Raw genomic sequence first — 42520 nt, 5'->3', positions numbered from 1 at the left:
AGGACATCTGCCGCGCACTCGGCACCGGCACCACCGCCAAGGACACCGAAGGTCTGCGCGCCAGACTCAAACGCCTCGTCGCCCGTCAGATCCTGGCCGAGCCCGAACCCGGTCTGTTCAGCCTCGCTCCATCGCCGCCGTCCAGTTAGCTCCTCGAGTAGCCCCCGAAACCCCGGTCAAACCCTCGGCGGACGAAACCTCTCGAATCAACCTCTTAGCGCTTCACCGCCAGCGTGAGGCCGTCGGCAAAGGACAGCATCGCCAGGTCGACCCGGTCGTCGGCGAGCAACGAGACGTTCAGCTCCCGGATGGTGACGGTGTCCTGGTCACGGTGTTCCTCGCCCAGAACCCGGCCGAAGAACACCGTGTTGTCCAGAACGACCAACCCGCCCCGGCGGACGAGTCGCAGCGCGGCCTCGTAGTAGTCCGGATAGCCCGCCTTGTCGGCGTCGATGAACACCAGGTCCACCGTGCCCGGTCCAAGTTCCCTCTCGAGCTCCGACAGGACCTCCCGCGCGGCACCGATGCGCACGTCGATGCGTTCGGCCACACCGGCACGCTCCCAGTACGGTGCGGCGATCATCGGCCACCTCTCGGAGATGTCCACCGTGAACAGCCGGCCACCGGGCCGGAGAGCCCGCGCCATGCACAGCGTGCTGTAGCCGGTGAAGGTACCGACTTCGACCACTGACAGAGACGCCGCGGTCAGCTTGACGAGCAACGCCAGCAACTGGCCCTCCTCCGGCATGATCTGCATCGCCCGGCCCATCGGCAGTGCGGCGGTCTCTCGACGCAGATCGGCGAGGATCTCGTCGTCCCGCAGTGAGACCTCCCGGACGTAACCGAGCAGGGCCTCGGTGAACTCAGTCTGCTGTGCCATCCGCATCCCATCCGGCTCGTATTTCCAGGGCATCGCGCAGCCCGGTCCGCGAGGTGACACCGAGCTTGGGGTAAACCTTGTAGAGGTGCCCGCTGACGGTGCGGTCCGACAGGCGCAGCCGGACGGCGATCTGCTTGTTCGTCAGGCCCTGGGCCGCGAGCCTGGCGACGGACTCCTCCTGCGCCGTGAGCCCAGCCGGCCCTGCGGCGGGCCGGGCGACCGCCAGGCCGGCGGCACGCAGCTCATGACGAGCCCGCTCCGCCCACGGCCTCGCCCCGAGCCTTTCCAGGATCTCCAGTGCCGCGCCCAGCTCCACGCGGGCCGGGCCGATCTCCTTGGAGCGCCGCAGCCGCTCACCGTACGCGAGGCGGATCCGGGCGTGCTCGAGCGGCCAGCGTTCGTGTCCCGGCGCGGCCAGCGCCTTCCGGAAGACCTCGTGTGTCCGGCTGTCCAGGGCAAGCAGGGCAGCGGCCCCGCAGGTCAGCATGGCCATCCGCGGGGACAGGCGGTCGAAGCCCGCCTCGCGCAGCGTCTCCAGATATGCAGCCGCCTGCTGACCGTGCCCGGTCCGCACGGCGGCATCGGCCAGATCGAACACGATGCAGCGGGCGCTGACCGGAAGGCGGGCCACCGCGCCGGCGGGCGCGATGCCGGCCAGGCTCGCATAGGCCTGTTCGTGGTCGCCGGTGCCCAGGGCCACCAGCGCCCGGGCATGGTGGGCCAGGATGATCGCCAGTCCGATCCCGCGCGGTGTGGCCCACCGCAGCACCTCGTCAGTCAGCTCCAGTGCCTGCTCGGTCTCACCGCGTACCGCAGCCAGCAGCGCGCGCTGGCACCGGGAAATGCCCTCCAGGGTACGCAGACCGCTGACGCCCGCCACGGCGGTGCCCTCCCGCAGCAGGGTCTCCGCCTCGTCCCAGCGCCCCGAGTGATATCGGTCCAGGACCTCAATATGGAGGCCGAACCTCGCCGTCGGCACTGCCCGGTTGTCGGCCGATGCATCGGGCAGGCCACGCAGCACCGGCAACAACTCGGTGACCGCGTCGAGGGCGACGGCGGTGGCGGAGAGAGACGCCGTCGAGAGGACGGTGAGCTCCGCCGGCGTCTTCGGCCAGCCGTCGAGCAGCTCCAGAAACCGCTCACGCATCGTGGAGGCGTCGCCGTCCCGACCGGAGAGAATCGCGCGGCATCGGAAGACGATGTCCGCCGACTCGAAATCAGTGAGGGCCAGCACAGTGTCCAGGGCAGCCCAGTGGTCCGGCCGGTCGGCGATGACACACACGTGGAACAGCATCTCCAGCGCCAACCGGCGCATCGGCACGCTGGTGGCGGGATCATCGAACACCCGCAGGAGGCGGCGGTGCGCCATGTCCACGTCGCCCCCGTCGAGCGAGAGGATGTACGCGCTGATCGCGGCGGCGTGGGTGTTGGCGCCCAACGCTCCCGCAGCCGCGTTGAGCTGCTTCGCCCACTGCAGCCAGCCGGCCCTGCAGGCCAGTTGGGCCGCGATGCCCAGCCGCTCGGCGCGACCGGCCAGGGCGGTACTCAGCTCGGCCGCACGGGCGAACATCTCAGCGGCCGTCGTGAGCACGCCCCGGCCTGCGGCGCGGTTGCCGGCCGCCGCCAGGGCGTCGGCCACGGCGTCGTCCGGGCCCAGCGCCGCCGCCGCCAGATGCGTGGCCCGGGCGTCCTGATCGGCGTTGGTCACCCCGGCCAGCCGGCGGTGTGCTGTCCGCAACTCGCCCCGGGTGGCCAGGTCGATCGTGGTCAGCCGGATCAGTGGATGAGTGAAGAGCAACCGGTCAGTGCCCATCGTGACGAGGTTGTGCCGTTCGGCCGGGCCGAGCTGAGTTGTCACATCGGTCTCGCCGGTCGCCTCGGCGATCGTCGCCAGATGGCACCTCTCGTCGAGAGCGGCGACCAGCAGGATCTGCCGGGCCGACTCGGGCAGTTCGCGAATCCGTGCACCGAAGTGCTCGCTGATCCGCGGGGTCACCGGCAGGTGGACAGGCAGCGGCAGGCTCGCGTACCGCTGCTCCTCGCTGAGCGCCTTCGGCAACTCGATCAGCGCCAGCGGGTTACCGCGAGCGTGGTCGAGCAGCACGCGCCGGACACGGCTGTGCAGTGCGGGGTGCCAGGCGTCGATCAGCAGGCCGGCGTCGTCATCCGACAACGGCGCGAGCTGACGGCCGTACTGCCCGGCGGCGGCGAGCAGCGGTCTGGGCTGGCGGACGGCGGCCACCATGACCAGGCCGGCCAGATCGCAGGTCCGGCGTGCGACGAAGGCGAGCAGTTCCGTGCTCTCCCGGTCGACCCACTGGGCATCGTCGACCAGCACCACCAGGCCACCGTCGTCGGCCAGATCGGTGACCAGGGACAGGGTGGCCACGCAGGTCGCCAGCCGACCGGGTGTTGGGCCGTCGGTGTGCCCGAGGATCCGAGACAGCGTGACCCGCTGATGGAGGGGCAGGCGGTCGAGGTCGCTCCGTAGGGAGTAGAGGAGCTGATGCAGGCCCGAGTAGGAAAGGTCGGCCTCGGCCGGCGCGCCGGTGATCCACACGACGCGGCGACCGGCCAGGCGAGCCTGTTCGTCCATGGCGCGAAGCAATGCCGTCTTGCCGACGCCGATGTCGCCGCTCACAAGCAATGCGGGGATGCGTTCACGGCCGCGCAGCAGGGCGTCGAGCAGCTCCGTCTCCGCTGACCTGCCGATCAACTCGGGCTGGACGGGCTGACCGTGGGGCCGCGCCAGGTGTCGCTCGTCGTCGCGTGCAGGGCCGGCGAGCAGGCCGAGCTGATGCCGGGCAAGCACCTCGTCACTCCCAGCCGATCGATGGGATGGACCCTTCCCGCTCACGATCACCGGCGCTGGGCCACCGCCAGGACATAGCCAGCCGCGGTGACGCCGCTGAAGCACCTGAACAGCTCAACCAACTGGTCGAAGTGCGCAGGCACGATCCTGCTGACGAAGTCCGCCCGGACCTCACGCATGCGTTCGGACAGCACCGCGAACGCTCGCATCACGTTCGCACTGATGTCTTCGAACTCCAGGACCTCGAAACCCGCCCGGTCCAGCTTGTCGGGCAATGATGCGATCGTCCGGCACTGTGTCACGGCGCAGAAGTTGTCGATGATCTCTTTCTCCGCGCCGCTCGCCGGGCACCTTTCGATGATGTCAGCGATGACCAGCCGCGCGCCGGGACGTAACACCGTGCCGATCTCCTGGAGCGCCCCGTCCTGGTCCGGCATGTGGATGAGGGATTCGATCGCGAAGGCTCCGTCGAACATACCGGGTCCAAACGGCAGATCCATCGCGTCAGCGTATCGGAAATGCACCCGGTGAGCCACGCCGAGCTCCCGCGCGCGGGCCTTGGCCGTCTCGATCTGCCCGTGGCTGACGGAGATTCCCGTCACCACCGCCTCGTCCTGTGTGGTGGCGAGCCGGAGCGACGCGGTACCCGCCCCGCAGCCGACATCCAGCACCTGGCTGCCGGGACCGGCACCGACGCGGTCGACCACCATGTCGGTGAGCCGCCCGGAGGCCTCGGCCACAGAAGCACGGTCCTCGTCGTCGCTCCAGTAGCCAACGTGGATGTTGCCGTCGAGCAGAGTGGTGAACAGTTCGGTCATGACGTCGTACATGTGCCCGACGTCGGTCGATACCGGCGCTGAATTCGCCATGTGCTGTGCCTTGCCTTCCTGGTCGGATTCTAAACGCCGAACCTGCTGTCGATCAGATTGAGCATCTCCTGCCGCGACGCGCTCATCAGATCGATCCCGGACGGCGTCGACCGATCGCCAAGATCGGACAGCAGACGCCCCAGCCGGTCGGTGACCTGCGGTCGGATGCCGTCGCCCGGGTCCAGCGACGAAAGCAGCGACTCCAGTCGGCCCAGCGCCTCCAGGACGGGCGATGGCGTGGCCTCCTGCACCGGCACGGCCGCCTCCCGCAGGTGAGCCGCCAGCTCCGTCGGGTTCGGATGGTCGAAGACCAGGGTGGGCAACAGCCGCAGGCCGGTCGCGGCCTGCAGTCGGTTGCGCAGTTCGACGGCCATCAGCGAGTCGAACCCCAGGTCCTTGAAGGTCCGCCCGGCACCCACGGCGTCAGGCCCCGGATGACCCAGGACGGCCGCGGCGTGCCCGCGCACCACGTCCACCAGCACACTGTGCTGCTCGCCGGGCGACAGCCCGGCCAGCCGATGCAGCACGTTGCGCTGTTCGGTGTTCCGGAGTGCCTGACCGGAACGCAGGCCGCGCATCATGGTGGACGGGCTTTCGTTCGCGGCCACGCCGAGACGCGCGGGCACCAGCAGGGGAACGTCGATCCGCAGCGCCGCGTCGAACAGGGCGAGTCCCTCGGCGGCAGACAGCGGCGCGACACCCGCCCGGTCCACCCGGGCGCGGCCGGTCTCGCCCATCGCGGACGCCATCCCGTCGCTCTGCGCCCACAGCCCCCAGGCCAGCGACTGGGCGGGGAGCCCTAGCGACCGGCGGTGCGCCGCCAGGCCGTCGAGCGTCGCGTTCGCCGCGGCGTACGCGCTCTGACCTGGGCTTCCCAGGATCCCGGCGGCGGAGGAGAACAGCGTGAAGAACGCCGGCGGCCGGTCCCTGGTCAACTCGTGCAGCGCGACGGCGGCGTCGGCCTTCGCCCGGAGCACGCCACCGACCCGCTCCGGCGTCATCGACTCGAGCACACCGTCGTCGAGCACGCCTGCCGCGTGAACGACCCCGCCGATCCGTACGCCCGCGAGCACGCGCGCCAGCGCGTCGCGGTCGGCGATGTCGACCGCGACCACGCGTGCCCCCAGTTGCTCGACGAGTTCCGCGGCGGCGGGAGACTCCGGGCCGCTCCTGCTCAGCACCAGCAGGTTCTGGACGCCACGGTCGACGACGAGATGACGCGCGATCAGCCGGCCGAGCGCTCCCGTGCCTCCGGTGATCACGACCGTCTCCTCGGGTGACACCAGCGGTCCTTCGTCTCCGGAAGCGGGGGGCACCGGTGTCCGCACCAGCCGGGGCACCAGCATCCGGCCGTCCCGGACCGCGATCTGGCTCTCCCCGGCCGCGACCACGGCGCCCAGCGCCCGCTCGTCGTGCGTGCCGTCGGTGTCGACGAGGACGAGGCGTTCGGGATGTTCCGACTGGGCCGAGCGTACGAGTCCCCAGACCCCTGCGGCACCCAGGTCGGAGACGACATCGCCGGCCGTCACCGCGACCGCCCCGGCCGTCTGGATCATCAGCCGCTCCTGATCGTCCCGGCGCTCGGCAAGCCATTCCTGCACCTGGCGAAGGGCGTCGGTGACCGCGTCGCGCGGGTGCCCGCCGCCACATCGCCGCACGTCGAACGCGATCCCGTCGGGCCCCTGCGCCTGCTCCACCGCCTGCCACTCCACCTGGAACATCGCCCGCCGGAGCACGGTGTCGGCCGCCAGCTGATCCGTCGTCACCGGCCGCAGCGTCAGGGAATCCACCGCGTACACCGGGCTGCCCGCCTGGTCGAACGCGGCGACCGCGATGGCGTCTGCACCGGTACGCCTGAGCCAGACCCGGGCCACCGAGGTGTCTGTGGCGAACACCGAGACACCGGTCCAGGCGAAGGGCAACCCGGCGGAGACGAGCAACGTGGCCGCGTGCAGGGAGGCGTCCAGCAGAGCCGGGTGCACGCTGTGGCGGCCGGCCTCCTCCACCGTCACCTCGGCGCAGACGACGTCGTCCCGCTTCCACACCGCACGCAGGCCCTGGAACGTCGGGCCGTACTCGAAGCCCTGGTCGGCGAGCCTCTCGTAGGTGCCGTCGGTGCTCACCTGCGTGGCTCCCGCCGGCGGCCAGGCTGTTTCGGCCAGCGGCAGGGGTGCCTCGCGGCTCGACAGGTGCCCGGTGGCATGGCAGGTCCAGCCAGGCTGATCCGGTACCCGGGAGTACACCTTCACCGCCCGCTGACCAGCGGTCCCGCTCGGCTCCAGCACGACCTGCAGAGAGACCTCGCCCTGCTCGGGCACAGCCATCGGCGTCGCGACGGTCAGGTCGTCGACAGCCGGGCAACCGACCAGCCGGCCGACGGTGAGGGCGAGGTCGACGAACGCCGCGCCGGGAAGAAGCACCACTCCACCGAACGCGTGATCGGCCAGCCACGGCTGGGCGTACCGCGACACGCGACCGGTCACGACCAGCCGATCCGAGTCGGGCGACTCCACCACCTCCCGGAGGAGGTCGTGGTCGAGGGCGGACGACCCGCGCCCGGCGTCGTGCGCCAGACTGATACCGCCGGCCCAGTACCGTTTGTGCTGGAAGGCATAGGTCGGCAGGTCGATCCGCCGCCCGGCGCCGCCGAGCCACCCGCGCCAGTCGACGGCCCGGCCGTCGGCGTGCGACCTGGCCAGCGCGGCGAGAAGTGCGACCGGCTCGGCCAGCCGACGGCGCTGCGCCGGCACCCACGGCACCTCCGCCGTGGCCAGTCCGGAGAGCACGGCGTCCGGACCGATCTCCACACAGGAGGTGACTCCCTGCCCGCCGAGGGCGTTCACACAGTCGGTGAACCGCACGGTGTCCCGGATGTTCGCCACCCAGTGCTCCGGCGAGCACAACTCCGCCGCCGAGGCGAGTCTTCCCGTTACGCCGGACACCAGCGGGAGGACGGGTGGCCGCAACTCCACCGTCTCCAGGACCCCGCGGAACTCCTCGAGCATGCCCTCGATCATCGGAGAGTGGAACGCGTGGCTCACCGCGAGCCGCGTAGTCCGGACGCCCCGGGCGGCCAGGTCGGCGGCGGCCGCGAGCACCGGCTGCTCCGCTCCGGAGAGCACGACGGCGGTGGGTCCGTTCACCGCTGCGACTGCCACCTGCTCGGACAGGTACGCTGCCACAGCCGCCTCGTCCGCGCGTACCGACACCATCGCACCGCCGGGCGGAAGTGCCTGCATCAACCGGGCGCGGGCCGCGACCAGGCGGGCCGCGTCGGGCAGGGACAGCACCCCGGCCACCTGCGCGGCGACCAGTTCGCCGACCGAGTGGCCGAGCACCACGTCCGGCCGGATACCGAAGGACCGCATCAGCTCGGTGAGCGCCACTTCGAAGGCGAACAACCCGGTCTGGGCGTACTCGGTCTGCTCGACCAGTTCCGGGGCGTCGCCCCAGAGGACCTCGCGCAACGGACGCGACAGGTGCCTGTCCAGCTCCACGGCGACCGCGGCGAAGGCTGCGGCGAACTGCGGAAAGGCCCGGACGAGTTCGCGGCCCATGCCCAGCCGCTGGGAACCCTGCCCGGTGAAGGCGAACGCCGTCAGCCCGGCCGGTCGGGCTTCGCCGGTGAACACCTCGGGGTCGTCCTCTCCCTTGGCCACCGCGGCGAGGCCCCGCCGCAGGTCCGCCCGGCTCGAACCGGTCACCACCGCGCGATGCGCGAACGCCGGACGGGTGATCAACGAGCGTGCCACGTCGGCAGGGTCCGGCTCCTCCTGGCGGTCCAGGTGGGCCAGCAGCCGCCCGGCCTGCGTCCGCAGGGCTTCGGGCGTTCGCCCGGATACCGGCCAAGGCAGGCTGGGGGGCGTCGTCGCGACGTGGTCCGGTCCCGCTGCCGACTGCGGACGCTCGGCCGGCGGTTCCTCGATGATGACGTGCGCGTTGGTTCCGCTCACGCCGAATCCGGAGATCCCCGCCCGCCGCGGTTGCTGCCCGCGGGGCCAGTCGCGCGGATCGAGGAGCAGGCGTACGCCGCCGCTCGACCAGTCCACCTGGCGGCTCGGCTCGTCCACGTGCAACGTACGGGGCAGCCGGCCGTGACGCATCGCGAAGATCATCTTGATGATGCCGGCGACGCCCGCAGCGGCCTGCGTGTGGCCTATGTTGGACTTTATCGATCCCAGCCACAGCGGTCGCTCTGCGGGCCGGTCACGTCCGTAGGTGGTGAGCAGTGCCTGCGCCTCGATCGGGTCGCCGAGGGTGGTTCCGGTGCCGTGCCCCTCGACCACGTCGACCTCGCCCGCGGTCAGGCCGGCGGCCACGAGCGCCTGACGGATCACCCGCTGCTGCGCCTTGACGCTCGGGGCGGTGAAGCCGTTCGACGCACCGTCCTGGTTGACCGCGCTACCGCGCACCACCGCCAGCACGGTGTGCCCGTTGCGCAGGGCGTCCGACAGCCGTTCCACCACCAGGACGCCCACGCCCTCGGCGAACCCGGTGCCGTCCGCGGCCTCGGCGAAGGACCGGCACCGGCCGTCCTCGGAGAGCCCCCGGCGGCGGCCGAACTCGATGACCGCCTCCGGCGTCGCCATGACGGCGACCCCGCCCACCAGCGCCAACCCGCATTCCTTGGCACGCAGCGCCCCGGCGGCCACGTGCATCGCCACCAGCGACGCCGAGCAGGCGGTGTCCAGGGTCATCGCGGGCCCCTCCAGGCCCAGCGTGTACGAGATCCGGCCGGAGATCATGGCGCCGGTCCCCGTGCTGCCGAGATAGTCGTGGTACATGGCGCCGACGAACACACCGGTGTCGCTGCCCCGCAGCGTGGTCGGGTCGATTCCGGCCTGTTCGATCGCCGACCAGGACACCTCGAGCAGCAGCCGCTGCTGGGGGTCCATCTCCAGGGCCTCCCGCGGCGGGATTCCGAAGAAGTCCGCGTCGAAGACCCCCGCGTCGTGCAGGAATCCACTGCCGCGGGTGTAGGTGTGCCCAGGCATCCCCGGCTCGGGGTGGTAGAGGTCCTCGGCCCAGCCCCGGTCGGTGGGCAGCTGCGTGATCCCGTCGCCGTCCCCGACGACGAACTGCCACAGCTCTTCCGGCGACCCCACCCCGCCCGGGTACCGGCAGGCCATTCCCACGATCGCTATCGGCTCCCGGAGCGACTCGGCCAGTCCGGAGTTGCGCAGGCGCAGCCGTTCGTTCTCCTTGACAGCGGCGCGAAGCGCCTGGACCAGCTTCTCGTCGGTCATGGAGCTGAGACCTCCTCGTCTAGGTCGCCCGGGTGGGCACCGTCAAGCGCCATGGCGATGAGGCTCTCGGTGTCCAGATCGTCGATCGCTTCCAGAGCACGCGCCCGTGCCGGATCGCCGGCGGCCAACGCGAGCAGGCTGTCCCACAGGCCCGACTCGCGCAGCTCGCTCATCGGGATGGTGTGCAGCAGCTGCCGGACCTGCTCGTCGCCGACGGGGCCGGCGGCCTGCTCTGCTGCGGGGGACAGCACCGTCTCCAGGTGCACGGCCAGCTCGTGCACACTGGCGTGCTCGAAGACCATGGTGGCGGGCAGTCGCAGGCCGCTGGCGTCGTTGAGACGGTTACGGAATTCGACAGCCATCAGCGAGTCGAACCCGAGGTCGGTGAAGGCCCGGTGCGGGCCGATCGCCGATGTCGTGGGGTGCCCCAGCACTGCGGCCGCATGGCCGCCCACCAGGTCCAGGAGCATTCGCATCCGGTCCTCCGTGGAGCGCCCCACCAACCTGGCACGGAAGTCGTCGCGCCGGGGCTCCTCCCGTGCGGATCGCGGCAGCAGGCTCCGGAGCAACGGTGCGGTCGCCTCCCCGGGCGTCGGTTGCAGTCGGGCCGCCACCACCACGGGCCGGGCGCACCGGAGCGCGGCGTCGAACAGCAGCAGACCGTCCTCCGTCGGCAGGGGAACGACCCCGGCACGCGCCGCGCGCGCCCGGTCGGCCGCCCCCATGCCGCCCGTCAGGCTCGAGCTTCTCTCCCACAGGCCCCAGACGATCGACTGGGCCGGCAGCCCCCGGGCTCGCCGGCGCGTCACCAACGCGTCCAGCGCCGCGTTGGCGGCCGAGTAGGCGGCCTGCCCGGCGTTGCCCAGCGTCCCCGCGAGCGAGGAGAACATCACGAAGAACGACAGATCCTGGTCGCGGGTCAACTCGTCCAGCCACCTCGCGGAGGTGACCTTGGTGGACATCACCCGCCGGACGCGATCCGGCGTCAGCGACTCCACCGGGCCGTCGTCGAGCAGCACCGCGGAGTGCACGACCCCGCCGATCCGTACGCCGTGCAGAGCCCGGCTCAGCGCCTCGCGATCGGACACGTCGACCGCAAGCACCCGCGCGCCCAGCTCGGCCGCGAGCTCGGCGGCTTCGGGCGTGGCCGGCCCGCTTCGGCTCAGCAGCAACAGGTCGCGGACGCCGTGCTCGGCCACGAGTCGCCGGGCGACCAGTGCGCCGAGGCCGCTGGTGCCCCCGGTGATCACCACGGTGGCCTCCGGATCGACGGCGGGGAAGTCCGCACCCGCCGCCGTGGGCACCAGCCGAGGCACCAGAACGCCGCCGGACCGCACCGCGACCTGGGGCTCGTCCCACCCGGAGAGGTCCGTCGGCAGATCCTGGACGCCCTCGGCCGGGAGGTCGGCCAGGATGAACCTGCCGGGGTGTTCGACCTGAGCGGACCGCACCAGGCCCCAGACGGCCGCCGCCCCGGGCTGCGGCGGGTCGTCCTCCGGGGTTGTCTGGACCGCGCCGCGGGTCACCAGCACCAGCGGCCGGCCGGCGGTGCCGGCCAGGCGGTTCTGGAGGATCTCCAGGACGTCGCCGGCATCCTCACCGGTGATGTCGATCCGGTCGTGGCCGTCGGTGACGGCGGGGCCGGGGCGTTCCCCGGGTTGCCATTCGACCGCGAACAACGCGTCGCGCACCCGGCTCTCGGCCGTGTGGCCGCGCAGGGTCAGCGAATCCACGGTCACGACGAGGGTGCCGGCCTCGTCCGTCGCGTCGACCGACAGAGTGTCCGGACCGGTGCGCCACACTCTCGCGCGCAGGATCGCACCGCCCGGCCCGTGGAAGCGCAGGCCGCTCCACAGGAAGGGCACCCGGCCCCGGTGGCCGCCCTCCAGGAACACCGAAGCGTGCAGGACCGCGTCCAGCAGGGCCGGGTGTATTCCGTAGCCCTGCGGATCGACGGTGACCCGGGCCTCCACGAGGACCTCGTCGCCGGCACGCCAGGCCGACCGCAGGCCCCGGAAGGCCTCGCCGTAGGCGAAGCCCCGGCTGGTAAGCCCGGCGTAGAGCCCGTCGAGGTCGATCGGCACCGCCCCGGGCGTGGGCCATTCGCCCGCCGGGCTGCCGGCCTCCGGCACCGCCGGGGAGAGCAGGCCCGCCGCGTGCTGCGTCCACGGACCATCGTCATCACCGGTCCGGGCGTAGACCGCGACCGGACGCCGGCCGGAGTCGTCCGGGCCGTCGACGATCACCTGCACCTGCACGGTGTCGGCGGCGGGCAGGACCAGAGGCGTCCGGAGCATCAGTTCGTCGAGAACGACACAGTCGACAGCCTGCCCGGCGCGACGTACCAACTCCACGAAGCCGGTGGCCGGGAAGAGGTTCACGCCGTGGACGACATGGTCGGCCAACCAGGGCTGGGCGGCGACGGACAGCCTGCCGGTGAAGACCCATCCGCCCCGGTCGGGCAGGTCCACTCCGGCGCCGAGCAGGGCATGGTCCACGGCGTCCAGCCCGGCCCGGGTGACATCGCCGGTCGCGAGGGTGGCGCTGGGCCAGAACCGTGTGGACTGGAAGGGGTACGTCGGCAGGTCGACCCGGCGGGCGCCCGGGAACAACGCCGGCCAGTGCACCTCGACGCCGTGCACGTGGGCGCGTGCGGTCGCGGTGATCGCGGCGACGTCCTCGGGCTGGCTGCGCCTGCACAACGGGATGTTGACCGCGTCGCGCGGGCCCAGCGCCGACAGCACCGAGTCCGGCCCGATCTCCAGGGACACGGTGACGCCGAGTTCGCTGAGCCGTGCGACCCGATCGGCATACCGCACCGTGTCGCGGATGTGCCGGACCCAGTAGCCGGGCTCGGTGACGTCGCCACCTGCGACGAAGTCGATCACGGGTTTGCTGAACGTCAGGCGGTCGACGACCTCCTGGAACTCGGCGAGGACCGGCTGCATCAGGTGCGAGTGGAAGGCGTGCGACACCCGCAGCCGGGTCGACTGGTCGAATCCGGCGGCCGTCCGCAGGACCGCTTCCTCCGCACCCGCGATCACCACCGCCCGGGGGCCGTTGACCGCGGCGATGGACACCTCGTCGGAGAGCAGCGGCAGGACCTCCTCCTCACCTACCCGCAGGGCCACCATCGCCCCGCCCCCGGGCAACGCCTGCATCAGGCGGGCACGCTCGGCCACCAGCGTGCACGCGTCGTCCAGCGAGAGCACACCGGCGACGTGGGCGGCTGCGATCTCGCCGATCGAGTGCCCGGCCACGTGATCGGGCACGATCCCCCAGGACTCGATCAGCCGGAACAGCGCCACCTGGAACGCGAACAGAGCGGGCTGGGCGTTGCCGGTCTCCCCGAGCCGGGCCTGGTCCTCGCCGAAGAGCACGTCGCGGATCGGCAGCCTGGCCAGCACCTCCTCCATGGCCTGCGTGAAGGCGGGATAGCGGCGGTACAGTTCGGCGCCCATCCCGGGCCGCTGCGAGCCCTGACCGGAGAAGACCATCGCCAGCCGGGGCGCGGACGCGGCCGCGGCCCGGAAGAGTCCGGCACGCTCGCCTCCGGACACCAGTGTCTCCAGGGCCGCGCCGAACTCGGCCCGGTCGCCGGCCACGATGGCCGCGCGGTGCTCGAACGCCGTCCGGGTGGTCGCCAGCGAGTAGCCGACGTCGGTCGGATCGAGCTCCGCAGACGACAACAGCTGCTCCGCCCGTGCTCGCAGAGCGGCCGGACTCTTCGCCGAGATCACCCACGGAACGACGGGCGGGGCAGGCGACCCTGGCACAGCAGGTGACTCCGGCACCGCCGGCTCCTCCACCGGCCCCTCCAGAATCACATGCGCATTCGTCCCACTGATCCCGAACGACGACACCCCCGCCCGCCGGACACGACCCACCTCCGGCCACACCCGCGCCTCACCCAACACCCGCACCGCCCCACTCGACCAATCCACCTGCGACGACGGCACCGACACATGCAACGACGCAGGCAACACCCCGAACCGCAACGCCTGCACCATCTTGATCACACCCGCCACACCCGCCGCCGCCTGCGTATGACCCAAATTCGACTTCACCGACCCCAACCACAACGGCCGCCCCACCGACCGACCCTGCCCATACGTCGCCAACAACGCCTGCGCCTCAATCGGATCACCCAACCGCGTCCCCGTACCATGCCCCTCCACCACATCCACATCACCCACCCCCAAACCCGCCCGCACCAACGCCTGACGAATCACCCGCTGCTGAGCAACACCACTCGGCGCCGTCAACCCATTCGACGCACCATCCTGATTAACCGCACTCCCCCGCACCACCGCCAACACCACATGACCCCGACGACGCGCATCCGACAAACGCTCCACCACCACCACACCCACACCCTCCGACCAGGCGGTGCCGGCCGCCGAGTCCGAGTACGAGTGACAGCGGCCGTCAGGTGACAGGCCGCCCTGCCGGGAGAACTCGATGAAGGTCGTCGGCGTGGCCATGACGGTGACGCCGCCGGCGAGGGCGAGCGAACACTCCCCAGCCCGCAGCGCCTGCGCCGCCAGATGCAGCGCCACCAGGGACGACGAACACGCGGTGTCCACGGTGATCGCCGGGCCCTGCAGACCCAGCGCGTAGGAGACCCGGCCGGACACCACGCTGGAGGCGCGGCCGGCGAGCGTGTAGCCCTCGACGCCGGCGGTCGTCTGTTGCAGGACTCCGTAGTCCTGGCCGTTCGTACCGGCGAAGACCCCCGTGTCGCTGTCGCGCAGTGTGGCCGGGTCGATGCCGGCCCGTTCCAACGCCTCCCAGGAGACCTCCAGGAGGAGCCGCTGCTGCGGGTCGGTGGCCAGGGCCTCGCGCGGAGAGATCCCGAAGAACTCCGCATCGAAGTCACCGGCGTCCGTGAGGAAACCGCCGCCCCGGGCGTGGGTGTGGCCGGGGGCACCCTGCCGGGGATCGTAGAGGTCCACCGGCCACCCGCGATCCGTCGGGAAGCCGGTGATCGCGTCGCCCTCCTCGGCCACGAACCGCCACAGGTCGTCGGCCGAACGGATACCACCCGGAAAACGGCAGGCCATCCCCACGATCACCACCGGATCGTCGGCGACGACCGCGGCGGCCGGTGTGGGCTCCGTCCGCTTCCCGCTGATCAGCAGTTCCCGCAGGTGCTCGACCAGACGTACGGGGGTGGGGTGGTCGAAGGCGACCGTGGTCGGCAACCGCAGGCCGGTCGCCTTGTTGAGCCGGTTGCGGAACTGCACCGACATCAAGGAGTCGAAGCCGAGGTCGCGGAACGCGTGATTCGGCGGGACCTGGGACGCGTCGCCGTGACCGAGCACGAATGCCGCCTCGGCACCGACCAGGTCCCGCAGATAGCTGTTCTGCTCGGGGACGGACATGCCCTCGAGCCGGGCGACGGGCGTCGTGGGCTCCACCGCCTCCTGCGGGGACCGCCGTTCCTCGTCGATGTCGGCGACGACCAGGAAGGTCTCGTCCCGGTCGAGGGCCTCCTGGAGGGCGTCGACCGCGGTTTCGGCCCGCATCGCGACCAGGCCCTGGCTGGCCAGCCTGCGGTTGCGCCGACGGGCTTCCGGCGTGTCCCAGGCACCCCACGCGATCGAGGTCGCCGTGCGACCCTGTCGCCTTCTGCGGTACGCAAGGCTGTCGAGGAACGCGTTTCCCGCGGCGTAGGCGCCCTGCCCCGCGTTGCCGAGGACACCGGCGACCGAGGAGAACAGGACGAACGCGGAAAGATCGAGATCCTGGGTCAGCTCGTGCAGGTTGGTCGCCGCGTCGACCTTCGGCCGTAGGACGGCATCGAGGCTCTCCGGGGTGATATCGGCCAGCACGGCGTCGTCGAGCACCATGGCCGAGTGGAACACCGCGGTCAACGGGCACTCCTCGGGCACCTCGGCGAGCACCCGAGCCAGGGCCTCACGGTCGGCGGCGTCGCAGGAGACGATGTCGACGCGAGCGCCCAGTTCGGACAGCTCCGCCGTGAGTTCGGCCGCTTCCTCAGCGCCGGGGCCGCGCCGGCTCAGGAGCAGCAGGTGTTCGACGCCGTTACGGGCCAGCCAGCGGGCCACATGCCGGCCCACGGCCCCGGTTCCCCCGGTCACCAGCACTGTCCCGGAGGGTTTCCACCGCCGGCGTGCCGGAGCGGTCGTGTGCTGTGCCGCCGGACTCACCCGACGGACGTACGTTCCGCCGGCCCGGATCGCGAACCGGTCCGCGCGGCCCCGGCCGGCCAGGACCCGGCACAGGCGAGCGGTCACCTGGTCGCTGCCGGGTGATCCGGGCAGGTCGACGAGGCCGCCCCAGCGGTCCGGCAGTTCCAGGGCGGCCACGGCGCCCAGGCCCCAGACCAGGGCGCCGGCAGTACCCGTCACGGTGTCGTCGGGTTCGGCCGGCACCGCGCCATCGGTCAGCAGCCACAACGGCGCAGCGCTCCCGGTGTCCTCGATCGCCTGGACGAGGGCCACCGTGGCAGCCAACCCCGAGGGCACGCAGGGGTGTTCCGGCAGTGGTTCGTCGGCAGCGGCCAGGAAGGACAGCACGCCGCGCAGAGCGCTTCCCGCAGAGGTGATCAGCTCGGCCAGTTCGGCCCGGCCGGTGGCGCCGGCCTGCACGTCGGCGTGGACGACGTCGACTCCGCGGGCGGCGAGCGCCTCGGCCCAGGCGCACCCCCACGCGTCGCCGGCCGTCAGCACCAACCACGTTCCGTGCAGTGCAGCGCCGTCACCGGCACCCGCCCCTTCGGACGGCGGCGCGGTGTCGAAGTCCGCCGGTTGCCAGGTGACGTGGTGACGCCAGGCATCGGAAGCCGGCCGCTTGCGGTCCGCTGTGGTCAGCCAGAAGCGTTGGTGTTGGAAGGGGTAGGTCGGTAGATCCACCCGACGACCACCACGAAGCACCGGCCCCCAATCCACATCCACACCAGCCGCGAACACCTCACCCAACGACAACAAGAACCGCTGCAAACCACCCTCACCACGACGCAACGTCCCCACCACCGCCACACCCACACCCGCACCGGCACCGGCACCCGCACCCGCACGAGCCTCGACCACCTCCTCCACCGCCATCGTCAACACCGGATGCGGACTCACCTCAACAAAAACATCAAACCCCTCACCCAACAACCCACCCACCGCACCCTCAAAACCCACCACCTCACGCAAATTCCGACACCAATAACCCGCATCCAAACTCCCCCCATCAACCACCCCACCCACCACGGTCGAATAAAAAGGCACCCCACCCGAAACCGGCACCACCGACCCCAACTCCACACCCAACCGACCCAAAACCTCATCCACCTGAACCGAATGCGCCGCATAATCCACATCAACAACCCGCGCCCACACCCCCAACTCCCCACAACGCGCAACCAACTCCCCCAACGCCCCCAACTCACCCGACACCACCACCGACGACGGCCCATTCACCGCCGCCACACCAACCCGACCACCCCACCCCACCAACAAACCCTCCACCACACCCACCGACACCCCCAACACCGCCATACCACCCCGACCCGACAACACCCGCAACAACCGACTCCGCACCGCCACCACCCGCGCCGCATCCCCCAAACTCAACACCCCCGCCACACACGCAGCAGCAATCTCACCCTGCGAATGCCCCACCACCACACTCGGCACCACCCCATGCACCCGCCACACCTCAGCCAACGACACCATCACCGCAAACAACACCGGCTGCACCACATCAACCCGATCCAAACCCACCCCACCCGAAACCACCTCCAACAAATCCCACTCCACAAAAGGAGCCAACGCCACAGCACACTCACCCATACGAGCCGCAAAAACCGGCGACGAAACCAACAACTCCGCCGCCATACCCACCCACTGCGAACCCTGACCCGGAAAAACAAAAACCACACCCCGCCCACCACCACCACCAACACCACCCACCACATTCACACCACCACGCCCCTGCGCCACCCCCACCAACCCCGACCGCAAACCCTCCCCCACACCCACCACCACAGCCCGAACACCAAAAACCGACCGCAACCCCAACGAAAAAGCAACATCCACATCACCCACACCACCCACCACACCCAACAACCCACCCGCCACCGCCCGCAACGCCACCTCCGAACGAGCAGAAAGAACCCACGGAACCACCGACGAAACAGACCCCGACAAAACAACAGACGACCCCGACACAGCAGGAGACTCCCGCACCACAGAAGACCCCGACACCACAGAAGACCCCGACACCACCGGCTCCTCCACCGGCCCCTCCAAAATCACATGCGCATTCGTCCCACTGATCCCGAACGACGAGACGGCAAACCTCCGCGGACGGCCGGTGACCGGCCATGGAATGGACTCGCGCAGCAGCGCGACGTTGCCCGTCGTCCAGTCGATCCGAGGCGAGGGCACATCGGCGTGCAGCGTCCTGGGCAGCCTGCCCTGTCCCATCGCGCAGATCATCTTGATCACGCCGCCGACACCCGCGGCGGCCTGAGTGTGGCCGATGTTGGACTTCAGCGAGCCGAGCCACAGCGGCCGGCTCGGCGGTCGGTGCCGACCATAGGTGGCCAGGAGGGCCTCGGCCTCGATCGGGTCACCGAGCCGCGTCCCGGTGCCATGGGCCTCCACCGCGTCCACGTCCTGCGCCGCCAGGCCGGCGACGTCGAGCGCCTGCCGGATGAGAGCCTCCTGGGCGGCACCGTTGGGCGCGGTCAGGCCGTTGCTCGCGCCGTCGGAGTTGATCGCCGAACCGCGCAGCACGGCCAGCGGCTGGTGCCCGTTACGACGCGCGTCGGAAAGCCTCTCCAGCACCAGCACGCCGGCCCCCTCGGCCCAGGCAGTGCCGTCGGCGTCGGCCCCGAACGCCTTGCACCGGCCGTCGGGGGCGAGTCCCCGCTGCCGGCTGAACTCCACGAACATGCCCGGACTGGCCATCACGGTCACACCACCGGCCAGCGCGAGGGTGCATTCTCCGTGCCGCAGCGACTGCGCCGCGAGGTGCATGGCGACCAACGACGACGAGCATGCCGTGTCCACGGTGACCGCGGGTCCGGCGAGACCCAGGGCGTAGGCGATCCGGCCGGAGACGACACTCACGGTGCCGCCCGTCAGCCGGTAGCCGTCCGAGCCCTCGCCGGTCGCGTCGAGTCGAGGTCCGTACTCCTGGTCCGTCGCGCCGACGAAGACGCCCACTCGGCCGTCCCTCAGGCTAAGGGGATCGATTCCGGCACGCTCGATGCCCTCCCATGACACCTCCAGCAGGAGGCGCTGTTGTGGGTCCATCGCCGCCGCTTCGCGCGGGCTGATGCCGAAGAACTCGGCGTCGAACTCCGCCGCGTCGCGGAGAAACCCGCCATGCCGGACGTAGGACGTGCCGGGCCGGTCCGGATCCGGGTCGAAGAGGCGTCTCAGGTCCCATCCCCGGTCGGTCGGCAGCGGTGTGATCGCGTCGGTACCCCCGTCGACCAGACGCCACAGGTCCTCCGGCGACCGGACACCACCCGGGTAACGGCAGGCCATGCCCACCACCACGACCGGGTCGTCCGTGGTCCGGAGGGTGGCCGGCGCCGACGGCGGCGGTGCGGATTCGCCGGCGAGTTCCCCGCGCAGGAACTCCGCGAGCCCGGCGGGTGTGGGGAACCGGAACGTCAGGCCGGCGGCGAGTCGCAGGCCGGTGGCGGTGCTCAGCCGGGCGGTGACACTCGTGACGCCCATCGAGTCGAGCCCGAGGTCCTCGAAGGTCCGATGCGGGTCGACCGCGTCACCGGTCTCGTACCCGAGTTCCGCCGCCACGGTGGTACGGATCAGCTCGAGCGTGTCCGGGACCGGACCGCCCGGCGCGGCTGGCGCGGCGACCTCCCCCACCCAGTACCGCCTCCGGGTGAACGCATATGTCGGCAGGTCGACGTACCCGTCCGGGTCCGGTTCCAGGTCGGACAGCCAGTCGGTCGCGGCGTCGGTGCTCCCGCGACCGGCCGCGACCTCCGCCAGCGCGCCCCGGTGTCCGGCGGCGCCCTCCCCGTCGATGACGGCGTGGTGTTCGAAACGCGTCCTGGTCAGAGCGAGGGAGCGCCCGACAGCGTCGGGGTCCGCGTCGGGATGCTCCTCCAGCCACGTCATCAGGGCTGCGGCCTGGGTCCTCAGGGCTTGCGGCGTCGGTGCCGAGATCAGCCAGGGCACGTGCGTGCCGGGCCGGGCCGGCGAGCGGTTGGCGGTTGGTGGGGGCGCGTCAGTGAGGACGAGGTGACAGTTCACCCCGCCCATTCCGAAGGAACTCACGCCGGCCAGCAGCCGTCCGCCGGCCGGCCACGGCTCCAGGGTGGTCTGCACCCGCAGTCGCAGTTCGTCGAACGGGATCTCGGGGTTCGGCCGCGTGAAGTTGAGGCTCGGCGGCAGCTGGCGGTGCCGCAGGCTCAGCACGAGCTTGAGTAGCCCGACCACGCCGGCCGCACCCTCGAGGTGCCCGACGTTGGTCTTGGCCGAACCCACCAGCAGCGGCCGGCCGGCCGGGTGATGGCGGCCGACGGCCGCGCCGAGCGCCCGAGCCTCGACCGGGTCACCCACCCTGGTGCCGGTGCCGTGCAGCTCGACATACTGCACGGCGGCGGGATCGACGCCGGCCTGCCGGTGGGCCTGCTCGATGACCTCCCGTTGAGCGTCCGGGCTGGGCACGGTGAGCTGGTTGTCACCGCCGTCGTGGTTGACCGCGCCACCGAGGATGACGCCGTGGATCCGGTCGCCGTCCGCGACCGCCCGGGACAGCAACTTGAGCACCACGACGGCACCACCTTCGCCGCGCACGTAGCCGTTGGCGCGCTCGTCGAAGGTGTAGCAGCGCCCGTCCGGCGACAGGCCGCCGAACCGGGTCGCGCCGAGGGTGGTCTCGGCGCGGATGTTGATGTTGACGCCACCGGCGATGGCCGCCGTGGACTCGCCCCGGCGCAGGCTCTCGCATGCCTGGTACACGGCGACGAGCGAGGATGACTGCGCCGTGTCCACCGTCATGCTGGGCCCGCGCAGGCCGAAGAAGTGGGACACGCGGTTCGCGATGATGCCGCGGCCGATGCCGGCGATGGCGTGCTGGTCCACGGCCTCCGGGTCGGCGTGCAGAACCAACGTCGCGTAGTCGTCCCACATCGCTCCGACGTAGACGCTGGTTGCGGTGTCGCGGAGCTGGGCGGGAGGGATCCTGGCGTCCTCCAGGGCCTCCCAGCTCAGCTCGAGCAGCAGCCGCTGCTGCGGGTCCATGGCCGCCGCGGCGCGGGGCGGGATGCCGAAGAAGTCAGCGTCGAAGGTGTCGATCGTGTCGAGGAACGCTCCGAAGCGGTGTGGCAGCGCGGGGCCGGGCCAGCGTCCCGGCGGCGCCTCGCCCACCGCGTCCAGCCCGTCGGTCAACATGCGCCAGAAGTGTCGGGGGGTCGGCGCCTTCGGCAGCCGGCAGGCCACACCGACGACGGCGACGGATTCACCCGCCGTACTGCTCATGCCGCTCGCCATCACTGCCCCAGGCGGGTCATGTCGGCGTCTTCGGGTTCCGCCGCACGCAGCGGCGGCGGTGCCGACATGTGCACGGTCCGGTGGGCGATGCGCCACCGTGTTCCCTCGCGGCGTAGCCGGTCCACGTAATTGCCCAGGCGGCGCAGCCCCAACTGCCCGTCGGTGTGGAGACCGGTCACCGTGAAGATCGAGTACACCTCGGCCGTGGCCGGTCCGAGCGAGGTGATCAGAAGGTTGGACGTCACATGCCGGAACATCACACCGATCTCGTCACGGGCGTGATTCCACTGGTAGGTGAAGCCCATCATGATCTGCTCCGGGGTGGTGAGCACGCTGGGATAGCCCTCGGGGGCCGGGTCCATCTGGAAGACCGCGTCCGCGGTGTAGAGGGTCCGGAGCATGTCGAAGTCGCCGGCGTCCAGCAGCAGGCCCGCCGCGACCACCACGTCCTGGATGGCGGCCCGCTCCCGGAGCACCCGGGCGTCGAGAAGCTCGGTCTCGCCCGGATCCAGCCAGTCTGTTCTGCTCATGACGTCCTTCCCGTGGCGCTGTCGCGCCGGATTCCGTCCAGCCATGTCCACATGGCGGCAGCTGTGCTGTCGGCGTACTCGCCGACCATCGTGCAGTGGTCTCCCGGCACCTCACCCGCCTCGTGTTCACCCGGCCACCGTGAGCGCCAGTCACCGGTGACGGGCGGCTCGTCCGGCGATCCGGGTACCGGCTCCAGCGGGCGCAGGAACAGGGTGCGGGTCTGCACCGGCTCCGGCCGCCAGCCGCGGAACATGCGGCGGTAGCTGCCGAACGTGGTGAGGGAGGTGAAGTCCGGGGTGGCGAAGGTCTCCCGGCGGACGACCAGTTCGTAGTTCATGGCACGCCGCAGGGCCGGGGACATGCCGTCGGGCAGGTAGGTGTCCAGCAGGACCAGGGCCAGGGGCCGTACCCCTGCTTTCTCCAGGGCGCCCGTCACCGCGTGGGCGAGCCACCCTCCCGAGGAATAGCCCAGGAGGACCGGTGCCTCGTCGCCGAGACGCCCGACGACGTATCGCGTGAGCACCCCGACCAGCGCCTCGACCGATGTGGCCAGCGGATCCCCGGTCCGGAAGCCGGGCACCGGCAGCACCGAGAGATTCGCCCGGCCCTGGAAGTAGTTGGCCAGCCGGGCGAACTGGATAGCCGCCTCGACGGGCGCGAACGGCGGCACCGCGAACACCGCCGGTCCCTGATCACCGCGTGCCAGGTCGACGAGAGCCGCGTCCGGGCCGAAGTCGGCGGCGGAGTCGAACGTCTCCCGCAGCCCGGCCGCGCCGACACACAGCGATTCGATCGCGTTCATCTTGCCTCGCAGCGCGAGCCGCCGGTAGAGATCGTGCAGGCCGCCATCGGCACCGCCGACGAGTGGGGTGGTGGCGCTCGCGGCGTCGCCGCGCAGCAGCGCCAGCAGGTAGTCGGCCAGCGCCACCGGGGTCTCGTGGTCGTAGATCAGGCCAGGGGGCAGGGACAGGTCGGTCACCTTGGTCAGCCGGTCCCGCAGCGCGACGGCGCGCAGCGAGTCGAAGCCGAGCTCCCGCAACGGGCGGTCCGGTTCGACGGAGTCCGGCGAGGGGTGGCCCAGCTCGGTGGCGATCTCCGCACGCACGATCTGCAACAGCAGGTCAGTCTGCTGTTCGCCGGATCGGCCGGACAGGCGGGCGCGCAGATCCGGCCGGGCGGTCCGGTCGGCGGTCTCCGGCGGCGGCGCCAGCTCGGTGATCAACGGCCGCGGCCTGGCCGCCGTGTAGGTGGCGGCGAACCGGGGCCAGTCGATGTCGGCGATGACCGAGACCGGGCTTGCGGTCGCGACCGCGCGTGACAGCGCCCGCAGGGCGGTGCCCGGCTCCATCGACCGTACGCCCCGGACGGCGTAATGCTCGCCGGCCAGTTCGGCCATGCCCGGACCCGCCCACGCTCCCCACGCGATCGAGGTGGCGGCCTGCCCCCGTGCTCGTCGCCGCTGCGCGATGGCGTCGAGGGCGGCGTTGGCGGCGCTGTATCCGGCCTGGGATCCGCTCCCCCAGATGCCCGCCGCCGAGGAGAACAGGACGAACGCGTCGAGATCGTCGTCGCTGGTCAGCGCGTCGAGCACCCCGGCGCCGCCCGCTTTGGCGTCGAGCACCCCGGCAAGGTCGGTCTCACCGATCTCGGCGACCGTCGCGGGCACCTGCGGAGTTCCGGCGGTGTGGACGACGGCCCGCAGCGGTCGCCCGGTGGCACGCAACCTCGCCAGCAGCGCGGCCATCTCGGCCCTGTCCCGCACGTCTCCCGCTACCACCATGGCCTCGACGCCTGTCGCTGCGAGGTCGTCGAGCAGCGTCGCGACCCCGGGCGCCTCCGGTCCCCGCCGGGACAGGAGCACCAGGTGCTCGGCACCGGCGGTGGCCAGCCAGCGTGCGACCTGGCCGCCGAGGCTCCCCGTGCCGCCGGTGACCAGCACGGTTCCGCTCGGCTGCCACGGTTTCGCGGCTGCCGCGGCAGTCGCACGGATGAGCCGGCGGACGTGGCATCCGCTCGGTCGGAGGGCGACCTGGTCCTCACCCGGGTTGAGCGCCAGCACACCCGGCAGCGCCGCGAGGTCCGCCTCCGACGGTGCGGCGGGAAGATCGATCAGCCCACCCCAGCGCTCCGGCTGCTCGAGCCCGATCACCCGGCCCAGACCGGCGACTGCCGCGCCGGCCACGGTGGTCACGGCTTCGCCGGCGACGGACGCCGCGCCCGCCGTCACGTACCACATCGGCGCCGGGATCCCGGCGTCCGCGAGGGCCTGCGCGAGGGTCACCGACCTGACCAGTGCGGCCAGTTCGGTGTCCGAGCCGTCCGGGAGCCACAGGACGCCGGTTGGTTCGGTGGGCAGTGATCTCAGCCGCGCTGCCAGGGCCTCCCTCGTCCCGCCGTCATCGGTCAGCCGCGCCACGGCCATCCCGGCCGCGCCGCACCCGGCTGACAGCCTCCCGGCGAGTTCCGAGTCGGCTGCGACGAGCAGCCAGGAGCCGGCGGGGCCGTGTCCCGGCTGCGGGACCGCCAGCGGCTCCCAGCGGATCTCGTAGTGCCAGGCGAGCCCGTCTGCCGTGGCCTGCGGCATGGACGCCGGGGCAGGTTCCGGCCAGTAGCGGCGTCGCTGGAAGGCGTATGTGGGCAACTCGATCGGGGCGCTGGCCGGACGCGGGGGAACGAGGGCCGACACGGGCCCGCCGTGGACGAACAGCTCCGCCATCGCCTGTTCGAACGTGCCGACCTGATCGCTGTCGCGGCGTTGGGTGGGCACGAACGCGCGGCCCCGGGACTCCGGGAGGCACTCGCGGGCCAGCGCGGACAACACCACGTCCGGGCCGGCCTCGACGTAGACGGTGACGCCGGCCGAGTCCAGTGCCCGCAGCGCGTCGGCGAAGCGGACGGTGCGGCGCACATTGTCGAGCCAGTACCCGGGTCTGGCGAGTTCCGCACCGGAGGTGATCCGCCCGGTGGTGGCGGAGACGAAGCCGACGGTGGGCTGCCCGAACGAGATGCCGGACAGCACTTCGGCGTACCGGTCCAGCATGGGGTCGACCGCAGCCGAGTGGAACGCGTGGGTGACAGTCAGCCGGGTGGTCCGCCATCCCCGGGCGGTGAACACCTCCTCGGCGGCGGTCACGTCGACGTCGGCGCCGGAGACCACTACCGACGACGGTCCGTTGACCGCGGCGATGTCCACGGCCCGGCCGAGGGAACCCAGCGCGGTGAGCACGTCGACCTCGCCGGCGCGGACCGCGCTCATGACCCCGCCCGGTGGCAGTTCCTGCATCAGGGAGCCGCGGGCGGCCACCAGGGCGGCCGCGTCCGGCAGGGAGAGCACCCCCGCCACGTGCGCTGCGGTGATCTCGCCGAGGGAGTGTCCGAGCACGTAGTCGGCGGTGTGGCCGAACGACTCGTACAGCCGGTACAGCGCGACCTCGACGGCGAACAACGCGGGCTGCGCGTATCTGCTCTGTTCCAGCTCCGCTGCACGGCGAGTCGCCGGAGCCGCGAACACGACCTCACGCAGGGGGACCGGCAGGGTGGCGTCGAACTGGTCGCACACCGCATCGAACGCCTGCGCGAAGGCGGTGAACCGCTCGTACAGCTCCCGGCCCATGCCGGGTCGTTGCGCGCCCTGCCCGGTGAACAGCACGGCTGTCCGGACGACGCCGGCCCGCCCGACGCAGACGCCGGCGGCGGGTTCTCCCGCGGCCAATGACTGCAGCGCGTCGAGAAGGCCGCTCCGGTCCTGGCCGGTGACGACGGCCCGGTGGTCGAACAGCGTCCGGTTCGCCGCCAGCGCGTGGGCCACGGTGGAGGCGGCGAGCTGCGGGTGGGTGGTCAGGTGGGCGTGCAGCTTCGCGGCCTGGGCACGCAGTGCGGACGTGCTCCTGGCGGAGAGGAGCCAGGGATAGCGGCCTGTCGGTTCCCCGGTCTCGACGGCCGCGTCGGTCGTCTGTTCGAGGACGACGTGCGCGTTGGTGCCGCCGATGCCGAAGGAGGACACGGCGGCGCGGCGCGGCCGGCCGGTCTCGGGCCATTCCCGTTGGTCGTGCAGGAGTTCGACGGCGCCCTCCGTCCAGTCCACGTGTGACGAGGGCGGTGTCGCGTGCAGGGTCGCCGGCAGTTGGCCGTGCCGCATGGCCTGGACCATCTTGATGACGCCGGCCACGCCGGCAGCCGCCTGGGTGTGGCCGATGTTCGACTTCACCGAGCCCAGATAGAGCGGCCGGCCGGGCGGCCGGTGCTGACCGTAGGTGGACAGCAGCGCGCGGGCCTCGATCGGGTCGCCCAGTCCGGTTCCGGTGCCGTGTGCTTCGACCAGGTCCACGTCGGCCGGGGAGAGCCCGGCGTTGACCAGTGCCTGTGAGATGACCGCCCGCTGGGCGGCGCCGTTCGGCGCGGTGATCCCGTTCGACTCACCGTCCTGGTTGGTCGCGCTGCCGCGCACCACGGCCAGCACCGGGTGACCAAGCCGGCGCGCGTCCGACAGGCGCTCCACCAACAGTAGGCCCGCGCCCTCACCCCAGCCGATGCCGTCGGCGCTGTCGGCGAACGCCTTGCAGCGCCCGTCGGCAGCGAGGCCGCCCTGCCGGGCGAACTCCCGCAGCGGAGCGGTGGTGCCCATCACGGTGACCCCGCCGACGAGCGCCAGGTCGCACTCGTGCGCGCGCAGCGAGCGGACGCCGAGGTGCAGCGCCACCAGGGACGACGAGCATGCCGTGTCCACGGTGATCGCCGCACCGGTCAGCCCCAGGGTGTAGGCGACCCGACCGGAGAGCACCGAGAGCGAGCTACCGGTGACCGCGTCTCCCTCGCGGACGCCGCTGGCACCGGAGGCGCTGGGCGCGTAGCCGGTGAAGGCGGCCCCGACGATGACGTCGGTCCGGCTGCCGCGCAGCGTCGTCGGGTCGATTCCGGCCCGCTCGACGGCCTCCCACGCCGATTCCAGCAGCAGGCGCTGCTGCGGATCCATCGCGAGCGCCTCGCTCGGTGAGATGCCGAAGAACTCGGCATCGAATCCGCTCGCGTCGTGCAGGAATCCGCCCAGGTTCGGCCCGACCTCCAGCGGTACCCATCCCCGGTCGGCGGGCAGGGTCGTGATGGCGTCCGTGCCGGCGGCGACCAGGTCCCAGAGCGCATCCGGAGAGTCGACGCCGCCGGGGTAACGGCAGGCCATGCCGACGATCGCCACCGGTTCCAGGGACCGAGCCTCGACCTCGGCGAGCCGCTGACGGGTGTGCTGCAGCTGGGTGGCGGTCTCGCGGAGGAAGTGGCGAAGTCGCTCGGAGTTGGTCACGGACCCTCCTCGGCTGGTGGGCGGTCGGCCGGCTCACGAGATCCCGAAGTTCTCCTGCAGGTACTCGAACATCTCGTCGTCGCTGGCGGTGTCGGAGATCGATCCGGTCGTCGCCGTGCCCGCCGTCCAGTTCGCGATCAGCTCGGACAGTCGGGCGGTCACCCGGGCACGGGCCTCGGCGGTGAAGGCGGTGGTATGCAGACCGGCCTCGAGACGGTCCAGGTCGGCGAAGACGGCGTGCGGCAGCGATGCGTCGTTCTCGGGCAGGAGCGCGCTGCGCAACTGTCGTGCCAGCAGTTGGGGGGTCGGATGGTCGAACACCACGGTGGTCGCCAGCCGCAGGCCGGTAACGGCGTTGAGCCGGTTACGCAGTTCGACGGCCATCAGGGAGTCGAATCCCAGCTCCCGGAAGGTCCGGTCGATGTCGATCGCCTCCGCATCCGCGTGCCGCAGCACCCCGGCGGCGCGTTCCTTCACCAACTCGGCCAGCATGTTCTCCTGGTCCGCCGGCTCGTGCGCCGCCAGCCGTTCCCGCAGTCGCACCGAGCGATCCGCGCCGCCGTCGCGCCCGCCGTCGGCCTCGACGAAGTTCTCGACGAGCGTGCTCGGGCGCAGTGAGGTGTAGGCGGAGATGAACAGGGACCAGTCCAGGTCGGCTACGACCACGTTCGTTTCGCCGCAGGCGACTGCCCTGCTCAACGCGGTGATCGCTGGCTCCGGGGCCATGGCGCGTACCCCGACGAGGTCGAACAGGTCGCGTAGCTCGCCGGGGGTCTCCGTCAGCCCGGTCTCGGTCCAGCCACCCCACGCGATCGCCGTCGCCGCCAGGCCACCGGCACGACGCCGGCACGCCAGGGCGTCGAGGTAGGCGTTCGCCGAACTGTAGGCCGCGTGTCCCGCACCGCCGAGCACGCCGGAGAGCGACGTCATCAGCACGAACGCGTCCAGGTCCGCGCCGGCCAGCAGGGAGTCCAGGTTCTCCGCCCCGCGTACCTTGCCGGCGACCACCTCGGCGAACTGCGCCCTGGTGAGGTCGGTGGTGAGTGTGTACCCGCCGCTGACACCTGCCGCATGGACGACCGCGCTCAGCGGGAACTCCTCCGGGACGCGGCTGAGCGCGCCGGCGAGCGCCGTACGGTCGGCGGTGTCGCACGCCTCGAAGGCCACCGTGGCACCGCAGGCGCGCAGATCGTCGGCCAGGCCGTCGGCTCCCGGTGCCGTGGCACCCCGGCGGCTCACGAGGACGACGTGCCGGGCACCGTTGCGGGCTGCCCATCGGGCGATCCGGGAACCCAGTGCACCCGTGCCTCCGGTCACCAGGACGGTGTCCCTCGGCTGCCACCGGTCGCCGTCGGGGCCGGGAGCCGACGCCCGTACCAGGCGACGGGCCAGCACCCTGGAGGCGGTCACCGCGACCTGATCCTCACCGGTGCGACCCGACAGCACCGTGGGGAGCTGGGCCAGGGCCGCCGCCTCCGGCAGTGGGGGCAGGTCGGCCAGGCCGGCCAGGAGGCGCGGGTTTTCCTGGGCCACGGCAAGGCCGAGGCCCCACAGTTGGGCCTGCTGAGGGCTGGGCGACGCGGAGGTCGCTGTCGTCGCGCCCCAGGTCAGGCACCACAGCTTCGCCGCCAGCGTCACCTGGGTCAGCGCCTGGACCAGGGCCAGCGTCAAGGCGACGCCGCTGGGGACGTCGGGCTGGCCGGGGTCCTCCTCCCGCGCCAGGGCCAGCAGCGACACCACGCCGACCACCGCCGGGGCGTCACGCACGCCGTCACGCAGCCGCTCGGCCACCCGCTCGCCGCTCGCATCCTCCGGCGAAAGGGTCACCGTCCGCAGGTACGCACCGCTGTCCTGCAGTTGGGCGAGCACCGCCTGGAGACGCCCGTCCCGTTCGTGGGCTTCCGGTTGGACCACCACCCAGGTTCCCAGCAGGCCGACCGGGGGCTGCGGTGCCAGCGCCGCCCACGAGACGTGGTAGCGCCAGGAGTCGGCGAGGGTGGTCTCGGTCGACTGCCGGTGCCAGCGGGCGATCGCCGGTAGCGCCGCCCGCAACGTGGTGTCGTCCGGTACGCCGATCAGTTGGGAGAACTCGGCGGGGTCGGCACGTCCCACGGCGTCCCAGAACCGCTGGTCCGCGACGCTCGTGGGGGTGCCCGGCCCGGTGTGTCGTCCGTCGCCTCCGCCGTCGGCCTCGGGTAGCCAGTAGCGGTCGCGTTGGAAGGCGTAGGTCGGCAGATCGACGATGGTCGCGCCGGTGAACGCCGCACGCCAGTCGATGTCGGCGCCGCGTGCGTACGCCTCGGCCACGGTCGAGAGGAACTGCCGTCGGTCGCCGCGGCCGCGCCGGAGGGTGCCGATGATCGCGGCGTCGGTGCCCGACTCGTCGATCAGGTCCTGGACCCCCATGGTGAGCACGGGCTGGGGGCTGACCTCCACGAAGAGGCTGTGCCCGGCGTCGAGCAGCGCCCGTATCGCGGCGTCGAGCGCCACCGGCTCTCGTAGGTTGCGGTACCAGTAGGCGGCGTCGAGGCCGCAGGTGTCGAGTTGCGCACCGGTGACGGTGGAGTAGAAGGGGATGTCGGACGTTCGCGGGGCGAGGTCCGTCAGCCCTGACTCGATCTCGTCCCGGATCTGCTCCACCTGGCCGGAGTGCGCCGCGAAGTCGACGCCCTCGATGCGCCAGCGCAGCATGCCGCGGCGGGACAGCTCGCGCTCCAGCTCGGTCAGGGCAGCATTGTCACCGGAGATGGTGACCGCGGCCGGTCCGTTGACGGCGGCGATCCACAGCCGGTCCTGCCACGGCTTCAGCAGTTCCTGGATGTCGGCTACCGGCGCGAGGGCCGAGAGCATCGCGCCGGCACCGCGCAACTGCCGCAGGGCTCTGCTACGCAGGGCGACGACCTTCGCGGCGTCGGGCAGGGAGAGTGCCCCGGCCACGCATGCGGCCGCGATCTCGCCCTGGGAGTGCCCGGCCACCGCCGCAGGACGTACGCCGTACGATGCCCACAGCTCGGCCAGCGACACCATCGTGGCGAACAGCACCGGCTGGACGACGTCCACCCGGTCCAGCGTCGGCGCACCGGCCACCCCTCGGACGACGTCCAGCACCGGCCAGTCGAGCCAGGCGGAGAGGGCTTCCGCGCATTCGGCCATCTTGCGGGCGAAGACGGCCTCGGTCTCCAGCAGGTCGCGAGCCATCCCCTCCCAGTGGGTGCCCTGACCGGAGAAGAGCAGCACCGGTTGCCGGGCGGCATCGTTGCGGCGTCCGGTCACGGTGGCCGAATCGGCTCGGTCCCCGGCGAGTGCTTCAAGGTCGCCGAGGAGCGCGGTGCGGTCAGTCCCGGTCACGACGGCGGTGTACTCCAGCGCGGTGCGGGTCGCGGCCAGCGAGTACCCGACGTCGGCGGCGCTCAGGGCGCGCTCGACGACATGTGCCCGTAGGCGCTCCGCCTGTGCGCGCAGCGCCTCGGGGGTGCGGGCGGACAGCACCCACGGCAGGACCACGGCCGGCCCCGGTGTCGCGCCGGTGGTGGAGTCGGGAGCCTGCTCGAGGACGACGTGGGCGTTGGTGCCGCTCATCCCGAAGGACGACACGGCAGCTCGGCGGGGTCGCTTCACCGCCGGCCACGGCCGCTGCTCCGCGGTCAGGCGCACGGTGCCGGCGGACCAGTCGACTCGGGTGCTGGCGTGCTGGGCGTGCAGGGTCGCGGGGAGGACACCGTGCCGCAGCGCCAGCACCATTTTGATCACTCCGGCGACGCCAGCTGCGGCCTGGGCGTGCCCCAGGTTGGATTTGATGGAGCCGAGCCACAGCGGCCGATCGGTCGACCGGTCCCGGCCGTAGGTGGCGAGCAGCGCCTGCGCTTCGATCGTGTCACCGAGCCGGGTGCCGGAGCCGTGCCCCTCCACCGCGTCCACGTCGCCGCTCGCCAGCCCCGCGGCGGCCAGCGCGGCCTCGATCACCTGCTGCTGCGCCGGGCCGTTCGGTGCCGTGAGGCCGTTGGAGGCGCCGTCGGAGTTGACAGCGGATCCGCGCAGCACGGCCAGGATGGGGTGACCGTGTCGTTGCGCGTCGGACAGTCGTTCCACCAGCAGCACGCCGACCCCCTCGCCCCAGCCGGTGCCGTCGGCGGCGTCCGCATAGGACTTGCACCGCCCGTCGGGAGCGAGCCCGCCGTGCTGCGCGAAGGCGACGAAACTGGCCGGTGTCGCCATGACGGCCGCGCCTGCGGCCAGGGCGATGTCACACTCTCCGCCACGCAGGGAGTGCGCCGCCAGGTGCAGGGCCACCAGAGAGGACGAGCAGGCGGTGTCGACCGTCATGGACGGCCCGCGCAGGCCGAAGGTGTAGGAGAGCCGCCCGGACCCGACGCTGCCGGACACGCCGGTGAGCAGGTGCCCCTCGAGCCCGGCTGGGGGCGGGACCGCCGGGAGGCGTAGTCGGTGTTGCCCATGCCGACGAAGACGCCGGTGCGGCTGCCGCGCAGCGATCGGGGGTCGACACCGGCCCGTTCGAAGGCCTCCCACGAGGTCTCCAGCAGCAGTCGCTGCTGCGGATCCATCGCCAGCGCCTCTCGCGGAGCGATGCCGAAGAAGCCGGCGTCGAAGTCGGCGGCGTCGGACAGGAATCCGCCGCTGCGCACGGCCAGGGGTCCGGCGGCTCCGACGCCGTCGCTCCCGACGGTGGACGGCGGTGGCCAGCCTCGGTCGCCGGGAAAGCCGGTGACGGCGTCCGTACCGGCGGTCAGCAGCCGCCAGAGGTCTTCCGGTGAGTTCACGCCACCGAGAAAACGACAACCCATCCCGATGATCGCGATCGGCTCCCGCTGGCGTTCCTCCTCCGTGCGGAGCCGATGTGTGGTTCTGTCCAGCTCAGCGGTAACTCGTTTGAGGTAATCCAGCAGTTCGTCGTCGCTCACCACTATCGAAGCTCCTCAATTGTCAGAGAACGCCAGATCTATCTACCGGAGCCGGACCACGTTGATCTTCCGTAATCTGACTCGCGTGACGGAGACCACAGGACAAAGAGCCGACGCCCGTCCGACTATCCCCTGTTCAGACCGCCTGGACGCGGGGCGAAGGCGGCACGCCACGCCGGGCGGAATCCATTTCTGGGATTCACCGGCAAAGGACTTCCACGCGATTTCGCCCACATGCTAAAAGGACGGATGAGTCATCTGACCTATGTCCGGAAATCTGCCGGGTGCTAGCCTCGCTCGCGGTGGAGCCGGACACCGGGCTACCGTTCGGCCGGCTCCCGGGGTTCGCCACGTCAGCAGCAGACCTGCGCCGGGCTCCGCGCCGCCAGAAGTCCGCTCGGGACGAGGATCGTCGAGGGTCGGGGGCACGCATGCGAATTGAGTCCGAGAGCCGGCCGGTCGCCGTGGTGGGCGCTGGAGTGATGGGAGCGGGCATCGCCACGACCGTGCTCGGCAGCGGACTACCGGTGGTCCTGGTCGACAATGACCCGGCGGCGCTCGACCGGGCCGAGCACACGATCCCCCTCCAGCTGCGGCATGCCCAGCTGATGAACGCGGCACCGTCCGGCGGGCAGCCCGGCCGGCTGGTGACGACCACCTCCGTGCGGGAACTGGACGGCGTCTCTGCCGTGATCGAGGCGGTCAGCGAGCACCTCACCACCAAGGCCAGGATCCTCGTCGAGGTGGCCGATGTCGTCGGCGCGGAGGTTCCGCTCGTCACCAACACCTCGGGCATCCCGATCGACGAGCTGGCCGATGCCCTGCCCCGACCGCACCAACTGGTCGGCACGCACTTCATGAATCCCGCGTATCTGATCGACCTGGTCGAGGTGATCCGGGGACCTCGTACGGCCGACGCGACCATGGCCGCGCTCATGGCCCTGCTGGCGGGCCTGCGCAGACGCGCCGTCGAGGTGCGCGACTCGCCGGGCTTCGTCACCAGCCGGCTGCTGCACCCGATGCTCAACGACGCGGCCCGCCTCGTGGGTGACGGCATCGCCACGGCCGACGAAGTCGACGCCCTCATGCAGGGCTGCCTCGGGCATCGGACCGGCCCGCTGCGCACCGCCGACCTCATCGGCCTGGACAACCTGGTGGACTCGCTGGCGGCCCTCTACGAACGCACGGGGGAACAGCGATACCGCCCCTGCGAACAGTTGACGGCGAAGGTACGCGACGGCCATCTCGGCCGGAAGTCGGGCCGCGGCTTCTACGACTACACGGAGGTACTGTCGTGACGGCGGAGCAGAGCGCCGAGACTCTCGACACCGAAGAGGCGTTGCGGTCGTACCTGGCCGACCGGCTCAAGAGCACTGTCGAGGTCGACCAGGACCTGTTCGAGAGTGGACTGGTCAACTCGATGTTCGCGATGGAACTCGTGGTCTACCTCGAGCAGACCTTCCAGATCGCCGTCCTGGGCGGAGACCTCCGGCTGGACAACTTCCGCACCGCGCGAACGATGGCAGCCCTGGTGCGGCGGCTGCGTGACGGCCATGGCCGCGACTGAACGCTGCACCGCCGCTCGCGACCTGACGAGCACGCTCATCGGCGACCGGGCCGGCGCCTGGGACCTCGCCGGTGAACTGCCTGTTGCGGTGTTGCGGGAGTTGGGCCGGCAGGGCGCGCTGTGCGCCCAGGTGCCGGTGGAGTTCGGCGGGCTGGGCCTGAGCAGCGCGGAGAACGGCGAACTGACCGCGCACACCGGCGGCCTGTGCAGCTCGGTCCGGAGCGTGCAGACCTCACAGGGCATGGCGGCCTGGAGCATCAGCCGGTTCGGGGACCCGGACCAGCGGCGTCGCTACCTCCCCCGGCTCACCCGCGGGGAACTCGCGGCGGTGGCGTTCAGCGAAGCCGACGCCGGCAGCGATCTGAGCGCCATGACCACCCGCATCGAGGTCTCCGGTGACGAGGCCGTCGTCACCGGAGAAAAGGTGTGGACCACAGCAGCCACCTACGCTGACCTCATCCTCGTCGTCGGCCGGTTCGGGTCGGGAGCGGCCGTCGCGGTCGTCCCCCGCGACTCCCCGGGGATCCGGCTGACGCGGGTCCCGCATCCGTCGGGCTGCCGCGCGGCGGGCCACGCCGACGTACGCCTCGACGCCGTCCGCCTTCCCGTCACCGCGATCCTCGGCGGCGGCGGGCACGATCTCTCGATGCTGGTGACCGCGACACTGCTCTACGGAAGGATGTCCGTCGCCTGGGGTTGTGTGGGAATCCTGCGCGAGTGTCTGCGGGTATCCGCCATCCATGTCCGCACCCGGTCCCAGTTCGGCACCGAGCTGGCCCGCCACCAGCTCGTGTCCCGGCACCTCGCCGAACTCCTGATCGCCGAACAAGTGGCTACCCGAGCCTGCGAACACGCCAGCAGGTGCTGGGACTCCGGCGATCCGGGGCTGGTCGCCGCCGCGGTCCTGGCGAAGCAGGTCAGCTCACAGAACGCGGCACGCGGCGCGGCGACGGCCGTGCAGTTGCTGGCCTCCCGAGCCGCACACGACGGGAGCCCGGTGGCCCGGGCCTACCGGGACGCCAAGCTGATGGAGATCATCGAAGGCACCACCGAGATCTGTCAGCTCGTCCTCGCGGACCACGCGTTGAACACGGCAGGGAGGATCGATGCTTGACCAACCGGTGAAGTGCCTCGTCTGGGATCTGGACAACACGCTCTGGCGGGGCACCCTGCTGGAGGGCGACGACATCCGGCTGCCGGACGAGGTGCGTGAAGTGATCACCACCCTGGACGCGCGGGGCATCCTGCAGTCGGTCGCCAGCAAGAACGACCACGCCCTCGCGTGGCGGAAACTCAAGCAGTGGGGTGTCGCTGAGTACTTCCTCCTCCCGGAGATCGGGTGGGGGCCCAAGTCCGCGTCGGTGCGCCGGATCGCCGACAGCCTGAAGTTCGCGCACGCCGCCGTCGCCTTCGTCGACGACCAGCCCGCCGAACGCGCCGAGGTCGCGTTCCACCTGCCCGACGTACGCTGCTACACCCACGAGGATGTGCCCGGACTGCCGGGTCGGCCGGAGTTCAGTCCCGCGGTAGTCACCGAGGACGCCCGGCAGCGACGCCACATGTACCGGGCGAACACCCGACGCACCGCCGTACAACGCGACTTCACCGGACCGGATCAGGAGTTCCTCCGCTCGCTGGAACTCGAGATGCGGATCAGCCGGGCGAACGACCGGGACCTCGCCCGGGTCGAGGAGCTCACCCGGCGTACCAGCCAGATGAACGCGACCGGCGTGCACTATTCCGACGCGGCGCTGCGGCGGCTGCTCGCCGATCCGGGCCACGAGGTCCTGGTGACCACCATGGCCGACCGGTTCGGTCCGCACGGGGCGGTCGGCGTCGTGCTCCTGGCGGAGAAGGAGGGCCTCTGGCAGGTGAAGCTCCTGGCCACGTCGTGCCGGGTGGTGCAGTTCGGCGCGGGGTCGGTGATCCTGAACTGGCTCGTGGACCGGGCCTTCGCGGCCGGCGTACACCTGGTGGCCGACTTCCGTCCGACGGAGCGCAACCGGATGATGGAGATCGCCTACCGGTTCGCCGGTTTCACCACCGACCCCTGTGCCTGCACGGCGGTGTGTGACCGCCCGGACGAGCCGGACACCCAGCATCTGCATCTCGTGCCGACCCACCGGGACGCAGCCGAGACGATACGGGTCATCGCCACCGACCTCTTCGCGGCGCGCGGGCGCTGACCCGCCGGTCACGTGCGTGGACCGCCGCTGGGACCGGGCCGCCGCCGGCACCGGGTACTCAGAGCCGCGCCGCCTGCCACCGAGCACACCGAGCCGGTCCGCGCCGGCACATTCGATCGACAGTGAGCACTGGAGGCCGCACGTGACATCGACAGCAGACAACAACGCCACTCAGGTCGCGGAGATGTACGACGAATTCGTCGGCGCGGAGATCCCGGCGAACCTGCATTTCGGCTACTGGTCGGACGGCGACGACCAGGTCGACCTGATCGCAGCATCGGAACGGCTTACCGAGTTGCTCATCGAGCGGCTGGCGCCCGCGCCGGGTCAACGAATCCTCGATCTGGGTTGTGGGGTGGGCGGTCCGGCGTTCAGCCTGGCCCGCTCGTGCGACGTGGAGGTCGTCGGCATCACGGTGAGCGACGGTCAGGTGGCGGAAGCCGCGGCTCGGGCGCAGCGGGGTGGGCTGGCCGACCGGGTGCGCTTCGAGCTTGCCGACGCGATGGACCTGCCCTTCGACGACGCGTCGTTCGACGGAGCCTGGTTCTTCGAGTCGCTGCTTCACGTGCCGGACAAGGAGCGGGCGCTGTCCGAGGCGGCGCGCGTGCTCAGGCCGGGCTCGCGGCTCGCCGTGGCCGACTGCTTCCGCAGACCCGGCTACGACGAGCCGTCCGAAGTCGTCAACTGCGTCGACTTCGGAGACTACGCCCCGCTGCTGCGGGGGGCGGGGTTCACGGTGCTCGACATTCAGGATGTCACGGAGCACGCGGTCTTCCCTCCTGCGGCGCAGGAGCAGCTTCGGGAGTACATCCGCCTGCACCCCAAGATCGCGCGGCTGTACGGCACGAGCATCACCAACTGGCTGTTCCGGGACGAGGAGGGTGCGGACGAACGTGGCCGGGGCGGCTTTCCGGGGTACGTCCTGATCACGGCCGAGCGTCCATGATGGTGGCGGATCCTCGATCCCGCACCAGGGCTCGCGGCCCTCGACGACACCACGCTACGCGCCTCACGTCTCCCCGCGTTGTCGCCGGCCCCTTCCAGGACCGCCTGCCCCGTGCAGGGTGGCCAGATGCTGCTGGAAGGTGGCGTGCCGAAACTGGTGCACCGCACCCACCTGGCGTAGCAGCCCCAGCCGGTGGGCGTCGTCCAGAAACGTCTGCAGTCGCCAGGGCAGTTTTCGGCACAGGGCCAACCAGGTACGGGCGACGAGATAGTACGGCCACTCGCCGCTGAACGCTCCCATCAGGCATCCCAGCACCGCTCCGAGGGCGGCCAATCCCACGACTTCCGCTCCCAGGGAGTCGTGGGACATCAGGCTGATGAGCCCGGCAACGAGCGCGAACACGAAGGCGAAGACGAAGGCGAAGGCCACCGACAACAGAGTGACGAGGAAGATGTAGAGCCACCGGTTGGCGCGTAGCGTGGAGAGCGGTCGGGCAGCCTGGTCGGCGGACATCGGACTGGCAGCCCAAGCGTTGAATCCCAGTACCAGTCCGATTCCGGAGCCGACCAGCACACCCCAGACGAAGCCCCAGGCCGTCCCGACCACCAGTCCCGCAATGATCATGATGCCGGGAGACAGGACGAAGGTTGCCCGTTCATCCGCGGTCGTCCCCATCCCGGCGCCGAGTCCCTCCCAGATGCCGATGAGGAGAGCGGCCGGCACGAAGAACGCCAGACCGATCGCCGTACCGGCAGTGGCTCCCTGGCGTAGTCCGTTGGCCAGACCCGCCCCGAGGTTGTCGAGCAGGAGCCGCTTACGGCCACGGATGTGCACCGTGAGATGGCCCAGCTTCCCCGGCGGGGTGAGCAGTCCCGCGCTGGCCGAGAAGCCATAGGGGATGGCGGAGAGGTTAGCAACCATGAATCCCCCGCCCAGTGCCAGGATCGCCGCGTCCGCCTCGCCATACCAGGTCAGAAGAGCGAAGAAAGCCGCAGCCGTGATCACAAAGTTGGTGGCACCTGCCAGCACTGTTCGTTTGACGATTCGTCCGGTCACCGCCCAGTCGAACGGGGCATGGAAGTCGGACGGCTTCGAGGCTCGCGCTGGCGCCAGCAGCACCGTGACCGCGACGGTGACACCGAACGTCAGCCCGATCACCATGCTGATCCCGAGGCCGTCCACTCCGAGCCAGGCCACCATCGGCACGGCCAGCACGAGGCTCGCCACCAGCCAGGACAGCACGCCGGCCAACGACGCCCGCGACCACTTCTGGGTCAGCGCCGGCACCGCCAACCGAAGGTTCCACCAGGCGATATCACGGATGCCGAGGGTCTCCAGGTGGCCAGCGAGAAAGCCCAGAAACTGCACCGTCCGCTCGACCTCCGGCAACCGGGTCAGGCCGAGCTCACGTATCCCGACGGCGCGCGCCCTGGCAACCACCGTCGGAATAAGACCATCGAGGAGATGGCTTTCGATCGCCGAGCTGGTCGGGAATCGCTCCTGGTCGAGTAACAGAGCAGGGTCGCGTGCACCGTCCCGATAGACGGTCCGAAGCAACCACGCCATCAACGGCGTACGCACCGCGACGGTCAACGGACCGTCCGGGGTCCTCGCCAGCTGGTCGAACACCCCCGCCCACCGGGGCTCTCGTTGTCGCGGAACGGACCGGCGCAGATAGTCCAGCAGATCATCCAGTCCCAGCGGTTCGGCCTCGATCACGTAGGCACCGGTCAGGACCTGACCGCCGCGTTCCAACGCCGCAAGGTACTCCTCACTCCGGCAGGTGACGAGCACCGGGTGGTCGGTCCCAAAGGCATCGTTGATCGCCTCCACCGACGCCGCCCGGCGTCCCTCGGCCAGTTCGTCGAGCCCATCCAGGATCGGCATGACCATCCTGTTTCGTACCAAGCCCTCGACAGCGCCGACACCGTAGTACTCGGAGTCCCGCAACGCGGGATGCTGCCGGGACAACTCGTCGATGACCCAGTCGCGCAGAGACACCTTCGGATCCCATGACGAGAGCGACAGCAGGACGGGCACCGGTTCCCGGTGCCCGTGGTGCCGTCGTTCGCACAGAGCAAGAACCAAGAGTGCGGCGAACACGGTCTTGCCCGTACCTGGAGCACCCAGCACCACGGCCCGCTTCAGCGACGACGAACGGAGGTGCTCCGCCACACTGCCGATCTCGTCGGTGCTTCCACGCCACGGCTGAAGCCGGAGGATCCGCCCGGCCGTCTTCCGGCCGACGATCACCTCGACGCGGTCCATCACCTTCTCGTCGGCGAGCCGCCACCTGACCCTGATGGGCTCGGGATCGTTCAAAGACCAGCGCCTGAGCTCTTCCCGCCACTTCCGCTCCACGTCCTGGGCGAGCTTCTTCTCGGCCGCCTCGAGCTGGTTCGGAGGCTGTCCCATCGGCATCGCCTGCCGCCGCAGTCTTCGGTAGATCAGATAGCTCGGACCGGCGATGAAACTGACCAGGGCCACCAGCAGGCCAGCGCTAGGGATGGAGAACGCCACCACAACGAAGATCGTGATGCCGACCATGCCACCGAACAGGAGAAACCAGCGCCACGGAAGATGCGGATTGGCCATGGCAGGATTGTTCAACCACGACAGTGCGTCAGCAAACAGGACACGCGAAGGTATGCGGGCCCCAACCCCTTGACACGTTCCGAAACGGTAGGACGTGGGCATCCTCCGGGGCAGCAGGCATCGCACCTCTTCCATGGGATGTCTGGCGCTACGGTAGCCGCCGCGATCCAGCGGCCATCTCCGAGTGTCGCGGATGCCACCATCGCCGTGGTCGCTGACCTTCGGCGTGGTTCTCCAGATTACGGCGCTGATCGGCTTGGCGATGGCGTTGGGGCGGAATCCGGATTGACCGGTCGGGTCATGATCGTTGAGGATCGGCGGGTGTCGGTTCCCGTACGCCAGATCCGTGCTCGCTACTCGACTGCGACCATCACCGTGTACCAGGCGTATCCGCCGCAGATCGCGCTGCCGGCGGTGTCCGCCGGCCGTTTCGTGGCTCCCTTCAAGCGGGACCGGATGACGTGGATCAAGCCGTCCTTCCTGTGGATGATGTACCGCTGCGGCTGGGCAACCAAGCCCGGACAGGAGCGCGTGCTGTCCATCGACATCACGCGGGAGGGGTTCGAGTGGGCGCTGGCACGAGCCTGCCTGAGTCACTACGACCGTGACCTGCACGGCGACCGGGCGAACTGGTCACGGCAGGTGAGGTCCAGCCCGGTCCGGGTGCAGTGGGATCCCGAGCGCTCACTGCGCCTGAACACGTTGTCGTACCGGTCGCTGCAGGTCGGCCTGTCCGGCGAGGCTGTCGACCGGTACGTCGACGACTGGATCGTCGCCGTCGCGGACATCACCCCCACCGTCGAACGAGTCCGGAAGCTGCTGCGCCGGGGCGACGACCAGGCAGCCGCAGCGCAACTGCCCGTCGAGCACGTCTATCCGCTCCCAGAGCAGATCGCCGCCCACCTCAACGCCAGCCCCGACATCACCTCCGCCGAGGACCCGAGTGACAGCACAGGCAGTAGCAGTCATTCGGAGTAGCGGCTCGACGGTGCGGACGTACCGGACGATCTCCGCCTGATGTTCGGGGGTTCACCCATAAGGGTTCGTCCGATGGGCGACTCGTTGGAGAAGAACCTCCACCGGCGCGCTGAGCAGGACGGGGCGTCCCACCTCAGCCGGCGAACTCCACCCGCAGCGGCACCGACTCGTAGGCGCAGTACGGATAGCGGAACCCGCCACCGGCGGGGTTCCACACCAGGTCGCCATCGAGCCGGAGATCGGAGATCATCTCCACCAGCCGGCCGAACGCCGCCCCCGCCTCGCTGCGGGCCAGCGCCGCGCCCAGGCAGTGGTGTACGCCGCCGCCGAAGCTGAGCTGGGGGTTGGGTCGGCGGCCCACGTCAAAGGTGTCCGGGTCGGGATAGCGCTCCTCGTCGTAGTTCGCCGAAGCGAGCACCAGGACCAGAACCCGGCCCGGACGGATCTTCCGCCCCGCCACCTCCAGCGGTTCCAGCAGCCGGCGGAACTGGTCCGGATGTCGGGCCAGGGCAGCGCAGCCGGTCGCGATCAAGTTCGTTGTCGTCTCGTACCCGGCGTAGTAGACGAACAGCGCGTTGTCGACGATCTCCTCGGCCGACAGCCGCAGGTCGCCGTTCGACGCGGTGATCATGCAGGACAACAGGTCGTCACCGGGCTTGCGCCGCCGCTCGCTGGCCAGGGCGGCGAAGTAGTCGCGCAGCTCGGCCACCGCCCGGTGTGCCGCGCGGCGATCCTCGTCGGGGAGGAAGACCGCGAACGCCTTGGCCAGCGCCACGGACCACCGTTCCACCCGGTCCCGGACCTCGGCCGGCAGGGCGAAAAGGTCGCTCATGACCGCCACCGGCAGCGGCTGGGCCAGGTCGGCGAAACCGTCGAACCGCTCCTCGTCGCGGATCCGTTCGGTCAGCCGGTCCACGGCGGCGGAGACCGAGGCGGGAATCCGGCGGACCACGTCGGCCTTCATCGCCCGGGTGAGCAGCCGGCGGATCCGGGTGTGCTCGTCGGGATCCCGGTCGATGACGATGCGCTGGAGGAAATCCGCCGCCGGGCCCGGACCGACGGACAGTTGCTGGTACTGCGCGGGGAACTCACGGCCCAGGCGCGGGTCGCGGAGCAGTTCGAAGACCTCCGCGTGCCGGCTCACCACCCACTGTCCCGGCCCACCGCGCACCAGGCCCGGCTCCGCCCGGAACCGGCGGTAGGTCGGGTACGGGTCACGCAGGAACTCCGTGTCGGCCAGGTCGAACCTCGGCGCGTCAGCGCGTATCGTCACGGATCTCACTGTGGCAACCGGCTGCCGCGCGCGGGTGGGCACGGAAAGAGGTCGGACAGAGCGGGCCGGTCACCGCCCGCCGGGCGGTGAACTGGTTCCATGGCACCGGATCCGACCCCCACCCTGCCGCTCAGGTTCGACTCGCGGGCACCCGCCGTGCTGGCCGACCCGTACCCGATCTACCGCACCCTCCGAGAGGCGGGCGGGCTGTGCCGGGGCGGGCCCGGCCAGTGGGTGGTCTCCCGCCACCGCGACGTCGTCCCGCTGCTGCGCGACCACCGGCTCAGCCACGAGTACCCGCCGGAGTACCACGAGTTCTCGGTGGGCGACGGGCCAGCCACCTCGTTCTTCGCGCGGATCATGCTCGACCGTGATCCGCCCGTGCACACCGCTCTGCGGGGGGCGATGGCCCAGGCATTCAGCCCCAGGCTGATCCGGAGACTGACCGAGTTCATCGCCGAGCAGGTCGACGCGCTGCTGCGGCCGGCGCTGGAGACCGGGACGCTGGAACTGGTCGACGGGTTGGCGTTTCCGCTGCCGGTCGCGGTGGTGTGCGAACTCGTGGGCATCCCGGCGGTGGACCGGAACCTGATACGTCCGCGGGCGATCGACCTCGCGAAGGGCTTCGCGCTGCACGTGGCGGCCGAGGAGCGCGCGGCGACCCACGGCGCGGTCGCGTGGCTGCGCGGGTACATCGCAGACCTGATGGAGCAGCGTCGCCGGGCGCCGCGGGAGGACCTGCTCACCCGGCTCATCGAGATCGGCCGGGACGCCGAGCAGCCGGTGTCGGCCGAGGAGATCGTGGACAACGTGGTGTTCCTGTTCTTTGCCGGCTTCGAGACCACGACGAACCTGCTGGCCACCGCCGGAGCGGCGCTGATCGATCATCCTGCCGAGTACGCGCGGCTGCGCGCCGACCCCGGCCTGATCCCG

14 protein-coding genes and 4 pseudogenes (1 of these 18 running past the window's edge) are annotated in these 42520 nt (G+C 71.0%); 7 read left to right on the top strand and 11 right to left on the bottom strand.

Annotated elements, in window-relative coordinates; translation table 11 throughout:
• Positions 1-214 precede the first annotated feature (214 nt).
• The 8 genes and pseudogenes from ACIG87_RS27605 to ACIG87_RS27570 form a co-directional block, all read right to left on the bottom strand.
• On the bottom strand, positions 215-880 hold the full coding sequence (locus ACIG87_RS27605) for an O-methyltransferase (protein WP_396854405.1): 666 nt from the start codon (positions 878-880) through the stop codon (positions 215-217).
• Positions 864-3692 carry an AAA family ATPase gene (locus ACIG87_RS27600; RefSeq protein ID WP_396854403.1) on the bottom strand — a complete coding sequence of 943 codons (2829 nt, stop codon included), beginning with the start codon at positions 3690-3692 and terminating at the stop codon, positions 864-866. Before ACIG87_RS27600 ends, ACIG87_RS27605 begins: the two co-directional genes overlap by 17 nt.
• A 47-nt stretch (positions 3693-3739) precedes the next feature.
• On the bottom strand, positions 3740-4561 hold the full coding sequence (locus ACIG87_RS27595; protein WP_396854401.1) for an SAM-dependent methyltransferase: 822 nt from the start codon (positions 4559-4561) through the stop codon (positions 3740-3742).
• 29 nt (positions 4562-4590) lie between these two features.
• Positions 4591-9804: pseudogene (locus tag ACIG87_RS27590) on the bottom strand (type I polyketide synthase); the annotation flags it as partial.
• Complete coding sequence (locus tag ACIG87_RS27585) at positions 9804-21284, bottom strand: SDR family NAD(P)-dependent oxidoreductase (RefSeq protein WP_396854399.1); 11481 nt, start codon at positions 21282-21284, stop codon at positions 9804-9806. The pseudogene ACIG87_RS27590 and the gene ACIG87_RS27585, both read right to left, overlap by 1 nt.
• Before the next feature lie 11 nt (positions 21285-21295).
• Complete coding sequence (locus ACIG87_RS27580; RefSeq protein WP_396854398.1) at positions 21296-21826, bottom strand: nuclear transport factor 2 family protein; 531 nt, start codon at positions 21824-21826, stop codon at positions 21296-21298.
• Positions 21823-27024: pseudogene (locus ACIG87_RS27575) on the bottom strand (SDR family NAD(P)-dependent oxidoreductase); the annotation flags it as partial. The pseudogene ACIG87_RS27575 and the gene ACIG87_RS27580, both read right to left, overlap by 4 nt.
• A 132-nt stretch (positions 27025-27156) precedes the next feature.
• A pseudogene (locus ACIG87_RS27570) lies at positions 27157-32045 on the bottom strand (type I polyketide synthase).
• Positions 32046-32473: 428 nt separating this feature from the next.
• Here ACIG87_RS27570 and ACIG87_RS27565 point away from each other — a divergent pair.
• From ACIG87_RS27565 to ACIG87_RS27545, 5 genes are all read left to right on the top strand, one after another.
• Entirely contained in the window at positions 32474-33340 is an 867-nt protein-coding gene (locus tag ACIG87_RS27565; protein WP_396854397.1) for a 3-hydroxyacyl-CoA dehydrogenase family protein, read from the top strand.
• Positions 33337-33609 (top strand): acyl carrier protein, encoded by a 273-nt coding sequence (locus ACIG87_RS27560; RefSeq protein ID WP_396854395.1) that lies wholly within the window; start codon positions 33337-33339, stop codon positions 33607-33609. The genes ACIG87_RS27565 and ACIG87_RS27560 overlap by 4 nt, the downstream gene beginning before the upstream one ends.
• Complete coding sequence (locus ACIG87_RS27555) at positions 33596-34723, top strand: acyl-CoA dehydrogenase family protein (protein WP_396854394.1); 1128 nt, start codon at positions 33596-33598, stop codon at positions 34721-34723. The genes ACIG87_RS27560 and ACIG87_RS27555 overlap by 14 nt, the downstream gene beginning before the upstream one ends.
• Positions 34716-35795 (top strand): HAD-IIIC family phosphatase, encoded by a 1080-nt coding sequence (locus ACIG87_RS27550; RefSeq protein ID WP_396854393.1) that lies wholly within the window; start codon positions 34716-34718, stop codon positions 35793-35795. Before ACIG87_RS27555 ends, ACIG87_RS27550 begins: the two co-directional genes overlap by 8 nt.
• Before the next feature lie 184 nt (positions 35796-35979).
• A complete protein-coding gene (locus ACIG87_RS27545) occupies positions 35980-36741 on the top strand; it encodes an SAM-dependent methyltransferase (protein ID WP_396854392.1) in 762 nt (253 codons plus the stop codon).
• Positions 36742-36804: 63 nt separating this feature from the next.
• Here the strand turns inward: ACIG87_RS27545 and ACIG87_RS27540 are convergent, their stop codons facing one another.
• Positions 36805-39336, bottom strand: coding sequence for an NACHT domain-containing protein (locus ACIG87_RS27540; protein ID WP_396854391.1), 2532 nt, complete (start codon positions 39334-39336; stop codon positions 36805-36807).
• A gap of 321 nt (positions 39337-39657) precedes the next feature.
• On the opposite strand from ACIG87_RS27540, the gene ACIG87_RS27535 reads away from it, so the two are divergent.
• On the top strand, positions 39658-40314 hold the full coding sequence (locus tag ACIG87_RS27535; protein ID WP_396854390.1) for a DUF4291 domain-containing protein: 657 nt from the start codon (positions 39658-39660) through the stop codon (positions 40312-40314).
• A gap of 133 nt (positions 40315-40447) precedes the next feature.
• On the opposite strand, the gene ACIG87_RS27530 is transcribed toward ACIG87_RS27535, so the two are convergent.
• Complete coding sequence (locus ACIG87_RS27530) at positions 40448-41587, bottom strand: cytochrome P450 (RefSeq protein ID WP_396854388.1); 1140 nt, start codon at positions 41585-41587, stop codon at positions 40448-40450.
• A gap of 99 nt (positions 41588-41686) precedes the next feature.
• On the opposite strand from ACIG87_RS27530, the pseudogene ACIG87_RS27525 reads away from it, so the two are divergent.
• A pseudogene (locus tag ACIG87_RS27525) lies at positions 41687-42490 on the top strand (cytochrome P450); the annotation flags it as partial.
• On the opposite strand, the gene ACIG87_RS27520 reads toward ACIG87_RS27525, so the two are convergent.
• Positions 42472-42520 carry the 3' end of an FAD-dependent oxidoreductase gene (locus ACIG87_RS27520; protein WP_396854409.1) on the bottom strand. 209 nt of this gene lie beyond the right edge of the window, so 49 of the gene's 258 nt are visible here — the last part of the coding sequence; the start codon falls outside the window, past its right edge; its stop codon occupies positions 42472-42474. The pseudogene ACIG87_RS27525 and the gene ACIG87_RS27520 overlap by 19 nt on opposite strands.

Origin of the sequence: Micromonospora sp. NPDC051925, from assembly GCF_044548625.1 — a bacterium.
GTDB lineage: Bacteria > Actinomycetota > Actinomycetes > Mycobacteriales > Micromonosporaceae > Micromonospora.
The sequence above is the reverse complement of the archived record's forward strand: the minus strand, read 5'-3'. Positions and strand labels throughout refer to the sequence as shown.

Excerpts from the sequence above, each read along its gene's own strand:
- ACIG87_RS27605 (WP_396854405.1), bottom strand. The coding sequence starts at position 880 with ATGGCACAGCAGACTGAGTTCACCGAGGCCCTGCTCGGTTACGTCCGG.
- ACIG87_RS27595 (WP_396854401.1), bottom strand. The coding sequence starts at position 4,561 with ATGGCGAATTCAGCGCCGGTATCGACCGACGTCGGGCACATGTACGAC.
- ACIG87_RS27585 (WP_396854399.1), bottom strand. The coding sequence starts at position 21,284 with ATGAGCAGTACGGCGGGTGAATCCGTCGCCGTCGTCGGTGTGGCCTGC.
- ACIG87_RS27580 (WP_396854398.1), bottom strand. The coding sequence starts at position 21,826 with ATGAGCAGAACAGACTGGCTGGATCCGGGCGAGACCGAGCTTCTCGAC.
- ACIG87_RS27565 (WP_396854397.1), top strand. The coding sequence starts at position 32,474 with ATGCGAATTGAGTCCGAGAGCCGGCCGGTCGCCGTGGTGGGCGCTGGA.
- ACIG87_RS27555 (WP_396854394.1), top strand. The coding sequence starts at position 33,596 with ATGGCCGCGACTGAACGCTGCACCGCCGCTCGCGACCTGACGAGCACG.
- ACIG87_RS27550 (WP_396854393.1), top strand. The coding sequence starts at position 34,716 with ATGCTTGACCAACCGGTGAAGTGCCTCGTCTGGGATCTGGACAACACG.
- ACIG87_RS27545 (WP_396854392.1), top strand. The coding sequence starts at position 35,980 with ATGTACGACGAATTCGTCGGCGCGGAGATCCCGGCGAACCTGCATTTC.
- ACIG87_RS27540 (WP_396854391.1), bottom strand. The coding sequence starts at position 39,336 with ATGGCCAATCCGCATCTTCCGTGGCGCTGGTTTCTCCTGTTCGGTGGC.